Raw genomic sequence first — 57671 nt, 5'->3', positions numbered from 1 at the left:
CACCAATAGGATCTATTAAAATACCTTCCCATTTTAATACTGCAGATACATCTTTTTTTAATGGAATGTTTCTTAAAATTGGTCCAATAACCGTAGGGCCGGTAACAATAATTAATGCTGAAAATAGAAAGGAAATATCCCAACTTAAATTAAAAATATAATGAGCGGCAACTGCACCTCCAAAAAAAGTAACAGCCGAGCCTAAAGTTATTAATTTACCAATAACAGGTCCAACATTAAGCACTTCGTTTTTTTTAAGGGTAAGTCCGCCTTCAAAAAGAATGATACTTATGGCTAAAGAAACAAAGTTAAATAAACGTTCTCCAGGAAATAATCCTTCTTCTCCATTCCAAACAGGTTGTATCCACTGAGTACCATCTTTAGTAATAAACGTTGAAATTGGACCAACAAGTAACCCAATTAAAATCAATGGTAAAATAGCAGGAATTTTAAATTTCCAAGCAACCCAATAGGCAATAACTCCTAATATTATAATGGCAGCAAATTCTAACATTTATTTAAAATTTTAAGAGATGGCAATATACTTAATTATTTACCATTGCTAAATAGTTTTTTATTGATAGTGTTTAATTGTGATAATTGTTTGGTTAAATTTAAAAGTGATATGCATAAAAAAAGAGTTACAATTTTGTAACTCTTTTTTTAATTCGTGGTTTTAAACATTTAAACGTTAGATAGTTTGCAGTTTTAACGATAGGTTATAAATTTTATCTCTTTCACCTGGATTTTTTATTGTTTTACCATTTAAATTTTTACGGATATAATCTAAAACTTGTTTGTCTACAGAGTTTACCCTTAATACTACAATTTCTCCTTCAGAACTAAATGTAAATGTAATTTGTACTGCTGATGTATTGTTAAATGTAAATTCGGTATTATCTAATAAATTCTCAATTTGAGATCCAATAGTTGGGTTTTTTAATTCATTTATTGAAATTTCTGATGCAAATAATCCAGTTGTTCCAATAAATAATGTGATAACGAATAATTTTAAGTTTTTCATGATAATAAATTTTGGTTGTTGTTATAAAAATTGCTTGTCCTATTTTTTTCAGAGGTTTATAAACTGTATCTTCTGAAATTTCCCCATTGTGCTCTTTTAGAATTTGAGAAGCTTAATGTGTTTACTTTTGATTTTCTTAAAGTTGTCATAATTTTTAGTTTTTGATTGTTAGTATACTTAAAAGACGGACGGTCAATTATTTTGTTACAGTACTATGCAAAACAAAGTACTCTTTTAACATATCATTAACAAATGGGGTATTTTCTTTTAGAGTAGTTGAATAAGAAAAAGCCCTTATATTTAAAAGCTTTGGGGTTAATATGGGATACTAAAAAACAAAATGAAGTTTTGGTTGTATTTAATTGATAATCTTCTATTTTTGTGATTAAACTGAATAAATTATGAAAAAATATATTAGTATAGCTCTTGTTTTCTTTGTTTCATTTACTGCTATTTCTCAAAATTTGGCGAGTATTTACAAAAAAGTTAACTCTTCAACAGTTGTTATTAAAACTATTAATAATGTTAGCGCAGGTAGTGGTGATAAACAAAAAGTGAATACAGCAGGAGGTCAGGGATCTGGGGTGTTAATTTCAAATGACGGTTTAATTTGGACAGCCTCTCATGTGGTACATTCGGCTGATAAAGTAGCAGTTAAATTTAACGACGGAGATGTGTATGAGGCAGAGGTATTAAGTTCAAACCCTTTAGCCGATGTAGCCTTAATAAAAGTAGTATCAGATTTTAAATTAAAACAAAAGCATGTAGCGGCTATAGGTAATTCTAATGCTGTAATGGTTGGTGAAGATATTTTTGTGATTGGTGCTCCGCTTGGTGTAGAGCAAACATTAACTAAAGGGATTGTTAGTGGAAGAATTTCGCCCGAAGAAATTGGAAATGATTTTGCTGAAGTTGAGTATTTACAAACTGATGCAGCTATTAATCAAGGAAACTCTGGTGGGCCTATGTTTAATATGAAAGGGCAAGTAATAGGAATTGCGAGTTTTATATTATCTCAATCAGGCAGTTCAGCTGGCTTAGGTTTTGGAACTACTTCAAACGTAGCAAAAAAAGTATTAATGGAACAGCCAAACCTTTGGACAGGTATGGAGTTTCTTATTTTAAGTGATGAATTGGCAGATGTGTTTAATTTGCCTCAAGAGGCAGGTTTGTTGGTGTTATCGGTTACTTCAACAGGACTTGGTAATAAAATGGGTTTAAGAGGTGGTTACATAAATGCTGTTATTGAAGGTAAGGAAATTTTAATAGGTGGAGATATAATCTTGGAAGTTGCAGGTATTCGGTTAAATACTCCTGAAGGAATTATGAAACTTCAAAAAAGGATGATTTCTTTTCAAAAAGGAGAAACGTATTTGGTGAAATATTTACGTGCAGGTGAAGTGCGAATGAAAGCAATGCTTCACCAGTAGTAATTTAGATTTGATAAACGTAAAGAAGCTTCATGAATTTATGAAGCTTCTTTACGTTTAAATAGAGTTTATCTTTAAAAACCAAAAAACTCTTGAAAATCATAAAGATTAACAAGAGTTTAGTACTCGAGATGGGACTTGAACCCATACGGACCTTACAGTCCACTGGATTTTAAGTCCAGCGTGTCTACCAATTCCACCACTCGAGCATTGGTATTTTATATATTGTAGAGCGAAAGACGGGATTTGAACCCGCGACCCTCACCTTGGCAAGGTGATGCTCTACCCCTGAGCTACTTTCGCAGTCATATTTTTTTAAGAACGTTGCACTTGATTGCTCAATTGCGAGTGCAAATTTAACACAATTATACAAACTTCAAAGACTTTTTTAAAATAATTTTAAAACTTTTTCTTAATCTCCTTATTTTAAGGTTGTAAATGTGTAATAATAAAATATCTTTGCAGCAATTCAATAAAAATAAATGCAAGTAAATTCAAACGTTGGTCATAAAAAAATGAACTTTTCAGTAGTATTTAGTGATTTTAAGCAACTAACAAAGGTAGGCCTTTCATTAAGTGTGGTATTTTCCTCTTTAGCTGGTTATTTATTAGCCGTTGAAGAAATTCAATATTCCGTTCTTGTAATGTTAGCAATTGGAGGATATTTAATGGTAGGTGCTTCCAATGCATTTAACCAAATTATTGAAAAAGATACTGATGCTTTAATGAAGCGAACGATGAATAGGCCTTTACCAACAGGTAGAATGCATGTTTCAACGGCTTTAGTGGTGGCTGTTTCGTTTACTATTATTGGTTTGGCTATATTGTATAGCATAAATCCTAAAAGTGCTTTATTTGGAGCGATATCTATTTTTTTATACACAAGTGTTTACACGCCATTAAAATCAATAACACCATTATCAGTATTTGTTGGTGCAATTCCAGGAGCCATTCCTTTTATGTTAGGTTGGGTTGCAGCTACTAACGATTTTTCTATAGAACCAGGAATGTTATTTTTAATTCAGTTCTTTTGGCAATTTCCACATTTTTGGGCCATTGCTTGGTTGCAGTACGATGAATATAAAAAAGCAGGTTTTAATTTAATGCCAATGGGGCAAAAAAATAAAAAGGCGGTAGTTCAAATAATTTTTTACACAATTTGTTTAATAATTGTTTCAATAATTCCAGTACTGCAAAAAACAGGAAGTTTTTATATTTATCCAGTAACAGCTGTTATTTTAGTTGCATTAGGAAGTGTAATGTTGTATTATGCGGTAAAATTATACAAACATCAATCAAATAAAGAAGCACGTCAATTAATGTTGTCAAGTGTATTATATATAACTTTGATTCAAATTATTTACGTAATAGACAAATTTTTACATTAAAATGAAACAAACTTTAGAACAAGAATACAAGCAAGCAAAACGTAAATCGGCTAAACCAATGTTATGGGTTTCAATGATAAGTATGACGATGATGTTTGCTGGCCTAACAAGTGCTTATGTGGTGAGTAGAAAAAGAGCAGATTGGGTGTCTTTTGATTTGCCTTCGGCTTTTTATACAAGTACCATTTTAATTGTATTGAGTAGCATTACTTTTATGTTGGCAAAGCGTTTTATTAAAAATAATAATCGCCAACTAACCACTGTTTTCTTAACAATTACGCTAGTTTTAGGGGTAGGCTTTATTTATTTTCAGTTTGAAGGGTTTAATGAAATGTTTAATGCAGGCTATGTTTTTGCAGGGGCAGAAAGCACTGTGAAGTCTTCTTTTATTTACGGAATTACGCTTGCTCATTTGGTACATATATTTGCAGGAATCATCGTGCTTCTTGTGGTGTTATATAACCAATTAACTAATAAATATTCAGCATCAGATTCCTTAGGTTTAGAGCTTGGTGCTATCTTTTGGCATTTTGTTGATATTCTGTGGATTTACTTGTTTTTCTTTTTCTATTTGGTTAGATAATAAAAAAAAATGTATTTTTGGCGCAACTATAACTAAAAAATTCAAATTCAAACTTTATGGATGCAACTATTGCTACTAAATCCAGTGAACAAACTTGGGGTGGAGGGAACAATAAGCCATTAGGTGCAAGTTACGGTAAAATGATGATGTGGTTCTTCATTTTATCTGATGCCCTTACTTTTTCCGGTTTTCTAGGCGCTTACGGCTTAATGCGTTTTAAATTTATCGACTCTTGGCCAATTGCCGACGAAGTATTTACTCACTTTCCATTTATGCATGGTGTTCACGCGCCTATGTATTATGTGGCGTTAATGACCTTTATTTTAATATTTTCTTCAGTAACAATGGTATTAGCTGTTGATGCGGGGCACCAATTAAAAAAAGGAAAAGTAACTTTTTACATGTTTTTAACCATTATTGGAGGTATTATATTCTTAGGCTCACAAGCTTGGGAGTGGAAAAACTTCATTAACGGCTCTTACGGAGCTTTACAATTAAACGACGGTAAAATTATTCAGTTTGTTGATGCTTCAGGTCATCAAGTTGCTTTAGAGAGTTTTGCAAAATCTTCTCATTCAGAAAGAACGCAGCATACAAAAAGTAAAGGTTTATGGTTTGTTGAAGAAGCGGCATTACCGGCATATTCAGTAAACGAAGTAATTGCAGGGTTTGAAGCACATCCTGAAATAACTATTAGAACCGAAAAATTAAATACTGAAACTAAGACAAAAACCATTGTTCCTCGTGAACAAGCAATGTCTTATTTAAATGAGGCAAAAGCAGTAGTTGTTGGAGCGAACTTAAAAGTAAACGAATATGGAAATACGCTATTTGCCGATTTCTTTTTCTTTATCACAGGGTTTCACGGATTTCACGTATTATCAGGAGTTGTTATCAATATTATTATCTTTTTCAATGTAATCATAGGTACTTATGAAAAGCGAAAAAGCTACGAAATGGTAGAAAAAGTTGGATTGTATTGGCACTTTGTAGATTTAGTTTGGGTATTTGTATTCACATTCTTCTACTTAGTTTAATCTTTAAAATATTTTAAAAATGGCAGCACACGCACAAGAACATACATCGCATACAAAGCTAATTTGGAAAGTATTTATCATATTATCTGTAATTACAATTGTTGAAGTTATTTTAGGAATTATAAAGCCTGACTCTCTTCACCTAACAACAATTTTAGGAACAAGCCCATTAAACATTATATTTTTAGTGTTAACATTGGTAAAGGCATATTATATTACATGGTTTTTCATGCATATGGCCGACGAAACCAAGAGTTTAAGAAGATCAGTTGTTTGGACAGCCGTGTTCTTAGTTATTTATTTGGCAACGTTATTATTAATTGAAGGTAGTTACCTAAACGATGTTTTAGGACCTTTGGTAAAATGGAATTACTAAAATAAAAATAAAATAGTATTATTCAAGAAGGTGGTTTTTTAACCACCTTTTTTCTTTTAACTTTGCTGTATGAAAAAATTTTGGGTATTATTTAGTCTATTTATTTTGCCATTGGTATTTTATATTTTCCTTTCAAAAGGAATATACAAATATGCTAATTTGCCAATTTTAACTTCGGAAGTAGTTGATATTCATGAATTAGGAAATTCAACAAGTACTTTTAAAGGACATTTATCGGTAGTTTGTTTCTTAGGAAATGATATTAATACCGCAAAAGGAAGCTTATTTAATTTAAATCAAACGGTTTATAAACGATTTTATCAAAAGCCCTATTTTCAAATGGTTGCTATTTTACCTGAAGGAACTCAAGAACAATATAAAACGGTTATTGAAGAACTTTCAGCATTTACCGATATTAGTAATTGGCAATTTATTTATGCAAATGAAGTTGAAATTAAAACGCTTTTCAATAGCTTTGATACACCTTTTCAGTTAAGTGAATATATGTATTCTGAAAACGCATATATAATTGATATGGAATTGCGTTTAAGAGGTAGAAAAGATGATGACGATACTAAAGGCGGGAAGTTATATGGGTACAATATGAAATCCATAGCTGTGTTAAAAAATAAGATGAAAGATGATATTTCAATTATTTACTATCAGTTAAAAAAATCTGCTGAAAAAGAAGCACGGCAAAAAAGAGAAATATAAAAACATGAAAAAATATTCATATATAGGTGTAGCGTTTATTATTTTAATTTTTGGAATTTACGCCATTCCAAAAATTGTAAATAAATTTAAAACACCAACATTGGTAAAAATAGGTGAAGTACCCAATTTTGAATTTTCAAATCAAGATGGTGAATTAATTTCGAATTCATTTTATAAAGATAAAGTATGGGTGGTAGAATTCTTTTTTACAACCTGCCCTACAATTTGTCCAAAAATGAATGCGAATATGGTGAAGATTCAAAATAAATTTTATGGAAATCTAGATTTTGGATTGGCATCATTCAGCATCAACCCAAAACACGATACTCCTGAAATTTTGAAGGCTTATGCAAAAGCACACGGAGCCACTTTAAAAAATTGGCACTTTTTAACCGGAGATCAAGAAGTTATTTATCAATTAGCAAATACAGGTTTTACCTTGTTTGCAGGTCAAAATAGTGAAGCAGAAGGAGGTTTTGAACATTCAGGAATGTTTGCTTTAATTGATAAAGAAGGAAATATTAGATCACGATTAGATGATTTAGGAAATCCTATCGCTTTTTATGATGGTTTAGATCCAAAAGGTGTAAAAATGATTATTGAAGATATTGCAGTTTTATTAAAAGAATAATGGAAACAAATTCAAAAAAATATAATAAATGGATTGTAATTTTATCAATAGCAATTCCAGTTGTAGTTGCCATTTTATTTGGCGTAAAAGTAGATGTTGAATTGCCTGTTTTTTTACCGCCAATTTATGCAACTATTAATGCAATTACAGCAATTGTTTTAGTAGCTGCTGTTGTAGTTGTAAAAAAAGGAAATATTCAATTGCATGAAAAATTAATGAAAACAGCAATTATATTATCGGTGCTATTTTTAGTATTGTATGTTGCTTATCATATGACTTCCACTTCAACAAAATTTAGAGGTGAAGGTGTTATTATATATTTTTATTACAGTATTTTAATTTCTCATATAATACTTTCCATTGCCGTAATTCCTTTTGTATTAATCACCTTTGTAAGGGGGATCACAAATCAGGTTGAGTTGCATAAAAAAATAGCAAAAATTACATTTCCTTTGTGGTTGTATGTTGCGGTAAGTGGCGTAGTTGTTTATTTAATGATTTCACCTTATTATTAAAATGAAAAAAATAGCCTTCATAGTATTTTTTTTTTATTTGCAAATTGCAAATGCGCAATGTGCTATGTGTAAGGCTGTTGTTGAAAGTGGAAACCCTTCTGAAGCTGAGGGTTTAAACTCTGGAATTTTATATTTAATGATATTTCCTTACCTTTTAGTTGGCACGTTATTGTATTTTATTGTTAAAAACAGAAAGAAAAATAAACTTTAACGTTTCTATAAGAGCGTAAAAGTGTAACAAATAATAACTTTAATCGTCCTATAAAAACATACAGCTAAATTTGAATGGGTTTTATGCGTTCAAATTTTCAGCAACAAATTAATTTTAAAGGAAGTAATTAATCAAACTCAAACTATATAAATGAGAACAAAAATTGTTACTATTTTGGCAGTCGTATTTTTTATGACATTGAATGCTCAAGATAAAAAATGGTCGTTGCAAGAATGTGTAGATTATGCATTAGAAAATAATATTTCAATCAAGCAACAAGAATTAAATACGGAGTTAGTTGGAGAAAATGTTTTAACAGCAAGAGGTAACTTTTATCCATCATTAAATGGTTCAGCTACTCAAAATTGGAATTTTGGTTCTTATATAGGGCAAACAGGTTTACGAATTTCTAGAGACACACGTGGTAATAGTTTTGGGTTAAATTCGGGAGTTAATATTTACAATGGTAATAGAAATAGAAATATTTTAGAACAAGCAAAAAATGATTTAGAAGCAGCAGGGTACGATTTAGAAGAGAATAAAAATACCATTATGCTATTTATTGTTAACTCATATTTAAATGTACTTTTAAATAAAGAAAATTTAAAAATAGCTGAAGATCAAATTGTAATAAGTGAAAATCAGGTTAAAGAAGCACAAGGTTTGGTTGAGTCTGGTTCAAAAGCAAAATCGGTTTTGTTAGAGGCTGAAGCTACATTGGCTACCAATAACCAACAATTGACAACTGCTCAAAACACATTAAATCTTTCCTTATTAAGTTTAGCACAATTATTACAGATGTCGCATAAGGGTTTCGACGTTGAAGATGTTTTATTAAATATGACTTCTGAAGCTTTGAAATATAAGAATACAGATGATATTTTTGAAAAAGCTGTAAGTATTTTACCCGAAATTAAAAGCGCTGAATTAGCACTTGAAAGCTCAGAGTTAGATGTTAAAATAGCAAAAGGTGCTTACCAGCCTACACTTGGTTTTGGAGCAGGATTAGGAACATCTTATCAACACGCAAGAGGAGAATCAGATCAAAGACCAATTATAGATCCTGATGATCCAACAAATATAATTTTTGTTCCAAATGGTTTTGGAGAACAGTTGAAAAATAATATGGGGTACAATTTAGGCTTTTCATTAAGTGTACCTATTTTTAACAGGTTTCAAACAAAATCAAATGTTAATAGAGCTATTATCAATCAAGAAAGAGCAGCGCTACAATTGTTGGATAGAGAATTAAAGCTAAGAGAAAGTATTGAAAAAGCTTATGCTGATGCGAAAGCAGCACTAGATCAGTTTGTTTCATCAGAAATTTCCTTAAAAGCGCAGCAAGAATTGTTTAAAAATGCTCAAGCCAGTTACAATTCAGGTGTTATGACTTCATTCGATTTTGACCAAGTTAGAAATAGATTGGTAAATGCACAGTCAACTATGGTAAATGCCAAATACAATTTTGTTTTTAGAACTAAATTATTAGAGTATTACTACGGAATTCCAATAGTTATGTAATAACCATTTAATAGCAGCTTAAAAAAAACATCCAACTCACAACGTTGGATGTTTTTTTTATAGCAGTCAAATTAAGTATCTTTGCTTTTTTAAAAACTTAAGTATTGGCACTCATATTAAATATAGAAACTGCAACAAAAAATTGTTCGGTTAGTTTAGCTAACGAAGGAAAAACAATAGCTTTAAAAGAGTTAAATGATGGCGCATATTCTCATGCCGAAAAATTACACGAATTTATTGAAGGAGTTGTAAAAGAAGCAGGAGTGGGGTTTTCAGATTTAAAAGCTGTAGCTGTAAGTAAAGGCCCTGGGTCTTATACTGGATTAAGAATTGGTGTTTCGGCAGTAAAAGGGCTTTGTTTCGCGTTAAATATACCAATGATTTCAATTCATACGTTGAAATCTCTTTCACATGCTATTTCAATTACAGATGGCTATATAATTCCGCTCTTGGATGCTAGGAGAATGGAGGTCTATAGCAGTGTTTTTAATGAAAATTATGAGTTTGTAAGAAATGTTCAAGCTGAGATAATTACGGAAGCATCATTTAGTGAATTTCTAAGTGAAAAGAAATGTTACTTTTTAGGTGATGGCGCTGAAAAGTGTAAAGAGCTAATTAAAAGTGAACATGCGGTTTTTTTAGATGATAAATTTCCTTCAGCAAATGAAATGAGTGCATTGTCTTATATAAAATACAAAAAAAGCGACATTGAAGATGTCGCTTATTTTGAACCTTTTTATTTAAAAGATTTTGTAGCTATAAAACCTAAAAAGTAATTATCCTTGCTTTCTGATTTCAACCTGGTGTGGATAAGGAATTTCAATACCAGCCTTATCTAATGCGTATTTTGTAGCTTCAATAGTACCAAAATAGACATCCCAATAATCTGCAGGTGTTGCCCAAGGACGCACTGCAAAATTAACAGAACTATCAGCCAATTCAGAAACCATTACACTAGGTGCAGGATCTGACAATACTTTATCATTAGAAGTTAAAACTTCCATTAAAACTTCTTTTGTTTTTTTAATATCAGCATCGTAGCTAACTCCAAAAGTTAAATCTACACGCAACATACCAAGTTCAGTATAATTTTTAATATTTCCGTTAGAAAGTGTTCCGTTAGGAATAATAAGTAATTTGTTTCCCGGAGAGATCATTTTGGTTACAAAAATTTGAATTTCTTTTACAACTCCAATTTCACCTTGTGCTTCAATTAAATCACCAACTTTAAAAGGTTTAAAAATCATAATTAATGCACCTCCTGCAAAATTAGCAAGAGAACCTTGTAGCGCTAAACCAACAGCCAAACCTGCTGCCCCTAATATGGCAACAAATGAAGTGGTTTCAACACCAACTTGTGAAATGGCGGTAATAAACACTAATATTTTTAAAGCCCAACTCATTAAGTCGCCTAAAAATTGTTGAAGTGTTTCGTCAACACCTCTTTTAGCCATTAATTTTTGAGAAATTTTTACAATTTTTTTAGCTAACCATAATCCAATAATTAAAATGATAATTGCAAGAACTATTTTTAATGCAAAATCCATTAATTTGTATTCATTAATGAAGTCTAAAATTGATTCGGTGTACTCCTGTGTTTCCATAGTTTTATTTAATTAGTAATGTTAGTATGATGCCTATAAATGCTGGAATAAATTGAACATAAAATATTTTTATCTTTTTTGTTGTATATGCTCCATAGATACCCGCAATAGCCACGCAAATTAAAAAGAATAATGCTATTTCCAAAGAATTATTTATTTTGATTAAAGACCAAATTAATCCAGCAGCTAAAAAGCCGTTATATAAGCCTTGGTTTTTGGCCAAAACTTTAGTGATTTTAGCTTCTTCTAAGGTTAATCCAAAAGCTTTTAAACCGCTTGGTTTATCCCAGTAAAATATTTCTAAAATCATAAAATAAATGTGCTCAGTAGCAACCAAGACAACAAAAAATAGTTGAAGATTTTTCATGATTAGAATTCAATTTTTAACTGATCAATGGCTTTCTTTGTGTCTTTTTCAGGGAGTTTACAAGCGCCATCAACACAAATATAAATGTAAGTTTCATCTTTGTTAAATCGACCTTCCATTAATGGAATCGTACTTTTTGAAGTGCTTCCTGCAATTAATTTGTTTGGGATATAGTGTTGATTAATTTCTTTTAATTTTTCAAAAGATTTTTCACCTGAAATTGCTATTTCATAATATGCACCAGTAAAATCGCACATTAGCTGAAGCCAATTTGCATATCCTGACCCGTATTCTTGTGCTCGGTCTTTTATGTTGCCCAACATTTGTTTGCTAACTTTAAGATAATAGTTGTTGGAATAATAGTGACTTAATTTAAACAAATTAGTGGCCATGATTGAGTTGGAAGAAGAAATTACATTGTCTTCAATTTCCATTTTACGGGTAATTAAGTCTGTGTCTTCATCTGATGTAAAATAAAACATTTGCTTTTCTGCATCAAAAAAGTGATCAAAAGTATAATCGGTTAGTTGTTTTGCTGTGTTTAGCCACAACTCATTTAAAGTAGCTTCATATAGGGAAATGTATGCATCAATAACAGTAGCATAATCTTCTAAATAACCGTTAATTGTACTTTTGCCATTTTTATAATTATGATTTAAATTTCCACCTTCTTGTAGTTGTTTGGTGTAAATAAATTTAGCATTTTTAATGGCTGTTTCTAAGAAATGTTGATCATTAAAAACCCTATAAGCATCTATATATCCTTTAAGCATGAGTGCGTTCCAAGAGGTTAACGATTTATCGTCTAATCTTGGTCTATCTTTTTTGTCTCGCTCTTTTAATAATAATTCTTGCCATTTAATTACTTTATTCTGTAATTCAGTTATTGAAATTGCATGTTTATCAGCAATCTCGTTCGTTGGTTTATTTCTGATTAAAACATAGTTTTCATGCTCCCAGTAACCGTAGTGGTTGATGTTGTAGTAGTCCGAAAATAGCTGATAATCATCTTTTAAAAGGGTTTGTAGTTCCAGTGATTTCCAAACATAAAAAGCACCTTCTTCCAAAACTCCTTCTTTAGTGGTACTGTCGGCATCTAATGAAGAATAAAAAGCACCTTCAGTTGTTGTTAATTCACGTTCAATAAATGCTAAAGTTTGATAAACTGTTTTTTTGTAGAGTTCATTTTTAGTTGCTTGGTAAGCGTTAGCGTACAAACTTACCAATTGCCCATTATCATACAGCATTTTTTCAAAATGAGGCACATGCCACTTTATATCTACTGAATAACGTGAAAATCCCCCTCCAATTTGATCGTAAATACCACCATAAGCCATATTTGTAAGTGACGTATTTACATACTCTAAAACTTCAGGATTATTTGCTTGAATTGCATAACGCAACAAAAATTGGTAATTGTTTGGCATTGGGAATTTTGGCGCGCCTCTTTTTCCACCTAAATCCATGTCCATATTTTGAGTCCACTCTTCAACACAACTGTCAATATCTGAAATAGAAAAATCAGTTACTTCACCACTAAAATGCACTAAATCTGATTTTTGAACACCTTCGGTTAGTTTTTCAGCATAAGCAATCATTTCTTCAGGCTTTTCTTCGTACATTTTACTCAACTGCTCTAAGGCATTTATCCAGTTTTCCTTCGGGAAATAGGTGCCGCCCCAAACAGGTCTTCCGTCAGGTAAAGCAATACAATTCAAAGGCCAACCACCTCTGCCTGTCATTAACTGAACAGCATTCATATAAACTTGATCAACATCGGGGCGTTCTTCTCTGTCAACTTTTATATTTATGAAGTTTTGATTCATAACAGCTGCCACTGAATCATTTTCAAAACTTTCATGTTCCATCACATGACACCAGTGGCACGATGAATATCCTATTGAAATTAAAATTAGTTTATTTTCTTTTTTAGCTAATTCTAAAGTTTCATTATTCCACGCTTTCCAATCTACAGGATTATGTGCGTGTTGTAATAAATATGGACTTGTTTCATTAATTAAGCTATTGGTATATTTATGTGTTGTCATTTTTTGATCAGATTTATTTTTGCAACTTATAAAAAAAAGCAGCAAAAAGATTATAATTAGTTGACGCATTATAATTAATTTTTTGCTAAAGATAATAAAATAAAATACCTGCTTGATTTTTAAAAAGTTTACTGAAACGTTTTTTAACAAACCTTTCTTAAATAAATATTAATCACATTTAATTCAATTATTTTATTAATCCAAGTCTAATGAAACTTGTGAATTGTTGATTTAAGCATAAAATGTTGTAGCATTAATTCACCATTTTATGTAATGCTAGAAATACATTTCAGATTCTCTCAACACAGGATTTTAGGGTGTTGCATTTTACGACACTCAAAAAAAGTATTTTTGACTGCTTATTTGGTAACGTCTTTACTTTTGTATGTGATGATACTTCTCTTGAAGTAGTTGATTTTTTTATGAAATACTTAAAATTTTATGCAAACTATTTATCTTCTAATTTCCAAGTTCTTACCCAATCATATTTTGTGCTTAAATCATCAAAAGAGCCAGTTTCAAATAAATTACTGTTTGGGTCAATTGGGTTCCAATCATATGTTTCTATTGCCATAGTTATAAAACCTTCAATGTCATAATTAGTAGGAGGTGTCAAGGTAAATGAATATTCTCCGTCTAAGTAAAAAAGAATTTCAGTTTCAGATTTCCACCAACAACCATATACAAAATATCTTGAATAGTTTTTTTCGGTAAGTGTTACACCTTTTTGACTTCGTTTTTCTTCATTAGTAACGCCATTACAAGTTCTTTTGTGTAGAAAAATATTAGAATGATAAATATTGTCAAAATTATTAGCCCAAGTATCTGTGCCGCTGTGAACCCTACCAACACACTCTTGTATATCGAGTTCAAGTTTTCTAGGACAATTTTCTTTAAAAGCTAACCAAAAAGTTGAAGACATAACAGTTTTATTAGCCTTCATTCTACATTCGTAATAATTACCTACGCCTCCAGAATTTTTAGATCTAATAATTGCTCCACCATGAGTAAAGTTTTTACCATTTACTACTTTAGGAGTTTGGTATTTTAAAGTTGTTACATTTAGGTTGCCATCGCTTACACTTACATTGTCAGCTTCAAATAATCCAGGAGGTCTACCAATCCAACCAAAACCATCAGTTGCAGGGTCTCTATGCCATTTTGAATCATCAAAAGTTCCATTATTAAATTCATCAGAAAGATTTTCAACTTTAGTCCATTTTTTACCTGTAGGTATACCAACGCCATTTTCAAGTGAAAAAGGTTTGTCTTCTGAAGGCGTTGCTACTGTTACATCAAAACTACAAGACACGGTATTTCCAGCAGCATCAGTTACAATAAATGTGTTGGTTGTTGTTCCAATTGGAAATAAAGAACCAGATGCTAAACCTGAAGTTTGCTCGGTTATTGCTCCTGGTAAATTATCTTTTCCAACAGGTGTTGAATATGTAATTCTAGTTTCAGTAGTACCTATATTTACTATTACATTAATTGGTTCTACACATGTTATAGTAGGATTAATGGTATCTTTTGGTTCTGGTATACCTTCCTCTTCATCATTACTACACGAAGCAAAAGATAATATAAATATTAAGTATAAAAAATATGAAAAATTGATTTTTAACATGACAGATGAAATTTATTGTGTTTGGCAATAATATGAAGCTTTTAAGTTGTTAGGGGTACTGTATAATCAAAAAAGTATAACAAATGATTTTGATGACTTTAATATTTGATTGAAACTAGTAAATAAGCCATTAAATATAATGTGTCAATAGCTAGATTCTTTTTGGATAATTTAAAGATTTACTATTTGAAGAATGTTTTTTGTGGTGCCTTTAAATTAATTTTTGGCTAAGAATACTAAAATTAAGTGCCAAACTAATTTTGAGAGATTACTAAAACGTTTTTTTAGTTTTTAAAATTTATACTCTATTAAAACAAATGGCTTAATTAAATTTGTTATACAATTTTTTAAACTAATTAAAAATGAAGAGATATGTGCTGAGTTTGCTATTTGTACTTCAATTTTTTGTTGTTCAGGCTCAAGAAGTTCAAAACAATGAAGGTGGTTCATGGTTTACTGTGGTTAATAAGTTTAAATTTTCAGAAAGGGTTTCGGCTGTAAGCGTTGTTCAATGGCGATTTGTTGAGCGCCTGAAATATACAAGGATATTTTTAGTAATGCCTTTTATAAATTACAAATTCAGTAATAAAATTAGTGCGGGTGTAGGTTACAATTATTCAAATTATAGTATAGCGGGAATTCATCCTCCATCATTAGATTATGAAAATAGAATTTGGCAACATGTTACCCTTTTTTCTGCGTTAGGAAAAGTGAAAATGAATCAGCGTTTTATGTTTGAAGAGCGTTTTAAAACAAAATTAAATAATGAAGAAGCTTACGCTAATAGGTTTAGGTATCGAATGAATTTTGATTTTAATATATTGAAATTTAAAAATAACAATTATTTATTAGGAAACCTTTCTGAAGAAATTAGAATTCGTTTTACTGAAGGCATAGGCGATCCTAATTTTGATCAAAATAATTTTGTTGTTTCATTGGGATATCAGTTACTAGATAATTCGAAATTGTACATAGGTTATAGACATGATTATTACAATGCAGGAAATGGTGTTTATTGGGCTGATAATGTGTTTAATGTAGTTTATAATTACAATTTTGATTTCACTAAAAAGAAATTTTATAAATAACATAGATTGTAGCAATAAAAAAGGCTGTCTTAAAAATCAACTTTTTAGACAACCTCTTTTATAAGTGTATGTTCTTAGAATTTAGCTCAATGCTTTTTTAATTCTGCTAATAGCCTCTCTAATTTGTGCTTCAGAAGCTGCATAAGAAATTCTAATACAATCAGGTGCTCCAAATGCTTCACCGGTAACGGTTGCAACATTTGCATATTCTAATAAGTACAAGGCAAAATCAGATGCATTTTCAATTTTAACACCGTTAAATTCTTTTCCGAAAAATGCAGAAATATCTGGGAATACGTAAAATGCTCCTTGAGGTATATTTAATTTAAATCCTTCAATTTCTCCTAATAATTGTAAAACAATATCTCTTCGTTTATGAAACTCGGTTACCATATATTGTATTTTAGAAACAGGAGCTTCTAATGCCGCAATTGTAGCGCGTTGTGCAATGCAGTTGGCGCCAGAGGTAATTTGTCCTTGCATTTTATTGCAAGCTCTAGCAATCCATTCAGGAGCTCCAATATATCCAATTCTCCATCCTGTCATAGCAAATGCTTTTGCTACACCGTTAACGGTAATTGTTCTGTCGTACATACTTGGTATTGCTGCAAAACTAAAGTTTTTAGTTCCATAATTAATATGCTCATAAATTTCATCAGAAAGCACATAAATATTAGGGTGTTTTTCTATAACAGCAGCCAAAGCTCTGTAATCTTCTTCAGTATAAATTGTTCCACTTGGATTATTTGGAGAGTTGAATAAGATTAATTTTGTTTTAGGTGTAATAGCTGCTTCTAATTGTTCTGGAGTAATTTTAAAATCAGTATCAATAGAAGAAGGAATTTCTTTATAAGTAGCTTCAGAGAAAATTGCCAATGCAGAATAACTTACCCAATAGGGTGCAGGCAATAATACTTCGTCTCCAGGATTTAATAATACCTGTAAAGTATTGGCAATAGATTGTTTTGCTCCAGTTGAAACTACAATTTGACTTGGTTTGTAATCTAAATTATTATCACGTTTAAATTTAGTGATAATAGCATCTTTTAAATCGGCATACCCATCAACAGGAGAATATGAATTATAGTTATCATCAATTGCTTGTTTAGCAGCTTCTTTAATGAAATCAGGAGTATTAAAATCTGGTTCTCCTAAACTTAAACCAATAATGTCTTTTCCTTGTCCTTTTAACTCTCTAGCTTTAGCAGCCATTGCTAAAGTTGCTGAAACAGGTAAACTGTTAATTCTGTCTGATAGTTGATTTTTCATAAAATTTGATTAAGCATGAGCCGGTTCTAAACCTAGCGTTTTTAATTGATTGAAATGTTCAAGAAATGCTTTTCGCATTGTTTTATATTCGTGATAGGGTAAATTAAATTCTTTAGCAGTTTCTTTTACAATTTTTGCTATTTTCCCATAATGTATATGTGAAATATGTGGGAAAATATGGTGTTCTACTTGATGATTTAAACCACCTGTGTAGTAAGATACAAATTTGTTATTTGGAGCGAAATTTGAAGTGGTGAATAATTGGTGAATTGCCCAAGTATGTTCCATTTTACCTTCTTTATCAGGTAAAGGCATATTGGTATTTGGTACTACATGTGCTAATTGGAACGTTACACTTAAAATCATACCAGCGGTATAATGCATTACAAAAAAACCGATGAGTACTTTCCACCAAGCAATATCTAACACAAGCATAGGTACTACCATCCAAATTAAATAATAAATGATTTTAGTAATTACTAAAATACTCCATTGTTTCGCTGGATTTGGAAATTTACCATAAGAAAGTTTGCGTTTTAAATAATTATAGGTTTGCTTAAAATCTGTTGTAATTGCCCAATTTATGGTTAACAAACCGTATAAAAATATAGAATAGAACTTTTGAAATTGATGGACAGGTAACCATTTTGAATGTTTTGAAAATCGAATTATTCTACCCGCATCAATGTCTTCATCATAGCCTTGAATATTTGTAAAAGTATGGTGTAATACATTGTGTTGCACTTTCCAGTTATACACATTTCCAGCTAAAATGTAGATGCTGCTACCCATAATTTTATTTACCCATTTTTTACTAGAAAAAGATTCGTGGTTGCTATCGTGCATTACGTTCATGCCAACACCTGCCATTCCAATTCCAATAACAACGGTTAACAATAACATAGTCCATTGCGGCATAGGCACGGTTAATATTAAAATAAGAGGCGCTAGAAATATGCTAAACATTACAATTGCTTTGCTGTATAGTTTCCAGTTTCCTGTACGTTTTATATTACGCTCTTTAAAATACGAATTTACCCGTTTATTAAGAGTCCTAAAAAATTTAGCTTTATCGTTTCTTGAAAAGCTTATAGTAGTAGTATTAGTAGTCATCATTTACCTATTATATAGATATATACACCAAAATTAAGCCATTTTTATGATCTAAAACTACTTTTAAGAAAAATATAACATTTTTTCAAAAGATGTTAATTTAATTTTAGAAATGGTAATTTTGCAAACACATTATAAAATATATGGATATTATTTTGAAATATTTCCCTGATTTAACAGAGTTACAAATCAGTCAGTTTAACAAATTAGAAGAATTATACAAAGAGTGGAACGCTCAAATAAATGTTATTTCTCGTAAAGATATTGACGAATTATACTTGCGTCATGTGCTGCATTCATTGGGAATTGCTAAAGTACAGCCATTTTTACCCGATTCAAATATTTTAGATATTGGAACTGGTGGTGGATTTCCTGGAATTCCATTAGCCATTTTATTTCCGAAGGCAAACTTTTATTTGGCTGATTCTATTGGAAAAAAAATTAAAGTGGTGAATGAAGTTGCTACAGCGTTAGGATTGAAGAACGTGAAGGCTGACCATATACGTGCAGAAAAAGTAAAAGGTGAATTTGACTTTATTGTGAGTAGAGCTGTCACAAATATGGACGATTTTGTAAAATGGACACGTAAAAAAATCGCGAAGAAAAAAAATCATGAATTGAAAAATGGAATTCTGTATTTAAAAGGAGGAGATTTAACCGAGGAATTGGTTAGTTTTCCAAATGCAACCTTGTATGATTTAACCAATTATTTTGAGGAGGAATTTTTTGAAACAAAAAAAGTGGTGCATATTCCTTTAAAAAAGAGGTAATATAGTTCACTTTTAATTCAATAAAAAAAGGTAATTTAGTCTTTTAATATAAAAACATGTAAATATGAGTGCTACCAAAGAGTGTTTAGTTTGTAAAAAAACTTCTGCAGAAATACCTGTAACTAAATTTTATTATCAAGAAACGGAATTTTATATCTGTCCACAACACATGCCAACTATTATTCATAAACCACAAGAATTGGTTGGGCTTTTAGATGGGGCAGATGGGTTTGAAGCAGTTTAAACAACACAGTTAAGAAATAAAAAAAGCGCCAATTGGCGCTTTTTTTATGCTTATATATTTCTAATTATTTTTTGAATTTTGAAGAAATTTCATTGCTTAAGTCTTTTAACTTATCAATAGCAGTATCAACTCCTTTTTCAACAGTTTCTAAAGCGCTTTCACCTAAAAAAGGATATCTGTAATCTGTTGGAGTTACAAAAGTTTCTTTAATAGTTCTGTTGCTTACCCAACGTAATAAATTCCAAACTGAACCAGCTTTATCATTTGTTCCAGATCCACGAGCACCACCAAATGGTTGTTGACCTACAACGGCACCGGTTGGCTTATCGTTGATGTAAAAGTTTCCAGCAGCGTTTTCTAATTTATTAGTCGCAATATCAATAACATAACGATCTCCACTAAAAATAGCTCCTGTTAAGGCAAATTCACTTGTGCTATCAACAACGTCTAATATTTCTTCCCATTTACTATCTTCATAAACGTAAATAGTAATAATAGGTCCAAACAACTCGTTACACATTGTTTTGTATTGAGGGTTTGTTGTTACAATAATTGTAGGCTCAATAAAGTACCCAACAGAATCATCATAACCACCACCAGCTATAATTTCAGCATCTGCATCAGCTTTTGCTTCTTCAATATAACCAGATAATTTTTTGAAAGCTCTATCATCAATAACAGAGTTAATGAAATTTGTAGGGTCTTCAGGAGTTCCTATTTTAAATGAAGCAATGTCTTTTAAAACACTTTCTTTAATTTCAGCCCATAAACTTGCAGGTAAATAAGCACGAGAAGCTGCAGAACATTTTTGACCCTGATATTCAAAAGCACCTCTTGAAATTGCTGTAGCTACTTCTTGTGCAACTGCTGAAGGATGTGCCCAAATAAAATCTTTTCCACCTGTTTCTCCAACAATTCTTGGGTATGTTTTATATTTCCCTACGTTTTTACCAATAGTCTCCCAAAAGCTATTAAATACAGGAGTTGATCCTGTAAAGTGAACTCCAGAAAAATCTGGACTGTCTAGTAATACATCAGTAATAGTTCCTGAATTTCCAGTCACCATATTAATAACACCATCAGGTAAACCAGCTGCCTTAAATAATTCCATAATTACTTGTGCAGAATATACTTGAGATCTTGCAGGTTTCCAAATCACAACATTTCCCATTAAAGCAGGTGCTGCAGGTAAATTACCAGCAATGGCTGTAAAGTTAAAAGGTGTAATTGCATAAATAAATCCTTCTAACGGACGGTATTCCATACGGTTCCAAATTCCAGGAGCAGATTCTGGTTGATTTGTATATATTTCGGTCATAAACTCTACGTTAAAACGTAAAAAGTCAATTAATTCACATGCCGAATCAATTTCTGCTTGATACACATTTTTAGATTGTGCAATCATAGTTGCAGCATTCATTTTATAACGGAATGGTCCCGATAATAAATCAGCAGCTTTTAAGAAAATTGCAGCTCTGTGTTCCCAGCTGGTTGCAGCCCATTTTACACGTGCTTCAGCAGCAGCTTTAACAGCTAATTCAATATGCTCTTTTTCTGCAGTATGATATTGTCCAACACAATGTTGGTGGTCATGCGGTGGATTAATAGCTACGGTTTTTCCAGTTCTATATTCTTTTCCTCCTATATAAAATGGAATGTCAACTTTTTCGTTGTACATTTTTTTATAAGTATCTAATAAAGCCTTGCGCTCTGGTGTTCCAGGTGCATAAGAATTTATTGGCTCGTTTACTGCTTTTGGTACTTTGTAAAATCCTGTTGCCATAGTATTAATTTTAAAGATTTTTTAGATTAAATTTGCGTACAAAGTTACAAAAAGCGAATCAGAATTTTTGCTTGATACTGATACTCAATAAACCAATTTTAATAGCATGTGCACCGTTACTTTTCTGCCTTTAGGAAAATCGAATTTTATTTTAACATCTAATCGAGACGAGCAAAAGGAGCGAGCAACGCTTTTTCCAAAAAAATATATTGAAGACAATGTTGAACTGGTTTTTCCGAAGGATAAATTGGCTGGTGGAACTTGGATTGGGGTTAGTTCTAAAAAAAGATTGGTGTGTGTATTAAATGGTGCATTCGAAAATCATAAAAAAAAGAATAGTTATAAAAAAAGTAGAGGTTTAATAGCAAAAGAAATATTGAAGGGTGAAGATTTTACTACTTACATTGAAGATTTAGATTTAGAGGGTATAGAGCCTTTTACCATAGTTATTGTTGATTGGAATGCTAGCCTTAATTTGTATGAATTAATTTGGGATGAGCAACAAAAACGGTTTTCAAAATTAAAAAATGAACCAAAAATATGGTCGTCATCAACCTTGTATTCAAACGAAATTAAGGAACTTCGAAAAAAATGGTTTAAAGATTGGGTGGAAAGCCATGAGTTTTCATCTGAAACTATTTTAGCATTTCATTCTTCAGAAATTGGGGATAAAGCTCAGTCAATTTTAATGAAACGCCCCACAGTTGAAACCGTTAGTATTACTTTAGTAAAAAAAGAAGGTGCAATTGTTAAAATGAATTATAATGATGTGGTTCATTCAAAAAGCACAACGCTTTTAGTTTAGGTTGAACCAAAAGAAATTGCGGCTACAATTAATATTCCAATAAAACCTAAAAATAGGTAAAAGCTATTAAGTAAAAAAAACTTCACAATAGTTTTTCTTCTACTTTGTTGATAAAAATTACGCATTGCTTTGTATAAATAAACTACAAATATGGTAATAAATACCCAAGCCGTATTTTCTATGTTAAATAGTAAGTTCAAAAGCAGAAAGATTGCAAGCAATAAAAAGAAAACCGTTTGTGTATTAAAAACAAATACCAAATGTTCGATATAAGTATAATTTCTTCTGAAATATAAAAGCATCAAAAACAAGGTGAAAATAGGAAGAAATACAAATAGGGAGATTGAAGTAGTTGAGATTATTTTTTTAATGTAAGTTTTACCTCCATCTTCTTTCAATTGGTTGTAATTTTTATTTGTGTTTATAATTTCTTGGTAATAAAAACGATTCCAAAATGTTTTTTCATAACCTAAATTACCTAAAGCAACTTCATTTGATAAATTTGGTTTAGTGTTGTAATAATGTTGAAAATCTTGAAGTTTATTCCAAGTACTAATTCTTTTTGTAGTGTCTGTTTTTATGTGGTATTGATACGGTATGGTGTCTTTTTCAAGGTCTTTACTTTCAGCAATAGTAAAAACATCGCCTATAGATGTAATTATTTTTGTTGAAGTAGAGTCGTTAGGTGATTTTTTTTCAATTTCATCTTGTGCTTTTTTAAGTATAGAGTCTATTTCAGGTTGGTTGGTTTGCTTTAATGAGTCTATTGTTTTGGGAGCATTTTCAATTTCATCTACCGGAATAGTAATGTTGTCCATTTTATTTGATATTCCTAAAATCAAAAAGAAAATAATGGAAACATTTAAATATAATTGAAATGGGTTTACAAAACGTGCTCTTTTACCAGTAATATAATCTTTTGAAACTTTTCCTGGTCTAGTTAAAAGCGGAATAAAAGTAGTCCAAAAGCGAGAATCGTAAGATAAGAATCCCGAAAATAAATTATTTAAAAAAGTACCAAAATTTAATTTTTTAGTGGTGTTTTTTTGACCGCAATACGAGCAAAAATTTTCATCTCCACGTAGTGGTTTTCCACAATTTAAACATTCTAAACCTTTAACATTTGTTTTATTGGGTTTGAATTTTATTAGTGGAAATTTCATACTTAATTATGAATATTGGAAACCATTAGTTGAAAAGTAGGAATGTGTACTTTAAATGTTTTTGTTGTTGAAAATGTAACCATATTGTAATAGCCTTTCATAGCTCCAATAGGTGAAGTTAAAAAACAATTAGAACTATAGGTGTATTTTTCTGAAGGTTTTAAAACAGGTTTTTTGCCAATAACACCAGAGCCTTCAACAATTTCAGTTTTATTTAACGAGTCGTATATTTTCCAGTGTCGTGCTAATAGTTGAACCGTTTCGTTGCTTAGGTTTTCTATGGTAACTTGGTAGCTAAAAGCATAGTATAGCTTGTAATTTCGATAGCTTGTGCCTTCGAAATTAGTGCTTACGCTAATTTTAATACCATTTGTTACTTGTTGAACCATAAAAACTACTGTTTCTTCAAAGATACAAAAAAATGAATTTATTATTTAGTTTAAAATAACTTTTGAATTTCCAACACCAACACCAATAACTTTAGTGTATCTAGCTCCAAATTTTTTGTAATATACAATTACAGTATAGTCATTCTCTGTTTGATAATGTGAACCATCAATATCGTGGTTGCTAATTGTTCCGTTGGCGTCTTTTGTTACAAACTGATAATTATAAAAACCTTGTTTTATTAAAATTTCCCCTTCAAACAGCCCTGTTTCAGGGTTGTAAGTTAGTTTATTAAAGTCGTTCAATACCCAATTATTAAATTTCCCACTCACAAATACCTCTTTACCTGTTAGATCTTCTAAACATTCTAAAGAAAAGTGAACCCACGTATAATCAGCATCAATATTTGGTATGTCCCCATCTAAAGTTCTAACTGTGAAATTTCCATTAATATCAGGGAACAGTGTGTAAGGTTCATCAATTCGTTCTTTTTTTGTGTATAGGTAAGTATCATAAATATCACCAGTCAATTCAGATCTGGCAATGTTTAAAGTAGCATCTCTAATTGCTTTTGTGTCAAAATATAGAAATTCATTTCCACCCCAAAAGCTAGTTTCTTTATTGTATAAATAAAGCAATTGGTTGTTTCTAAAATATTGCGGTTTTAAGCCAGTAATTGCTGTTTGCCAATTGTTATTTTGAAGTAATACCGTTTTAATTTCCTGACTAGGATTGTTCACCCTTAAGCTTCCATTATTAATGGTAAATTGTACCGATTGATGTGTGTTTACTTTTGAAATATCTCTGCTTTGATACACGGCTACAGCAACCGTAACCTTTGGCTCATACACAATAAATCTTCGTTGTAAAACAATTTCGTTCGACTCATTTAAAATGGAAAGCATGTAATTTCCTGAAATTTTAAGTCGGGTAGATGGGTTAGGAATTGTTAATTCATAATTTGTGTAAGGTAATAAGGTATTAAATGAATTGTTGAATTCTCTAATTCTATCTTCTGAAAAACCAATAATAAACTCAGAATCTATCAATTTTGAAGGTGTCCAATCTATCTCGCAATGATTAATTTTATAGTAGTAATTTTGTTCATCTGCGTTTAAATCGTCAAATGATAGCATCATTTTTTCACCGAGTCGAATAATTGGACTATAATTATTGGTGTTTGATGATTGAAAAATGACTGTTTTAATATTTGGTGCATCGGCTATTTGACCAAATAAAACATGTGTATAACAAAAAATCGAAAAAAATAATAGGCTGTTTTTCAAAGTAATTAACTTTTTTAATAAATATAATATCAATTTTTACACCAAACAATCTCTCGTATAGCTTGCTGTAAAAGTAATAAAACTAAGTTAGATTAGTATATAAGACATATGTTATAGAAAAAAGTGTTAAAAAATGTTAAGTACTACCTAGGAAATTGTTATTTTTGCATCGTTTTTTATAGATTATTAAATAAACTAAAAATATGTCAATGGACATTCGTATTAAAAAAGGTTTAGATATAAAGCTAGTAGGTAATGCTGAGAAGATTACTGAAAATGCTGGGTCTAGTAATGTGTTTACATTAAAACCTGAAGATTTCCACAGTATCATTCCAAAATTATCAGTTAAAGTTGGCGCTAAATTAAAAGCTGGAGAAGCAGTTTTTTATAATAAAGCTAACGAAGAAATGAAATTTGCATCGCCAGTAAGTGGTGAGTTGGTTGATATTATTCGTGGTGAAAAGAGAAAAATTTTAGCACTCAAAATTGAGGCTGATAGCAAACAAGAATTTGTAGACTTTGGAATTAAAGATCCAAAAGCCATGAAAGCTGATGAGATTAAAACTCATTTACTAGCTGCTGGTTGTTGGCCTTTTATTAAGCAACGTCCTTATGATGTAATTGCAAATCCTGCAGTTACACCAAAAGCAATTTTTGTTTCTGCTTATGCAAGCGCGCCTTTAGCAGCTGATTACGATTACGTATTAGCAGGTAAAGAAAATGAATTGCAAGCTGCAGTTACAGCTTTGAGTAAATTAACTTCTGGAGACATAAATGTTTCTGTAGGGAAAAGCTCAAATTCTCCTTTAGCAGGTTTAAATAATATTACGTTACACAAAGTTTCAGGGCCACATCCATCAGGAAATGTTGGGACTCAAATCGCAAAAATTAACCCAGTTAACAAAGGTGAAGTTGTTTGGACTTTAACTCCTCAAGACTTGGTTGTTATTGGTGAATTGTTGTTAACAGGTAAATTTAATGCTGAGCGTATTGTTGCTTTAGCAGGTTCTTCTGTTGCAGCGCCAAAATATTACAAAACAAAAATTGGAGCAACTATTTCTTCAATTGCTGAAGGGAAACTAAACGAAGGTGATAACCGAATTATTACTGGAAATGTATTAACAGGTACTGCTACAAATTTAAAAGGTAACTTAGGTTATTACGATAACTTAATAACAGTTATTCCTGAAGGAAACGATTATGAATTATTTGGTTGGACAATGCCAGTTTTTAATAAAGTTTCTACTTCAAGAGCATTAACTTTTTCTTGGATGTTTCCAAATAAAAAATTCGATTTAAATACAAATACAAACGGTGAGCATAGAGGTTTTGTTGTTACAGGTAATTACGAAGAGGTTTTTCCTTTAGATATTTACCCAATGCAAATTTTAAAAGCTTGTATGTATAAAGATTTAGACGAAATGGAGCAATTAGGAATGTACGAAGTTGCACCTGAAGATTTTGCTTTAACTGAGTTTGTATGTGTATCTAAACAACCACATCAAGAAATTATCAGAAAAGGGTTAGACTTAATGTTAAAAGAAATAGGATAAATTATGGGATTAAAAGAAAAATTACATAATATAAAAGAAAAAGGTCAAGGTAAAAAGTGGTTGCCTGCTTTTAGCGCCTTTCATACTTTTTTATATACGCCTAATGAAACCACACATTCTGGAGGTCATGTTAGAGCGGCAGATGATTTAAAAAGAACAATGAATACCGTTGTATTGGCATTAATTCCATGTTTAATCTTTGGAATGTTCAATACAGGTTTTCAACACTATGAAGCAATTGGAGAGCCAGTAGATTTTTTATCTTGGGAAGCTTTATCATTAGGATTAATTAAAATTCTTCCACTAGTTGTTGTTTCATACGTAGTTGGTTTAGGAGTTGAATTTATTTTTGCAATAATCAAGGGTCACGAAGTTGAAGAAGGATATTTGGTAACAGGTATGTTAGTTCCGCTTATTGTGCCAGTAGATATTCCACTTTGGATGCTTGCTGTAGCAGTAATTTTTGGTGTTGTAATTGGTAAAGAAGTTTTTGGAGGAACAGGAATGAATATTCTTAACCCAGCATTAACAATTAGAGCCTTTTTATTCTTCGCGTATCCTACTTGGATGAGTGGTGATAAAGTTTGGGTTGAAGGAGCTGTTGAAAGAGCAAATGAAATTGCAGGAGGAGCTAATCTAGACGCCATATCGGGTGAAACCATTTTAGGAACGCTCGCTCAAGGAAACGAAGTTGCTTATTCTGTTTCAGATATGTTCTTCGGATTTATACCGGGTTCAGTAGGAGAAACATCTACATTCTTAATTTTATTAGCCGGTTTATTCTTAATATTTTCAAAAATTGGAAGTTGGAGAATTATGCTTTCTTCTGTAGTAGGAGCATTGGTAATGGGATTACTTTTTAATGGTGTTGTTGATGCAGGTTGGATTAAAGAAAGTAGTGGTTTTTATAGCTTAATGAGTACTGAATTTTGGCATCATTTATTAATTGGAGGGTTTGCATTTGGAGTTGTATTTATGGCAACTGATCCGGTAACAGCCTCACAAACTAATAAAGGGAAATGGATATACGGATTTTTAATTGGATTTATTTCAATTTTAATTAGAGTATTTAATCCAGCTTACCCAGAAGGAGTAATGTTAGCAATTTTATTAATGAACGTATTTGCGCCAACTATTGACCATTATGTGGTTCAAGGTAACGTTAAAAGAAGGTTGAAACGTTTAAAAGCAAAAACAGTATAACAATGGGAAAAAATACTGATAGTAACGGATATACAATAATATTTGCAACTGTAATGGTACTTATAGTAGGTAGCTTACTTGCATTTTTAGCTTCTTCTCTTAAAGGAAAAATTAGTGAGAACAAGCGTATAGAGAAACAACAGAACATATTATATGCTATGGGCATTAATGAGAATGATGAAAGTAGTGTTGTGTTTGTTGCAAAAGCAAATGTTGAAAGTGAATTTTCAACATATATAACTAAGCAAATTGTAATTGAAGGTAAAAAAGTAACTGAAGATGAAAATGCTTATTTAATTGATATTAAAAAGGAAGCAGCTTCAGCTAAAAATCCTTCTTATGTTCGAAAATTACCATTATTTATTGGCAATAAAGAAGGTAAAGATTATTACATTGTTCCTGTAAGAGGTAAAGGTTTATGGGATGCTATTTGGGGGTATGTAGCTTTAGACAATCAATTGGTAATTCAAGGGGTGTATTTTGATCACGCTGGTGAAACACCTGGTTTAGGATCAAACATTAAAGAACGTTTCTTTATGGATGATTTTATTGGAGAGCATATTATGGATGGAGATGTATTTAAAGGTGTAGCAGTTGCCAAAGGTAATGCAGATCCTAAAAATATGAGAAAAGACGACTTTGCGGTAGATGCAATTGCTGGAGCAACAATTACAGGTGATGGTTTATCAGCTATGTTGCGTAAAGATTTAAAAATGTATGTACCTTATTTTAAAACATTAAAGCAATAATTTATGGGACTTTTATCAAAAAAAGACGCGAAATTAATTTCGGATCCATTACTAGATAACAATCCAATTACGATTCAGGTATTAGGTATTTGTTCAGCATTGGCAATTACAGCAGAATTAAAAGCTTCAATTGTAATGTCGGTAGCTGTACTTTTTGTACTTGGTATGGGAAATGTAGTTATATCGTTAATGAGAAATATTATTCCATCAAAAATTAGAATTATTGTGCAGCTAATTGTGGTTGCTACTTTGGTAATTATAGTTGATTTGGTTTTAAAAGCTTTTGCTTATGAATTAAGTAAAACACTTTCTGTATTTGTTGGGTTAATTATTACCAACTGTATTATTATGGGGCGTTTTGAGGCGTTTGCATTGGCAAACGGACCTTGGAAATCATTCTTAGATGGTATTGGAAACTCACTTGGATACGCTGTAATTTTAATAATAGTAGGGTTCTTTAGAGAGTTGTTAGGATCTGGTTCATTATTAGGAATTAAAGTTTTAGGAGATCCTATTGAAAAAACAGGCGTGTATGCATTTGGATACGAAAACAACGGGTTTATGTTGTTAGCACCAATGGCGTTAATTACTGTAGGAATTATTATATGGGTACAACGCTCAAGAAACACATCATTAATTGAAGAGAACTAGACTATGGAGCATTTAGAATTATTTTTTAAAGCAATATTTGTAGATAACATGGTGTTTGCAACATTCTTAGGAATGTGTTCATACCTTGCTGTATCTAAAAAAGTATCAACTGCAGTAGGATTAGGAGCAGCAGTTATCTTTGTAATGGCAATTACAGTTCCTTTAAACTGGTTGTTAGATCAATACATCTTAAAAGACGGAGCATTGGTATGGTTAGGCGAAGAATATGCTGCATACGATTTAAGTTTCTTATCATTTATTATGTTTATTGCAACCATTGCAACTATGGTACAATTGGTTGAAATTATTGTAGAAAAGTTTTCACCATCGTTATATAACTCACTAGGTATTTTCTTACCATTAATTGCTGTAAACTGTGCAATTTTAGGTGGGTCTTTATTTATGCAATCTCGTGAAATTGAAACATTAGGCTTAGCGTTTAATTACGGTATAAGCTCTGGAATTGGATGGTTTTTAGCCATTTTAGCCATTGCAGCTATCCGTGAAAAAATTAGATATTCAAATGTACCAGCCCCTTTAAGAGGATTAGGAATTACATTTATTATTACTGGTTTAATGGCAATTGGTTTTATGAGCTTTGGAGGAATGTTAACTGGTGGAGATGAAGAAGAAGCTACAGAACAAACTGTTGTAAAAGTTGAAGAAGTTGAAAATGCTACAGATGTAGCTATTAACGAAAAAGAAATTATTGAATAATGATCATACTAGCAGCAAATACCCTAGGTACAATTGTAGCAACTGTGGTAGCATTTTTAGTGCTAACTCTATTATTGGTTGCTCTATTATTGTTTGTAAAACAAAAATTATCTCCTTCTGGTCCAGTTAAGATTAGAATTAACGGAGAAAAAGAAATCGAAGTTGGTTCTGGTGATTCATTATTAACAACTTTAGGTAATGCAAAAATATTCTTACCTTCTGCTTGTGGTGGTGGTGGAACTTGTATTCAGTGTGAATGTCACGTAAAGTCTGGTGGAGGTGAAGCTTTACCAACTGAAACACCTCATTTTACACGTAAAGAATTAAAAGAAGGAGCGCGTTTAGCTTGTCAGGTAAAAGTAAAACAGGATATGGATATTACCATTCCTGAAGAAGTTTTCGGAATTAAAAAATGGGAAGCAACAGTTGTACGTAATTACAATGTAGCATCTTTTATTAAAGAATTTGTAGTTGAAATTCCTGAAGATATGGGGTACAAAGCAGGTGGGTATATTCAAATTGAAATTCCTGAATGTGAAGTTGACTTTAAAGACATGGATATTACAGCGCATCCTGAAGAACATGAAACGCCAGATAAATTCCAAATGGAATGGGATAAATTTGGTCTGTGGGATTTAAAAATGAAAAATACTGAATTGGTAGAGCGTGCTTATTCAATGGCTTCTTACCCTGCTGAAGGAAGAGAAATTATGTTGAATGTACGTATTGCTACGCCACCTTGGGATAGAGCCAAAAATGGTTGGATGAGTGTAAATCCAGGTATTGCTTCTTCTTATATTTTCTCAAGAAAAAAAGGAGATAAAGTTACTATTTCTGGTCCTTATGGTGAATTCTTTATCAATGAGTCTGATGCAGAAATGTTATATGTTGGTGGTGGAGCAGGTATGGCACCAATGCGTTCGCACTTATACCACTTATTTAAAACATTAAAAACAGGTCGTAAAGTTACTTATTGGTATGGTGGACGTTCTAAACGTGAATTATTCTATTTAGAACACTTTTATGAGTTAGAAAAAGAGTTTCCAAACTTTAAGTTTTACCTAGTATTATCAGAACCTGCACCTGAAGACAATTGGGTGAATAAGAAGGATGCTAATGACACAAATGGAGATGGATTTACAGGATTTGTACACCAAGCAGTAATTGATGAGTATTTATCTAAACACGAAGCTCCAGAGGACTTAGAATTGTATTTCTGTGGACCACCACTAATGAACAAAGCCGTTCAAAAAATGGGTGAAGACTTTGGTTTAGCAGATGAGAACATTAGATTTGATGACTTTGGAGGATAGATCAATGTTTCAAAATATTTTAAAAAAATCCGATACCTTTGTATCGGATTTTTTTATGGAATCTAATTAAGATCTAAAAACAAATAAGTACATACTAAAACAATACAAATGAGTAAACCACTTTCAGATCAAGAATTACACAATTTAGCGATGAATATTGTTGGAAAGGATCTTGAGTCTAGAGGATTTGAATTTATAGCGATAAACAGTCAATTAAAGCGTCATCCGCAATATGTTTGTATAGATAAAAATAACCAACGTTATTTTGTAATTGTGAAGGCAGCTAGTATAACGAGTTCTCCCATTACTTTTGATGTTATTTGGATGGAGACCTTTAAAAAGCACGCAGAGTCTCAGCAGGCTAAGGTTTTGTTTGCTGGCGTGGGTTTAGGAAATGTAATAAACGATACATTGCCACCAAACTTAAGTGAAGCGTATTTATTGCAATACGAAGGAATACAGTTTTTAGACGTGGCATTAAATTAACTAAAAAAGCCTCTTCAATTGAAGAGGCTTTTTATATATAAGATGAACTTTATTAGTCTACTTTTTGCTCTAATAAATCAAAGAATTGATCTAATTGAGGCATTAAAACGATACGAGTTCTTCTATTTTTAGATCTTCCTTCAACTGTATCATTACTTGCTAAAGGCATATACTCACTTCTACCTGCAGCTACTAAACGAGCAGGCTCAATGTTAAAGTCGTCTTGTAATACTCTAATAACTGAAGTAGAACGTTTCACACTTAAATCCCAGTTATCTTTAATACAAGAAGTTTTAATAGGTTTGTTATCAGTATAACCTTCAACCATAACTTCTAGGTCAGGTTGAGCTCCAATAACTTCAGCAACTTTACCTAACACTTCTTTAGCTTTAGGAGAAATTGTTGCGCTTCCACTTTTGAATAATAATTTATCAGCAATTGAAATGTAAACAACTGTTTTTTCAACGTTCACTTCAATGTCTTCATCGCTAAATCCATCAGCTAACACACTTTTTAATTTATATCCAAGAGCTAAATTAATTGAATCTTTTTTGGTAACTGCTTTTTGAATATACTGAATATATTCATCTTTTTTACCCATTTGAGCTAATGTTTCTTTAATGTTGTCAGAAGCAGATTTTGAAAGTACAGTTAAATTGTCAACATACTCCAATGTTTTTTCTTTATCCTTGTTTAAATCAACAATTCTTTGTTCAAGTGAAGAAATTTTACTTTCATTTTCAACTTGACATTTCATTAGATCAGCTTTTGCATCAACTAATTCTTGGCTTTTTGCACTATAATTTCCTTCTAACTCGGCGTATTTCTTGTTTGAAACACATGAACTTAGCACAACAGATGCTAGCACCATTAATACAATTAATTTCTTCATAATATATTTAAAAATTTAAGAGTTACAAAGTTAAAAAAAATACCCGTCGCTTTATCATAAATCTTAAAATTTAAGATGTTTTTAAGATATATTTTAATAGTATCTTTGAAGTCTATTTTATTTAATAATTAAAAAGATACTTTAGTAATGAAAAAATATGCTGTTATTGTTATTGTATTTCTGTTTTTTTCGTGTGAAAATAAAGAGAATAATTTAAAAATACTGCAAGGAAATGCTATTGGAACCACATTTTCAATACGTTATATTGATGCGAGAACTATTGATTTTCAACCTAAAATTGATAGCTTAATTAAAGCAATTAATAAATCTACTTCTACCTATATTCCTACTTCTGACATTTCAAAAATAAATAAAGGTGATAGCACTGTTTTAATTGACGCTTATTTTGAAGAAGTTTTTTTGAAGTCAGAAAAGATTTATAAAGAAACTAATGGAGATTTTGATCCTACAATTGGAGTATTGGTGAATGCTTGGGGATTTGGGCCTGGAACTAAAATTGAAGACCTCGATTCATTAAAAATCAAAGAATTATTAAAGTTTGTTGGGTTTGATAAGGTTAAAATTGAAAATGGTAAGGTGGTAAAAAAATATCCAGAAATTTATTTCGATTTTAATGCTATTGGTAAAGGTTATTTAGTTGATGTTGTTGGTAGGCTTTTTGAACAATACAACATAACAAATTATTTGGTTGAAATTGGAGGTGAAATTAGAGCACGTGGTGTAAATGAGAAAAATATTCCTTGGAGAATTGCTATTGAAAATCCAAATTTTGATGGGTCTCGTTCCTTTGCTACAACTATTCAACTGCATGATGAATCTATTGCAACTTCAGGTAATTATCGAAAATTTCGAACTACAGAAGGTGGTAAAAAATATGTACATACCATAAACACCAAAACTGGTTTTGCTTCGGAAAGTAATTTGTTAAGCGCATCCGTAATATCAAAATCTGATTGTGCAGATGTTGACGGTTATGCAACTGCTTTTATGGCGATGGGATTAGAAAAAACGCAACAATTTCTAAAAAACCACCCAGAATTAAAGGCTTTCTTAATTTATGTTGATGAGAATGGAGAAATGAAAACAACCACTTCAACTAATTTTGATAATTAAATTTATTTAGAGCAAACTGGTAAAATTTCACCTTTTGTTAAGCAGTATTTGGTGACTAATTCAGGTTTTAGTGTTTTAGAATAATTGATTTCTTCAACAATAAACCCAGCAGCTCTAAGCTTGTTAAAATAGTCTTTTCCATAAATACGAACGTGATCGTATTGACCAAAATGTTTTTTTCTTTCTTCTTTCGAGGTAATTGAAAAATCTTCGTAGGTATTTTCTAAAGTTAAATCTTGCGGAATTTGAAAAATACCTAAACCTCCAGGTTTTAACACACGGTACAATTCACTCATGGCTTTTTTATCGTCTTCAATATGTTCTAAAACATGATTACAAAAAACAACATCAAACGAATTTTCTTCAAAAGGTAAATCACAAATATCTGCTTTTACATCAGCAATGGGCGAATATAAATCTGCAGTAATATAATGTAGGTTTTGTTGCTGTTTAAACAATTTTAAAAAGCATTGTTCTGGGGCAATGTGTAATACTTTTTTAGGTGCAGTAAAAAAATCGGTTTCGTTTTTTAAATAGAGCCAAAGTAATCGGTGGCGTTCTAACGATAAGGTTCCTGGAGCTAAGGCATTTTCTCGTTGCTCGCCATAACCATAAGGTAAAAATTTACGATAACTTTTTCCATCAATTGGGTCAGAATACGTGTTTCCTTTTAAAAAGAAAGATACAATGGGACTAACCCAATAACTTATTTTAATTAAAAAAGGTCTTGGAATTAAATTCAGAAAAAATTTAAACAGTTTACTTACCATCTACGTTTAATTGCTCACTATATGTTAAACAATTAATGGAGTTTCTCTAAACTCATCCTCTTCATTACTTTCAATTCCAAGTGCTGCATACACGTATTTAAAAGTAGAAAGTAATTCAGGTTTTCCATTTACAATAGCAACATCATGTTCAAAATGCGCGCTAGGTTTTCCATCTTGTGTTAAAATAGTCCAACCATCATTCAATTGGTTAATTTTATGTGTTCCTAAATTTACCATAGGCTCAATAGCAACCACCATTCCTTCTGTAAATTTTTTACCTCTACCTCTTCTTCCATAATTAGGCATTTCAGGATCTTCGTGCATTTTTTTACCTAAACCGTGACCTACCAATTCTCTAACAATTCCGTATCCATGATTTTCACAGTAATTTTGAATTGCAAAACCAACATCACCAACTCTATTACCTGCTTTATACTCACGAATACCTTCGTACAAACTTTCTTTGGTAACTTGTAATAATTTTTTTGTTTCAGGATCAATTTCTCCAACTTCAAAAGTATAGGCATGGTCTCCGTAAAATCCATTTTTTAAGGCGCCACAATCAATGGAGATAATATCACCTTCAACTAACGGTTTATTGCTAGGAATACCGTGTACCACTTGTGCATTCGGACTCATACAAAGTGTATTAGGGAAATCGTACAATCCTAAAAATCCAGGAATAGCTCCTTGATCTCTAATAAATTCTTCTGCTAATTTATCTAAATGTAACGTAGTAACCCCAGGTTTTACTTCTTTTGCTAATATTCCTAATGTTTTTGAAACAATTAATGCACTTTCACGCATTAATTCAATTTCTTCACGAGTTTTAATCTTGATCATTTCTTCTGAAAATTTATTTTGCAAAGGTACTTTAAAAAAAAGAATTTATTAAACTGTAGAGTGAATTGCTTAAAATGAATAAAGTGTAATAAATAGCTTGTTTAAAAGTGTAAAATTACATAATTATCATTAAATTTGTTTTTTTGTAGTATTTTAATAAATTAAACAAGGGAATATGTATAAAGCAGTATCAGCGGCAGAAGCCGTAGAAGTTATAAAATCTAACGATAGAGTTTATATTCAGGCGGCAGCGGCAGCTCCTCAGGAGTTAATAAATGCCATGTCTGCGAGACATGAAGAGTTAAGAGATGTTGAAGTTTGTCATTTACATATTGAAGGAAAAACACCTTATGCAGACCCAATTTATAAAGATAGTTTTCATGTAAACTCACTATTTATAGGTAAAAATGTGCGTCATACCTTAAAAGCAGGAAACGGCTCTTATACCCCAGTTTTTTTAAGTGAAGTGCCAAATTTATTTAAAAGAAATGTATTGCCTGTTGATGTAGCTTTAATTCAGGTGTCAACTCCAGATAAGCACGGCTATTGTTCTTTAGGTGTTTCTGTGGAAGCCATTTTAGCGGTAATTACAAATGCAAAACATGTAATAGCACAAATAAACGATCAAATGCCAAGAGTTCATGGTGAAGGATTGATTCATATTTCAGAATTAAATACATTTGTTGAATTTAGCGAGCCAATTCACGAGTTTAAAAATGCAACACCTACAGCTATTGAAAGTAAAATAGGCGATTATGTGGCGCAATTAATTGAGGATAGAAGTACCTTGCAAATGGGAATTGGATCGATTCCAAATGCGGTTTTATCTCGTTTGGGAAATCATAAAGATTTAGGTTTACATACTGAAATGTTTTCAGATGGAGTGATTGATTTAATTTTATCAAACGTAATTAACGGAAATTATAAGGGTATAAATGCAGGAAGAGCATTGACTACTTTTTTAGGAGGTTCAAAGCGATTGTACGATTACGTTGATGACAATCCGTTTATTGAAATGCGTTCTTGTGATTATACCAATAACGTTGCTAACATTCGTCAGAACCCTAAAATGGTTGCTATAAATTCAGCCATTCAAGTTGATGTAACTGGGCAAGTATGTGCAGATTCTATAGGAGCCAATATGTTTTCAGGCGTTGGTGGTCAAATGGATTTTATTAGAGGGGCAAGTTTAAGTGAAGGTGGTAAAGCTATTATTGCGTTGCCTTCTCAAACTAAAAAAGGGATTAGCAGAATTGTGCCATTTTTAAATAAAGGTGCAGGTGTGGTAACTACAAGATCTCATGTGCAATATATTGCTACAGAATATGGTGTTGCCGATTTATATGGAAAAACAATTAAACAACGTGTAAAAGCTTTGGTAAATATTGCACATCCAGATCATAGAGAGGCTATCGCTAAATCTTATTTTGATGAAACCCGAAATTAAATATTAACGAATAGTTAAATACAAGTCAAGATAGAATTTTTTATCTTGGCTTTTTTATGTGAAAAAAGAATTTATTCTTGTAAATTTAACTTGTAAAAATTTAGATGAATGGAACTGACCTTTCCCTTATTTGCAGGTATTATTGCAGCATTATTGCATGTAATTTCGGGCCCTGATCATTTAGCAGCTGTAACTCCATTTGCCATTGAAAGTAAAAAGAAAGCTTGGAAGGTTGGTTTGTTTTGGGGAATAGGTCATTTACTTGGAATGCTATCAATAGGTGTGTTGTTTTTATTTTTTAAAGAATTAGTTCCTGTTGAAAAAATTTCACAACACAGTGAGCAATTTGTTGGAATTATATTGATTTTTTTAGGCTTTTGGATTTTAGTTAAAATATTTAAAGAAGATAAAAAGCATAAACACACGCATATTCATAGTAATGGAAATCCAGCAATTCATAAGCATTCACACATACATCATTCAGATAAAGTTCACAATCATACGCACCCAAATTTAAAACAAGGTATAATAGCATCTTTATCTGTTGGTTTTGTTCACGGATTGGCTGGGGTTGCACATTTTTTATTGTTTTTGCCCGTAATTGGATTTACTTCAACATTCGATTCTGTCAAATATATTATTGGTTTTGCCATCGGAACTTTATTAGCTATGATTGCCTTTGCTATGGTTATTGGAAATATTGCTGCATTTTCAAAACAAGACCATTATGAAAACTTTTTTAAAGGCATTCGTTTAGCAGGTGGTTTATTTGCCTTGGTAATTGGTGTTTATTGGACTCTAGCTAATTAATAATCTCTTTAATTCTGAATTCAGTAAAACGAAATGGGGTGTCTTTTAATAGATTTCTGCCTACGAAGGAATGACATTTTGTGTTGAGAGTTGAAATAGGTTTTCTATTTGTCATATTGTGACGACAGGTATCCATTTATCAGTTAGTTGTTATTATCTTCTAGAGTTGATAAGTTGTTCAAGAATAAATTCTACACCTTGCTCATCGTTGGTTTTTGTTTGAAATTTAGCCGCTTTTTTTACATTTGCATGTGCATTTTCCATGGCATAACTAAAATCAGCCAATTCAATCATTTTTAAATCGTTGTTGTAATCTCCAAAAACCATGGTTTCTTGTTTAGTAATGCCTAATTTATTTTGAAGAATATTTAAAGCATAACCTTTGTTGGCATTAGAATGAGAAATATCTAACCATTGTTCACCAGAAACAATTACTTGTAATTCGTTTTCTAGGTGTTCAACAGCAGGGTAAATATGGGTTTCAGAACAATCAAAATGGAAAGCCGCTATTTTAAAAAAAGTATCATCAGTAACTTTGGTTAAGTCTTCTACTATTGTGTATTCAGAATAGTAATTTTGAAACATAGTAACAAATGCTTCATCTTTAGTCTCAATATAAGCACTTTTCTTTCCGCATAAAACAATATAAACATTGTTTAAATCTCGTAAAATATGAATGCTTTTTGAAATGTGTTCTGTAGGGATACTAGTCGTAAATAATTCTTTGTTTCCGTGTTTTGCAAATGCACCATTTTCAGCTACAATGGTAATTTCATTTTGTATACTTTCATCAAACCTATCTACTATACTAAAATACTGTCGCCCACTTGCAGCTATAAACTGTATGTTCAATTTTTTTAATTGGTTATAATAACCTAAAAACTGTTCGCTAACTTTACTTTGAGAGTTTAGTAAAGTTCCATCCATATCCGTAACAACCAATTTTACTTTTGAAAAGTCCATAATTTATTTTGAAGTGCAAAAATAGCGTTCTCAAATTGAATTAATATTAATTAACCATTGTTTTTAAATTAAATAAATTTAAATTCTAATGAAAAAGACCTCTAAAATAAGTTTAGCAATTTAATGAACATGTATTTTATTTATTAACAAAGCAAAAGGAGTGAAGTACTTTAATTCTCATTTTTATACTCAAACCAATCGAACAAAGCCTTCTTTTTACTTTTTTCACCTAATGATGTAGCATACATCCCTATATAAGTACCATTGAAACCCCAGGCAATTTCATCCCCAAAGTTGGATAAGTCCTGAGTCTCTCCAATTTGCTGTAAGTTATCTTTGTTTGTACCAAAAAAGAATTTTACATTTATGCCTTCACCTACAATTTTCAGAAGAACTTCCATTTCTTTGTAGGGTTTCTTTGCAATTATTTCATGAACTCCTTTTTCAGTATTTACTTCTTTAGCAATTGTTTTTATTAGCACAACATTGTTTTTTTCTCTAAGCAATTGATAGTGTATTGAAGATTTTCTATATAGTACTAGACCTGCTTTTTCATTTTCTTTTTTTGATGAAAATGTCATTTTTGTTGTTGCTTCAAAATTATGAGATTTTACTCTTTTGGCTAGGTATGAAGGGTTTTTCCATTCACTTATAGTTTGTGGACCTATGTTAATTTCCATGTTACCATTCACTTGTTTAAACCAAGGAGTTTGGTAAGTTCTTAGGCAGTTCCATTCTAAATCTATGGTTTCTGAATCAAATTCATCCATAACTTTAAGTTCAGGTATAGGAGTCCATGGTAAATTTGGTCTTTCTTGTTCTGTTTGAAGCAAGCCCTTTTCAGGGTTGAAAATTGGAGTAACTCCACTCTCTTGTTTGGTCATTTCAACTTTAGCCAAGAATGTTTCACGTGACAAAATCGAATATCCATCAACAGGTCTTTTTGCTAACAATACACTCCACCAATCTCCATTTTGAGTTTGTACCAGATCTGCATGTCCGGTTTGAATAATTGGGTAAGTATAACCTAAATGACGGTGTGTCATTATTGGATTTGCATGGTTTGGAATATAAGGTCCCCAAATATTTTTACTATTGAAAATGGTAACTGCATGAAATTCCGATGTTCCACCTTCGCCTATTAACAAAACATATTCTCCGTTTATTTTAAACAAATGCGGTCCTTCTGCCCATCTAGCATTTGAAGCATGTCCATAAGTCAGTTGCTTTTTTTTCCCTATTAAAATACCTTTATCTGGATCAATTTCCTGCATCCATACGCCATTTTTACCAGGCCATTCACCTTGTGTTTTATCAATAATTCCAGCACCCGTATAATAACAGCGACCATCTTCATCCCAAAAAAGCGAAGGATCTATTCCTGGCGCATCTTTTATCCACATTGGGTCACTCCAAGGACCTGAAGGGTTTTTAGCAGTAATAATAAAATTTCCTCTCTGCCCAACCATAGTAGTTATAATATAAAATGTACCTTCATAATATCGAATACTTGGTGCAAATATTCCATTAGAATTCTTTAGACCATCTTTATATACAATTTGGTCTGGACGATGCAAGCCATGACCTATTTTTTGCCAATTTACTAAATCCTTGCTTTTATGAATAGGTAATCCTGGAAACCATTCAAAACTTGAATTAACCATGTAGTATGTATCTCCGACACGGCAAATTGATGGATCTGGATAAAATCCAGAAAGAATTGGGTTTTTAAATGTGTTTGGAGCTTTTTGTCCGAAAGTGCTTGAAGTTAATAGCAGGCAATTTATTAATACAAAAGTTATTTTTATTTGTAATTCTTTCATTTGTATATTGGATTGAATTCTAATCTACATTTATTTTAAAAACCTATGAGTTGTTTAACAATTCATATAACGGTATCTTTATTATTAACTTTTTATCAGTTTAATTAAACTTTGATTTCATTTTTATAGCCTATCAAATTTATTGATCTAATATCCGTTTTAGAAGAATTTAAGGGCTTAATTTCAATATTGAAAATAAGAGAAATAAGTTAGATGAAATCGTTAGCAACCTCTAATTTAGGTTAAGACATTTTATTAGAAGAAGTACAAGATAAATACCTCTATTTCAAAAAAAGCCCGAACAATTGAATGTTAGGGCTTTTTATATAGTTGAAATTTAAAACTTATTCTTGCTCTAAATATTTTTCCATAATTGTAATGGCAGATTCTGAAATAACAGTACCAGGACCAAATACAGCAGCTACTTTTCTTTCGAATAAGTAATCGTAATCTTGCGCTGGAATAACTCCACCTGCAAATACCATAATGTCTGCTCTTCCTAAACGTGCTAATTCTTCAATTAATTGAGGAATTAATGTTTTGTGACCAGCAGCTAAACTTGAAGCACCTACAAAATGCACATCGTTTTCAATAGCTTGTTTTGCAACCTCTTCAGGAGTTTGGAACAATGGTCCCATATCAACATCAAAACCTAAATCAGCAAAACTAGAAGCAACAACTTTTGCACCTCTATCGTGCCCGTCTTGTCCCATTTTTGCAATCATAACTCTAGGTCTACGACCTTCGATTTCTGCAAATTTATCAGCTAATTTCTGAGCTTTTGCAAACGTATTATCGTCATTTACTTCTTTACCGTACACGCCACTTATTAATTTAGTTTCAGCTTTATGTCTTCCAAAGTGAACTTCTAAAGCATCAGAAATTTCACCTAAAGTAGCAAAATTTTCAGCAGCTTCAACAGCCAAGGCTAATAAGTTACCTTCACCACCCCCAGCACAGTCTTCTAGTGCTTTTAAATTAGCAGCAACAACTTCTGAATTACGTTCAGCTTTCATTTTGTTTAAACGCTCAATTTGAGAATCTCTTACAACAGTATTATCAACCTCTAAAATTTCAATGTTAGATTTTTCTTTCGTTTGGAATTTGTTTACTCCAACTAAAATATCTTGACAAGAATCTAAACGCGCTTGTTTACGAGCTGAAGCTTCTTCAATACGTAATTTTGGAACTCCAGTTTCAATAGCTTTTGCCATTCCACCTAATTCTTCAACTTCTTCAATTAATGCCCAAGCTTTCTTCGCTATTTCTTGAGTTAAATACTCAACATAGTAAGAGCCAGCCCAAGGATCAACAGATTTTGTCATTTGCGTTTCATCTTGAATAAAGATTTGCGTGTTACGTGCAATACGTGCAGAGAAATCTGTTGGTAAAGCAATTGCTTCATCCAATGCATTTGTGTGTAAAGATTGCGTTCCACCTAATCCAGCAGCCATAGCTTCAATACAAGTTCTAGCTACGTTGTTAAAAGGATCTTGCTCACTTAAACTCCATCCAGAAGTTTGACTATGCGTACGCAATGCCATTGACTTTGGATTTGTTGGGTTGAAAGACTTAATGATTTTTGCCCAAAGCATACGTGCAGCACGCATTTTTGCAATTTCCATAAAGTGATTCATTCCTACTGCCCAGAAGAATGATAAACGAGGAGCAAACTCATCAATTTTTAAACCAGATTTTAATCCAGTTCTAATGTACTCCATACCATCTGCTAATGTATAAGCCAATTCAATATCAGCAGTTGCACCAGCTTCTTGCATATGGTAACCACTAATTGAAATTGAGTTAAACTTAGGCATGTTTTTAGTAGTGTAATCAAAAATATCACCAATAATCTTCATTGAAGGTGCTGGTGGATAAATGTATGTATTACGTACCATAAATTCCTTCAAAATATCATTCTGAATGGTTCCAGAGAGTTTGTCTAAAGAAACACCTTGTTTTCTTGCAGCAGCAATATAAAAGGCCATAATTGGTAATACAGCTCCGTTCATTGTCATAGAAACAGACATTTTATCTAATGGAATTTGATCGAACAAAATTTCCATATCTAAAATAGAATCTATGGCAACACCGGCTTTACCAACATCACCTGTTACACGTGGGTGATCTGAATCGTATCCACGGTGTGTAGCTAAATCAAAAGCAACTGAAAGTCCTTTTTGACCTGCAGCTAAATTTCTTCTGTAAAAAGCATTTGACTCTTCGGCAGTTGAAAAACCTGCGTACTGACGAACTGTCCAAGGACGCATTGCGTACATAGCGCTATAAGGTCCTCTTAAAAATGGAGGTAAACCAGCAGCATAACCTAAATGTTCTGCTTCTGAAATATCTTCTTTTGTAAATTGTTTTTTTACAGGGATTCCTTCAGGAGTATTCCAAACGTCTTGATTCTCTGAAGTTGCAGCTGTTTGTTGTACAGCTGAATTTAATTTAATATCTGAAAAATCTGGTTTCATACTTCTTAAGATTTTAATGTTTTTTGAACTTTATTCTGAATTTTAGAAAGTGTTACCAGTACATCTGATCTCATATTTACAACACCATCTAAACCAGCTTCAGTTAATTCATCCATATTTTTTGGAGCACCAGCTAATAACAATACTTTGTCAGCAGCAATAGCTCTAAAGGCTTTTATAAATGCAATAGCAGATTCATCGTAATCTTGATCTGAACTACAAATAACCACCACGTGAGAGTCTGCATTAGCACTTGCTGTTGCAGCTGCTTCAGCACTTTCAAAACTTTCTTCTTGGTGAACGTCAAAACCGCTAACACCAATAAAGTCATAAGCAAAAGCTGCTCTAGCTTTACGCATATTTAAGTTTCCAAAACTAGCTAATTGTACAATTGGACGTACATTCGTATCAGCTACTAATTCTTCCGTTTTTCTTCTTAAAGCTTCAATTTCTAAAGAAGCTCTTCTTGGAGTCAATACTTTTGAATTATCAGCTCCTCCTTCTGAAAGAATATCAACGGCAACAGTTTCCATTAAGTTAGGGTATTTGTTAACACCTACTAATGGAGTTCTACGTTGGCTAATTAATTTTAATTTTTGTAAACGAATTTCTGCAATTTGTTGTTGAATTGTTTCGTTTTCAAAGGCTGTGTAAAAACCACCTGCAGCTTCAATAGCTTGGAACAATTCCAATGCTTTTTCAGCTATTTTTGAAGAAACTTCTTCAATATAGTAAGATCCATCAACCGGATTTGAAACTTTTCCAAAGTAAGATTCTTCTTTTAAAATTGTAGTAATATTACCAGCAATTCTACTTGAGAAATCTGAAGGGTTTTTAAACTCTTTATCGTAAGCATCAATTAAAACAGCATCTACATTTCCTAAAATTGCAGACATTGCTTCAGTTGTACAACGTAATAAGTTAGTTTCAGCATCTGTAACAGATTTTGTCCAGATACAAGTTTTAGCTGTAATTGTATTTGAAAATTCAGCAACTCCGTATTTTGCAGCTACTTCAGCTAAAATACTGTTGAATGCTCTAAATTTACCAATTTCAACAAAGTATTCTAAACCAATAGCTAGTTTAAAGTTTAAGTTGTTAAGTATTGTTTGAACTTCAACACCTTTTTCTGAAAGTTTTTCAATTAAGAAAACTAAAGAGTTTAATGTGTAAGCAATTTCTTGAACTTGGTTTGCACCTGAATCTAAATATTCAGTACCTGAAATTGTAATTGCTTTAAAGTTTGGAAAATCAGCAGTTAATTTTACTAATTCAGCAGCTACTTCAACTTGACTATCATCAAAAGTACCTGTAGTTACGTAATTAGAAATAATACCTGTGTTAATGTATCCTTTTAAGTCTTTTCCTTTTGCAAATGCTACTAAATCTGAAGTAAAAGCAACAGCGTTAGCAGACAATTCAAAAGCAACAGTAGTTGTGTTTAAATCGATACCGTTTAAAAGTTCAGCAACAGCAACGTTTTCTTCAAAAGAAAAAATTAATCCGTTCATTCCTTCTTCAATAGCTTTTTTAGCTAAACCGTTTCCAGAATCAGCACAACAAACAGCTATACTTCTATAATTTACTAATGCTTGAGAGTTTTCTCCAGTATTTTGAAGTTGTTCAATTTTGTTTTCTGAATTGTAGCAAGGTTGAATATTGATACCGCTTAAGTTTTTCCAAACTAGTTTTTTATCAAAATCAGCTCCTTTTAAATCTGCCGTTACTCTTTCCATCCACTGCTCAGTAGTAACTGGAGGGAATTCAGAAAATAGGGCTTTATTTTTATCGCTCATTTTATTTGAATTTATTATGATTTTAAAATTAGAGTCTTCAAATTTACAAAAATTCAAAGACTCTAACTTTACTATATTTATTTTATCATTAAACTACTACCAAATCTGTCGAAAATTGCTTTGTCTAATTCTTCTCTGCTATCTGGGTGTGCAATATTTCTTAAAGCTTGTGCACGTTGTTTTAAGTTTTTACCAAATAATTCAGCAATACCAAACTCAGTAGCTACATATCTTGCGTGTGCACGCGTAGTTACTACACCAGCTCCTTGTTTTAACATAGGAACAATTTTTGAAACTCCTTTTCCAGTTGTAGATGTAATTGCAATAATTGGTTTACCACCTGGTGATAAAGCAGATCCACGCATAAAGTCCATTTGTCCACCTACTCCAGAATACATTCTTGGCCCAATAGAGTCAGCACAAACTTGACCTGTTAAGTCAACTTCAATAGCTGAATTAATAGCGGTAGCTTTTGGGTTTTGACGGATAATTGCAGTGTCGTTAACATATGCAATATCTCTCATTTCAATTTCAGGGTTGTTGTCCATAAAATCGTATAAACGTCTTGTTCCCATTGCAAATCCTGATACAATCTTGTAAGGATTTGTTTTCTTTTGTGAACCATTTACAATTCCTTTTTCAACTAAGTCAACCAATCCTTCAGAGAACATTTCAGTATGTACACCTAAATTTTTATGGTTGTGTAAGAAAGTTAATACTGCGTTTGGAATACCACCAATACCCATTTGAAGCGTAGCTCCATCATCTATAATTCCAGCGATATTTTTACCAATTGATTTTTCTTCTTCTGAAGGGCTCACAAATTTCATTTCGTAAATTTCCTCAACAACTTCAACACAAGCTGTAAAGTTTCTTAAGTGAACTTGAGCATCTCCAAAGGTTCTTGGCATGCGTGGGTTAATTTGAGCAATAATTGTTTTACCGTGCTCAATACCTGCTAACACAATATCAACAGAAACTCCTAATGAACAAAATCCGTGGTTATCAGGTGGTGAAACATTTACTAAAACTACGTCTAAATCCATATATCCTTGACGGAATAAACTTGGAATATCACTTAAGAAAATTGGAATATAATCAACAGTTTCACCGACCATTTTTCTTACATTTCCACCAAGAAAGAATGCGCTGGTATGAAAACTTTCTTTTAATTCAGGTGCAGTATATCCACATGCACCTTCCGTATGTAAGTGACATATTTCTACACCTTTTAATTCAGGAGCATGTGCAACCATTGCATTAATTAATGCTTGAGGTGTTGCTGAACCACCTTGTATTAAAACTCGATCTCCTGATTTGATTAGCTTAACAGCATCTTCAGCCGTCATTTTGTTGGGTATTTTCATTTTATTTAGAATTTGTTAAAAGTTTTTTAGTTAACTTTTTTAATAATATTTATTTTACTAGCCTAAGAAACTTAATATAATACCTGCTGCAATTGCAGAGCCAATAACCCCTGAAACGTTAGGTGCCATTGCATGCATTAATAAATAGTTACTTGAATCTGATTTTAAACCTTCAGTATGTACAACTCTCGCACTATCAGGAACTGCAGAAACACCTGCCGCTCCAATAAGTGGGTTAATTTTATTATCACCTTTTAAAAATAAGTTCATAAACTTAGCGAATAATAATCCGCCACAAGTTGCAATAACAAATGATATAGCTCCTAATCCGAAGATTAACATGGAGTCTTTTGTGATAAAAATATCTGCTTGCGTTGATGCTCCAACTGTAACACCTAATAAAATTGTTACAATGTCAATTAATTTTGTGCGAGCAGTATCAGCTAATCTTTCCGTTCTTCCAGATTCTTTTAATAAGTTTCCGAAGAATAACATTCCCAATAATGGTAATGCACTAGGAGAGATAAACGTTGTTAATATTAAAGCTACCACAGGGAAAATCATTTTTTCTTTTTGAGTTACCGCTCTTGGTGGCTTCATTTTAATTTTTCTATCTTCTTTAGAAATTAATAAACGCATTAATGGTGGTTGAATTACAGGTACCAATGCCATATATGAGTATGCGGCAATAGCTATAGGTCCAATTAAGTTTTTAACTGTTGTACCATCAGCTAAAATATTTATTCCGTTTGCTAATTTTGATGAAAGGAAAATTGCTGTAGGACCATCAGCACCACCAATAATTCCAATGGCACCTGCTTCAGGTAAACTAAAACCTAAATAAAGAGCACCCAAAAAAGTAGCAAACACTCCAATTTGTGCTGCAGCACCTAATAGCATTAATTTTGGATTTGCAATTAATGATGAAAAATCGGTCATTGCTCCAATTCCTAAGAAAATTAGCGGAGGATAAATACCTTTTACCACCCCAAAATATAAGTAATTTAATACAGAGCCTGTTTCATATATTCCTGTTTGGTTACCGGCTACAAAAGGAATATTTCCTATAATAACACCAGCACCAATAGGAATTAAAAGTAATGGTTCATAATCAAACTTAATTCCAAGATATATAAAAACAATACCAATAAAAATCATTAATAAATTGCCAGATGTGGCATTTGCAAAACCTGTGTAATTGTAAAATTGTTTGATTCCTTCAAAAGCGCCACTATATGAACCTGATTCTTCTACCTCATCAACTTGATTGGTTGAAATAGGAGTGTTGCCAGTGGTATTTGTATTTGAGTTTAAACCCAATGCTGGTCTAATAAAAATTAGCAAGGATAGAACACAAAATATTAAAATTACTTTTTTCATTTTTTTAAATTTAAGAGTTGATAGTTTTTAACTAAAACTGTCAAACTCAATATTTTCTATTCTAGTTCTATCAATAGTTCATCTTGTAAAACTTGTTGACCAACGACAATTTTTAAAGCGGTAATGGTACCTGCTTTTTCACAAACAATATTGTTTTCCATTTTCATTGCTTCTAAAACCAACATTCTATCACCTACTTTAAGTGTATCACCAACTTTAACATCAATAGATAAAACTACTCCAGGTATAGGCGCTACAATTCTAGTTACTTGAGATTTTGGGTTTACTTTTAAAGGCTCAGTAGGTCTTTTTGATGCTGAACGAACCAATGTTGGAGTTTTTGTTTTCTTTATCTCCTTGCTCATTACAACATCATATGTAGTACCGTTTACTTCAAGTTTAATAATATTGTCTTCGTGAGATTTAATATTAACCGTATAACCGTTTTCGTTTACTTTGAATTTATAGCTCTTCATATCTTATAATCTATTTTGAGTTCCATAAATTTTAGAACTCCAAGGTGAATATGGTTTTTTAACTTGTTTTATAGTTAAAATTGCGCTTTCGTGATCGTGTTGTTGATCTAAATACAAATGCACTGCTGCACCAATAGCTGCTGCAATTTCACCCGTAAAATCCTTATCAGCTTCAACTTTAATTTCTGAAATTTTTTTGTCTTTTCTTTTTGTAATTATTTTATATACATAAAGCATTACAGGCAATCCGAATTTAAAAAACAAGGAAAGTGTTAATAAAGAACAAAAAACAATTAACAATCCGGTAATTAAAATTACGTATCCTTCGCTAATTTGATCTGAAATTAATGGAATAAAGCTCATTATAGTGGAATATTTGAATGTTTCTTAGGAGGATTTACTTCTTTTTTATTTTGAAGTAATTCTAATGCTCTAATAATTCTAAAACGCGTATTTCTAGGTTCAATAACGTCATCTATAAATCCGTATTTTGCTGCTTCGTATGGGTTTGCAAATGCTTGCGTATATTCTTCTTCTTTTTTGTCAATGTACTCTTGTTTTTCATCAGCATCTTCAATTTTTCTAATATTAGATCCTTCTAAAACTTCAACAGCTCCTTTAGCTCCCATTACAGCAATTTCTGCAGTTGGCCAAGCGTAGTTTACATCTCCACGTAATTGTTTACAACTCATTACGTCGTGAGCACCACCGTACGATTTACGTAAAGTAATAGTTACTTTTGGCACAGTAGCTTCACCGTAAGCAAACAATAGTTTCGCTCCGTGTAAAATAATACCTCCATATTCTTGACCAGTACCTGGTAAAAAGCCAGGTACATCAACCAATGTTACAATTGGAATGTTGAATGCATCACAAAAACGTACAAAACGAGCCGCTTTTCTTGAAGCTTCAATATCTAAAACTCCTGCATAATATTTTGGTTGGTTTGCTACAATACCTACTGGGTGACCATTAAACCTAGCAAAACCAACACAAATGTTTCTTGCATAGTTTCTATGGACCTCAGTAAATTCACCGTTATCGGCAATTATTGAAATTACATCAACTATATCATAAGGCTGATTGGCATTTTCAGGAATAATTTCGTTTAAAGCATCTTCTAACCTGTCAATAGGGTCATTACACGTAATTACAGGGGCATCTTCTAAATTATTTGAAGGCAGATAACTTAGTAATTTACGAACTAATAATAAGTTTTCTTCATCATTTTCAGCTAAAAAGTGAGAAACACCAGATCTTGTTGAGTGAATTTTTGCACCACCTAATTGCTCAGTTGTTACAACTTCACCAGTTACTGTTTGCACTACTTTTGGTCCTGTAACAAACATATAACTTGTGTTTTCAGTCATAATAGTGAAATCTGTAAGAGCAGGAGAATAAACTGCTCCACCAGCACACGGACCTAAAATTGAAGATATTTGAGGAATTACACCTGAAGCCATGATATTTCTTTGGAAAATTTCAGCATAACCGGCTAAAGATCTAACTCCTTCTTGAATACGTGCTCCACCTGAATCGTTTAATCCAATTACAGGAACACCAATTTTCATAGCCATATCCATTATTTTACATATTTTTAAAGCATATGTCTCAGATAATGAACCGCCAAAAACAGTAAAATCTTGCGCAAAAAGGTAAACAATTCTTCCATCAATTGTTCCATGTCCCGTTACAACACCATCAGATAGATAAATTTCTTTATCTAAACCAAATGATTTTGTTCTGTGCGTTACAAACATGTCAAATTCTTCAAAACTATCTTCGTCTAAAAGAATGTCAATACGCTCACGTGCTGTTAATTTACCTTTAGCATGTTGAGAATCAATACGTTTTTCACCGCCACCTAATTTTGCTTTAGCTCTTTTTTCTATAAGTTCGTTGATTTTATCTTGATTTCCCATGTGTTAGTTTTTAGCGTAGCTATATTTTTATTTTGAACAAAGTTCAGTAAGTACCCCTTGGGTAGATCTTGGGTGTAAGAAACCAATGTTTAAACCTTCAGCACCTGGGCGAGAAACTTTATCTACTAATTGAACACCTCTTTCTTCAGCAGTTTTTAAAGCTTCTGATGCATTTGGAACGGCAAAAGCAATGTGGTGAATTCCTTGTCCTTTTTTAGCAATGTATTTACCAATTGGTCCGTCAGGAGAGGTGCTTTCTAATAATTCAATTTTTGTGTCTCCAACTTGAAAAAATGCTGTTTTTACTTTTTGATCAACAACTTCTTCAATGCTGTAGCATTTCATTCCTAAAACACCTTCATAGTATTTAATTGATTCTTCTAAGTTTTCAACTGCAATTCCTATGTGTTCAATGTGTGAAATATTCATAATTTTTATAATTTTTAGTATTAATGTTATTTTATTTTTAATTAAAGCCCTTTAAAAAGACTGATTTTGATGCTTTTAAAAAGGAAACAACAAATTTAAGGGATACCTTATTTTAAAGATATGATAGATGTCATATAATCTCTTAAACAACTGTTAAATTACTAAAACGTTTTAGTGTTCATTATTAAAATTTTCAAAAATTAAAATATTGAATATCAGAGATTTTTATGTTTTCTAAAAACATTTTTGACTTAAACAAAACTAGCTGTTTTTATTTGATAACAACTTTTTGATGGTTTATAATATATTGTATTTAGCATGTAAGTTGTGAAGCATGTTTTCGCTCATTTTAACGAGGTCAAATTTGTGTTGCCAACCCCAATCTTCTCGAGCTCTAATGTCGTCAATGCTACTTGGCCAACTATCAGCAATTGGCTGTCTAAAATCTGCATTGTATGAAATTTCAAATTCTGGTATAAATTTTTTAATGACCTTGGCAATTTCTTCAGGCGTAAAACTCATAGCTGCTAAATTATATGAAGAACGTACTTTTATTTTTTCTGGCGCAGCATTCATAATTGCAATGGTGGCTTCAATAGCATCGTCCATATACATCATAGGTAATTTGGTTTCTTTCTTTAAAAAAGAAGTGTATTTACCTATTAATAATGCGCTATGGTAAATTTCAACAGCATAATCAGTGGTGCCACCACCCGGTTTTGTTTTCCAACTTATAATGCCCGGATATCTAATACTTCTTACATCAACACCATATTTTTTGTGATAGTATTCGCACCAACGCTCGCCTGTTTGTTTACTTATGCCGTAAACTGTTGTAGGCTCCATAACGGTTTCTTGAGGGGTATTTTCTTTTGGAGTTGTAGGTCCAAAAACAGCAATTGAACTTGGCCAAAATAATTTTTTAATTTTTCCTTCTTTGGCTAAATTTAAAACATTGAACAATGAAGTCATATTTAATTCCCAAGCTTTGGCCGGAAATTGTTCTCCTGTTGCTGAAAGCATTGCTGCCATTAAATAAACTTCAGTAATAGTATAAGTGTCAATTATTTTTGAAATGGAGTCATAATCCATGGCATTTACCAATTCAAAAGGTCCAGATTTCATTAATTCTTTACTTCCTTCTCTAATATCTGAGGCAATTACAGCATTTTTTCCATTTATATCACGAAGTTTTAGTGTTAATTCAGTTCCAATTTGGCCGCAAGCACCAATAATTAATATACGTTTACTCATTAAAATTAAGCTGATTTAGTAGGGGAGTAAATATACTGAAAATAAAATTTCAATTAGAATGGAAGTGTTTTTTATCAAATTCACATTCTTTTTAATTATTCAACATAATTATTAGTATTTTTGGCGTTAAGTTGTTTTAAAATGAAGTATTTATATCCGTTTTTATTCCTAATCTTATTAATTGGTTTTTCTTGTAATTCAAAGAGAACAGAAGCCAATCAATCTGTAATAGATTCTTTAGCAGTTAATTCTAATAGAATTACAAATACCATTTCTGAAACTTTGATTCCGGCAGCCAAAAAAGATTTTGAACATTGGCAGGAATATAATGATGTTGATGCGTTGTTAATTTCGTATTATAATATATCAGTTTCTGAGGCGCTTTCTAAATCTGAAGAATTAGCAGATTTGGTGAAATTAATGAAAGATAGCGTTAGGGTAGAAGCGATTGATAAACTAAATGTAATTGCACGTTTTAATGTGTTGCATAATGAAGCGCTGCGCTTGGCAGATATGGCCACCATATCCTCAATAACAGATGAAGAGGTAATTGATGAAGTAGGTCAGATTATTGCGGTTTTTGCATCGGTAAATGCAAAGATTAATACCATTTATAAAGCTATAGAATTACAAAATGCTTTGGAAGTTGATACTGAAAAACCTATTCAAATTGAAGAAGAGAACTCAACTATAGAAAGTGTTACAATGAAGCCTAGAATATCTTCAAAGACAATTAAAAAACCTTCAAACAAGCCTAAAATATCTTCAAAAACAAAACAGTAGCTTATGAAAAAAGGTATACTAATAATTGTTGTTTTAGTTTTATTCATAAGTTGTGAAGGCAAAGCACCAATTACCGCAAAAGTTGATGTTGCTAAAGAAACTAGCGATATAAATAACGTATTGAATACTTGGCATAAAAATGCCGATGAAACCAATTTTGAAGCTTATTTTACTGCTATGACTAACAATAGTGTTTTTGTAGGAACTGATGCTACTGAAGTTTGGGGATTGCAAGAATTTAAAGATTTTTCAAAACCATATTTTGATAATGGTTCGGCTTGGAGTTTTAACCCAATTGATAGAAATGTTTATATAGATGAAGAAGGGAAAATAGCTTGGTTTGATGAGTTATTAGCTACTTGGATGGGTGTTTGCAGAGGTTCAGGTGTTTTAAAGAGCACCGATACTGTGTGGAAAATAGAGCACTATGTACTTTCTTTAACAGTACCAAATGATAATATGAATGAAGTACTCAAAGTTAATAAAGTTAAAGATGCTGTTTTCTTAAAAAAGTACAACTATTAGTTGTGGTCGTTTTTATAGTTTTTTAAATCAGTATCTACTTTTTCTATACTTATAATTTTATTGTTGTTGTAAACAACGTTGGTTTTTATACCCTTGTCCCAATAAGTCCACGCACCTACTTTTACACCATTGTCATAAAAGGCTATACATTTTCTGGTTCCATCATTATTATAACTTTCCCAGCCTCCGTGTAATTTTCCAGATTTCGCGTAAAATCCGTGTTGCATAATTTTGCCATTGTCATAATACAAAGTAATTTCAGTTAATTTTCCTTTTTTTTCAGTTTTTGGTAAATTAGTTTTTTGAGCAAATGTTATTGAAGTGAATAGTAGGAGTACAGCCATAAAAAAAGTCTTTTTCATAAGATAAATAGTTTGATTAGTTTATCAAAACTACAGCTAAAATTGTTCAGGAGGACTGATTTAAATCAGTATATAGAAATTGAAAAGGTTATTTAATAAGTTCTTTTACAACTTCAAAAACCAATGTGTTTTCATAGCCTTTTGAAATTAAGAAAGTAGAAAGTTTATTTCTTTTTTTAAATGAATTAGATTCTTTTATGAGGGCTTCTTTTTTTATTGCAATTGTTTTTAAAGTAGTGTAATAATCGTCTTCATTAATTTCTTTTAAAGCAGTTTTTATATTGTAAGCTGAAATATTTCTGAATTTCAATTCATTGATAATTTTAATTTTCCCCCATTTTTTTATGGTGAATTTTCCTCTTACAAAAGATTTTGCATAACGCTCTTCATTTAAAAAATTGTGTTGCATAAGATGCAATAAAATATGCTCCTTAGCTTCAGGAATCATTTTTAAGTCGTATAATTTTTGCTCTACTTCTTTGTGGCAACGTTCCTGGTAAGCACAGTAGTTTTCTAGAGCTCTAGTGGCCTCTTCAACAGTATATGTTTTTTGATGTTGCATATTGGTCAAAAATAACAAAAAAAGGTGTTTCATTTGAATGAAACACCTTTTTTAAATTTCGGTAATTATAGGATTAAAAACTAACTTTTTTTAATTTGTATTTCAATTTAATTGATAATAAGAAGAAGATAGGAACAATAATTAGCGTTAAAAAGGTAGCTACAATTAAACCGTAAATAACGGTCCAAGCTAATGGTCCCCAAAACACTACATTATCACCTCCAATATATATGTTTGGATCAAATTCACTAAAAAGTGTAAAGAAATTAATATTCAACCCAATAGCTAAAGGAACCAACCCTAAAATAGTGGTGATAGCTGTTAAAAGTACAGGTCTTAAACGTGCTTTACCAGCAAGAACAATACACTTATAAGTGTCGTTCAACGATAAAAATTCATCTTCACTTAAATTTAACTCTAATTTTTTACGGTTTATTAATAATTGAGCATAATCTAATAATACCACACCATTGTTTACTACAATTCCGGCGAGTGAAATAATACCCATCATCGTCATCATAATTACAAACGCATCACCAGTTAATACCATTCCTCCAAAAACACCAATTAAACTAAGTGCTATGGCTCCCATAATAATTGTAGGTTTTGAAATAGAGTTAAATTGGAATATTAAAATGAAAAATATTAATGAAAGTCCTGTAAAAAATGCTCCCATTAAAAATGCCATCTGTTTATTTTGCTCTTCAATTTGCCCTGTATAGTCAATTTTAATATCGCTAGGTAAATCGGTAAAATCGTTCATTGCATCTTGAATTTGATTCACGATAGCACCTGCATCCGTATAACCTGGTGCTAGGGCTGAATAAACGGTTACTACACGTTTCACATCTTTATGTTTAATGGCGCTAAAACCAGAAGTATTTGTTTGTTTTGCTACTGTTGAAACAGGAATCTCTTTTATTTTTCCAGAAGCCATGTCTCTAAATGTAATTTTCTGATTGAAAATTGCACTAGAATTATACCTGTTTTCTTCATTAAAACGCACATAAATATCGTAATCTTCACCGTTTTCTTTATAAATACCCGCTTTTGCTCCAAAAATTGAGTTTCTTAGTTGTTGACCAACTTTCATAGTATTTACACCTAATTCGCCTGCTTTTTCTCTGTCAACAATAACCTGCATTGCTGGTTTGTCTTTGTTAACATCAATTTTTAGTTCATCAATTCCAGGAATGTTTCTTGAATTGATAAAATCACGCATTCTTTCGGCAGTTGCAATTAGTTCATTGTAATCTTTACCTTCAATTTCAATGTTTACTGGTGAACCTGCAGGCGGTCCGTTAGTATCTTTTTCAACAGAGATTAAAACTCCAGGATAAATACCAACTAAAGCAGTTTGTACTTTTTGACGTAACAATTCACTGTCTTCGCCTCTTCGATATTTAAACTCGCGCATGGAAGCGGTTATTTTACCTTTGTGTGGCATTTCAGCAGCAGAACCTCCATCGGTTTGTGGATTTCCAGCACCTTCACCAACTTGTGAAACAGCACTTTCAACCATAAAGTTATACCCGTTATCTACATATAAATCATCATTTAAAACCTCGTAAACTTGTTTTTCAATTAGTTTGGTGATTTCATTTGTTTTTTCAATATCTGTTCCTTCAGGATATTCAATATAAACAATAATTTGATTGGGTTTATTGTCTGGGAAAAACTCCACTTTTGTTCTTTGAGAGCTTAAAGAAATTCCGAATGAAATAAATGAAATAATTAATAATGTAATTGTAAAAATTGAATATGCGTACATTCTCCAACCTGATAAAGCTTTTTTTAATGCTTTTTCATAATACATTTCCAGTTTGGTTAAAATATTTACCTGAAAATAATTAGCCATCTTTCTTAGGAAAAGTCTATAAATCCATAAAAGAATAGCCGTTGTAATCATCAACACTCCAAGTGTTCTGTATGAACCACCAAAAATGGCAATGAATAAACCAATACCCGTAATAATACTTGTTAGTTTCACTATTTTGTTGAATGGCATATCAACATCTTCAATAGTCATAAATTGAGAAACTAAAACTGAGTTGAAAAATATGGCAACAAATAGAGAAGAACCTAGTACAATGGAAAGTGTTATAGGAAGAATAATCATAAATTGCCCCATAACTCCTGGCCAAAGCCCTAAAGGAATAAATGCTGCAACTGTTGTGGCTGTAGAAATAATAATAGGAAACGCAATTTCACTAATTCCTTTTTTTGCAGCGTCTTTTCGGCTCATGCCTTCTTCATCCATGAGTCTATACACATTTTCAACCACCACAATACCGTTATCAACCAGCATTCCTAGTCCCATAATTAGTCCGAAAAGTACCATGGTGTTTAAGGAATAACCTAACATTTCGAGAATCATTAATGACATAAACATGGACATTGGGATTGCGAATCCAACGAACAGTGCATTTTTAAATCCTAAGAAAAACATTAGTACTGTAACAACTAATATTATTCCAAAAATAATGTTGTTTACTAAGTCGTCAACTTGTCCAACGGTTACTGAAGATTGATCGTTGGCAATAGTTACTTTTAAATCGGCCGGAAAGACATTTTCATTGGCATTTTTAACTATTTGTTGAATTTGTTCAGCAGCTGTAACCATATTTTTACCCGCCCTTTTTTTAACATCGAGCATTACTACTGTATTTCCAAATTCTCGGGCGTAGGTTGTTCTATCTTTAGGTTTAAAAGAAACGGTTGCTACATCTTTTAAATAAATTGAATTCCCATTTTCTGATTTCACAACAAAATTTTCAAGTTGATCTGGGTTTTCAATTTCACCAATAATACGAATGGTTCTACGTTGTCCGCTTGCAATAAAATTACCTGCAGACATGGTGATGTTTCCGCCTCCAATTGAATTTGCAATATCGTCATAGTTTACTTTTGCAGCTGTCATTTTAAAAATGTCAACAGCAACTTCTACTTCTTTTTCTTGTGCCCCTCTTATATCTACTTGTTTAATTTGAGGTAAATTTTCAATTTCATCTTCTAAGTATTCACCAAACTCTTTTAAACGTTCAATTGGGTAGTCGCCAGAAATATTGATATTTAAAATTGGCATTTCTTCAGACAAACTTAAATCGAACACGTTAGGTTCAACTTTAGCTCCGTTAAAAGTAGGCCAATCTTCACTTGAAGTTTCGGTTTCTATTTCATCTTTTACTTTTTGTTTTGCTGCTTCAACACTAATTTTTTCGTCAAATTCAACAATTATAATAGAGTAATCTTCTTGGGATGTAGATGTTATTTCAACTACATTACTTACTGTTTCTAATTGATCCTCAAGAGGGTCAGTAATTAACTTTTCGATATCCTCAGCAGTGTTTCCGGGATAGACCGAACTAATATATATTTTTGTTTCTTTAATTTCAGGGAAATTTTCTCTAGGCATATTAAAAAATGCAGAGGCTCCTAAAAATAGAATCAAAATCATTAAAACATAGATAGTTGTTTTGTTATCTATGGCCCAGGATGATAGTTTAAACTCTTTATCAATTTGTTTTTCTTGTTTTGCCATTTTGATAAATTATAGGTTTAAAATTTTAACAGTTTGAGCATCTTTGATGCTTCGGGCACCTTCTTTAATTATTTCATCTCCTACAGAAATTCCAGATAAAACTTCAATTTCATCTCCTTGAATTAATCCTGTTTCAATAATTACTCTATGTGCAGTTCCTTGGTCGGTTCCATTTCTGCCTTGAACAACATATACATATTGTTGACCATTTGCATTTTCAGAAATAATACTTTGCGGAATTAATATAGCACTAGGGTTTGTATAATCGTTAACTCTAAGTTTTGCAGTTAAATTTGGTTTAATTGTGTTGTCTTTATTTGGAACAGCAACTTCAATTTTAAACGTTCTATTTGCTGGATTGATAAAGCTTCCAGCTTGTCTTATTTCGCCATCAATTGTTTTACCTAATACAGGGAAATTAATGACTACTTTTTTGTTTTTTGTAACTGTTGTAATATG

General features: G+C 31.7%; 57 protein-coding genes and 2 tRNA genes (2 of these 59 cut by a window edge). 27 read left to right on the top strand and 32 right to left on the bottom strand.

Annotated elements, in window-relative coordinates; all coding sequences use genetic code 11:
* Positions 1-514, bottom strand: the start of a protein-coding gene (locus tag CHB67_RS10105) for a cation:proton antiporter (RefSeq protein WP_089381656.1). Its footprint begins 1304 nt before the window's first position; only the first 514 of its 1818 coding nucleotides appear in the window; it begins with the start codon at positions 512-514; its stop codon lies off the left edge, out of view.
* Between the two features lie 177 nt (positions 515-691).
* The gene (locus CHB67_RS10100; protein ID WP_089381655.1) at positions 692-1024 is read right to left on the bottom strand and encodes a hypothetical protein; all 333 of its coding nucleotides are present in this window, start codon (positions 1022-1024) and stop codon (positions 692-694) included.
* A gap of 401 nt (positions 1025-1425) precedes the next feature.
* On the opposite strand from CHB67_RS10100, the gene CHB67_RS10095 reads away from it, so the two are divergent.
* Entirely contained in the window at positions 1426-2454 is a 1029-nt protein-coding gene (locus CHB67_RS10095; protein WP_089381654.1) for a S1C family serine protease, read from the top strand.
* Positions 2455-2577: 123 nt separating this feature from the next.
* Here CHB67_RS10095 and CHB67_RS10090 read toward each other — a convergent pair.
* Together CHB67_RS10090 and CHB67_RS10085 are read right to left on the bottom strand one after the other, a co-directional pair.
* Positions 2578-2663 (bottom strand) — tRNA-Leu (locus CHB67_RS10090).
* 22 nt (positions 2664-2685) lie between these two features.
* Positions 2686-2757, bottom strand: a tRNA-Gly gene (locus CHB67_RS10085).
* Between the two features lie 212 nt (positions 2758-2969).
* Between CHB67_RS10085 and cyoE the strand changes: the two genes are divergently transcribed.
* The 10 genes from cyoE (at position 2970) to tsaB (ending at position 10206) form a co-directional block, all read left to right on the top strand.
* Entirely contained in the window at positions 2970-3842 is an 873-nt protein-coding gene (cyoE, locus tag CHB67_RS10080) for a heme o synthase (protein WP_089381757.1), read from the top strand.
* Position 3843: 1 nt separating this feature from the next.
* Positions 3844-4425: a cytochrome c oxidase subunit 3 gene (locus CHB67_RS10075; RefSeq protein ID WP_089381653.1), complete on the top strand. Its 582-nt coding sequence runs from the start codon at positions 3844-3846 to the stop codon at positions 4423-4425.
* Positions 4426-4481: 56 nt separating this feature from the next.
* Positions 4482-5462 (top strand): cytochrome c oxidase subunit 3, encoded by a 981-nt coding sequence (locus CHB67_RS10070; RefSeq protein WP_089381652.1) that lies wholly within the window; start codon positions 4482-4484, stop codon positions 5460-5462.
* A 19-nt stretch (positions 5463-5481) separates the two neighbouring features.
* Entirely contained in the window at positions 5482-5838 is a 357-nt protein-coding gene (locus CHB67_RS10065; protein ID WP_089381651.1) for a cytochrome C oxidase subunit IV family protein, read from the top strand.
* Between the two features lie 69 nt (positions 5839-5907).
* Entirely contained in the window at positions 5908-6552 is a 645-nt protein-coding gene (locus CHB67_RS10060; RefSeq protein WP_089381650.1) for a hypothetical protein, read from the top strand.
* A gap of 4 nt (positions 6553-6556) precedes the next feature.
* Positions 6557-7183 carry an SCO family protein gene (locus tag CHB67_RS10055; protein WP_089381649.1) on the top strand — a complete coding sequence of 209 codons (627 nt, stop codon included), beginning with the start codon at positions 6557-6559 and terminating at the stop codon, positions 7181-7183.
* Complete coding sequence (locus CHB67_RS10050; protein ID WP_089381648.1) at positions 7183-7698, top strand: DUF420 domain-containing protein; 516 nt, start codon at positions 7183-7185, stop codon at positions 7696-7698. The genes CHB67_RS10055 and CHB67_RS10050 overlap by 1 nt, the downstream gene beginning before the upstream one ends.
* A gap of 1 nt (position 7699) precedes the next feature.
* Positions 7700-7909, top strand: a complete 210-nt coding sequence (locus CHB67_RS10045) for a hypothetical protein (protein ID WP_089381647.1) — start codon at positions 7700-7702, stop codon at positions 7907-7909.
* Positions 7910-8059: 150 nt separating this feature from the next.
* The gene (locus CHB67_RS10040) at positions 8060-9430 is read left to right on the top strand and encodes a TolC family protein (RefSeq protein ID WP_089381646.1); all 1371 of its coding nucleotides are present in this window, start codon (positions 8060-8062) and stop codon (positions 9428-9430) included.
* Between the two features lie 104 nt (positions 9431-9534).
* Positions 9535-10206 carry a tRNA (adenosine(37)-N6)-threonylcarbamoyltransferase complex dimerization subunit type 1 TsaB gene (gene tsaB, locus CHB67_RS10035; RefSeq protein WP_089381645.1) on the top strand — a complete coding sequence of 224 codons (672 nt, stop codon included), beginning with the start codon at positions 9535-9537 and terminating at the stop codon, positions 10204-10206.
* On the opposite strand, the gene CHB67_RS10030 is transcribed toward tsaB, so the two are convergent.
* The 4 genes from CHB67_RS10030 to CHB67_RS10015 form a co-directional block, all read right to left on the bottom strand.
* Entirely contained in the window at positions 10207-11034 is an 828-nt protein-coding gene (locus CHB67_RS10030; RefSeq protein ID WP_089381644.1) for a mechanosensitive ion channel family protein, read from the bottom strand.
* A 4-nt stretch (positions 11035-11038) separates the two neighbouring features.
* The gene (locus tag CHB67_RS10025) at positions 11039-11401 is read right to left on the bottom strand and encodes a DUF1304 domain-containing protein (RefSeq protein WP_089381643.1); all 363 of its coding nucleotides are present in this window, start codon (positions 11399-11401) and stop codon (positions 11039-11041) included.
* A gap of 2 nt (positions 11402-11403) precedes the next feature.
* The gene (locus CHB67_RS10020; protein WP_245813507.1) at positions 11404-13449 is read right to left on the bottom strand and encodes a thioredoxin domain-containing protein; all 2046 of its coding nucleotides are present in this window, start codon (positions 13447-13449) and stop codon (positions 11404-11406) included.
* Positions 13450-13897: 448 nt separating this feature from the next.
* The gene (locus CHB67_RS10015) at positions 13898-15076 is read right to left on the bottom strand and encodes an HYR domain-containing protein (RefSeq protein WP_089381641.1); all 1179 of its coding nucleotides are present in this window, start codon (positions 15074-15076) and stop codon (positions 13898-13900) included.
* A gap of 362 nt (positions 15077-15438) precedes the next feature.
* On the opposite strand from CHB67_RS10015, the gene CHB67_RS10010 reads away from it, so the two are divergent.
* A complete protein-coding gene (locus CHB67_RS10010; protein WP_089381640.1) occupies positions 15439-16164 on the top strand; it encodes a DUF2490 domain-containing protein in 726 nt (241 codons plus the stop codon).
* 81 nt (positions 16165-16245) lie between these two features.
* On the opposite strand, the gene CHB67_RS10005 is transcribed toward CHB67_RS10010, so the two are convergent.
* Together CHB67_RS10005 and CHB67_RS10000 are read right to left on the bottom strand one after the other, a co-directional pair.
* Complete coding sequence (locus CHB67_RS10005; protein WP_176461254.1) at positions 16246-17433, bottom strand: pyridoxal phosphate-dependent aminotransferase; 1188 nt, start codon at positions 17431-17433, stop codon at positions 16246-16248.
* A 9-nt stretch (positions 17434-17442) separates the two neighbouring features.
* Entirely contained in the window at positions 17443-18549 is a 1107-nt protein-coding gene (locus tag CHB67_RS10000) for a fatty acid desaturase family protein (RefSeq protein ID WP_245813505.1), read from the bottom strand.
* 140 nt (positions 18550-18689) lie between these two features.
* Here CHB67_RS10000 and rsmG point away from each other — a divergent pair, with 140 nt between their 5' ends.
* Positions 18690-19316: a 16S rRNA (guanine(527)-N(7))-methyltransferase RsmG gene (gene rsmG, locus CHB67_RS09995; RefSeq protein ID WP_089381638.1), complete on the top strand. Its 627-nt coding sequence runs from the start codon at positions 18690-18692 to the stop codon at positions 19314-19316.
* A gap of 64 nt (positions 19317-19380) precedes the next feature.
* Positions 19381-19560: a hypothetical protein gene (locus CHB67_RS09990; protein WP_089381637.1), complete on the top strand. Its 180-nt coding sequence runs from the start codon at positions 19381-19383 to the stop codon at positions 19558-19560.
* Positions 19561-19624: 64 nt separating this feature from the next.
* Here the strand turns inward: CHB67_RS09990 and pruA are convergent, their stop codons facing one another.
* Complete coding sequence (pruA, locus tag CHB67_RS09985; protein ID WP_089381636.1) at positions 19625-21343, bottom strand: L-glutamate gamma-semialdehyde dehydrogenase; 1719 nt, start codon at positions 21341-21343, stop codon at positions 19625-19627.
* A 106-nt stretch (positions 21344-21449) separates the two neighbouring features.
* Between pruA and CHB67_RS09980 the strand changes: the two genes are divergently transcribed.
* On the top strand, positions 21450-22148 hold the full coding sequence (locus tag CHB67_RS09980; protein WP_089381635.1) for an NRDE family protein: 699 nt from the start codon (positions 21450-21452) through the stop codon (positions 22146-22148).
* On the opposite strand, the gene CHB67_RS09975 is transcribed toward CHB67_RS09980, so the two are convergent.
* Genes CHB67_RS09975 through CHB67_RS09965 form a run of 3 tightly spaced genes read right to left on the bottom strand, consistent with a single transcriptional unit; the run spans position 22145 to position 24984 of the window.
* A complete protein-coding gene (locus tag CHB67_RS09975) occupies positions 22145-23311 on the bottom strand; it encodes a DUF3667 domain-containing protein (protein WP_089381634.1) in 1167 nt (388 codons plus the stop codon). The genes CHB67_RS09980 and CHB67_RS09975 overlap by 4 nt on opposite strands.
* Before the next feature lie 2 nt (positions 23312-23313).
* Positions 23314-23700: a Co2+/Mg2+ efflux protein ApaG gene (gene apaG, locus CHB67_RS09970; RefSeq protein WP_089381633.1), complete on the bottom strand. Its 387-nt coding sequence runs from the start codon at positions 23698-23700 to the stop codon at positions 23314-23316.
* Positions 23701-23745: 45 nt separating this feature from the next.
* The gene (locus CHB67_RS09965) at positions 23746-24984 is read right to left on the bottom strand and encodes a type IX secretion system plug protein (RefSeq protein WP_176461253.1); all 1239 of its coding nucleotides are present in this window, start codon (positions 24982-24984) and stop codon (positions 23746-23748) included.
* 203 nt (positions 24985-25187) lie between these two features.
* Between CHB67_RS09965 and CHB67_RS09960 the strand changes: the two genes are divergently transcribed.
* The 7 genes from CHB67_RS09960 (at position 25188) to CHB67_RS09930 (ending at position 31656) form a co-directional block, all read left to right on the top strand.
* Complete coding sequence (locus CHB67_RS09960) at positions 25188-26537, top strand: Na(+)-translocating NADH-quinone reductase subunit A (protein WP_089381631.1); 1350 nt, start codon at positions 25188-25190, stop codon at positions 26535-26537.
* 3 nt (positions 26538-26540) lie between these two features.
* Positions 26541-27740 (top strand): NADH:ubiquinone reductase (Na(+)-transporting) subunit B, encoded by a 1200-nt coding sequence (locus CHB67_RS09955; protein WP_089381630.1) that lies wholly within the window; start codon positions 26541-26543, stop codon positions 27738-27740.
* A gap of 2 nt (positions 27741-27742) precedes the next feature.
* Positions 27743-28489, top strand: a complete 747-nt coding sequence (locus CHB67_RS09950; protein ID WP_089381629.1) for a Na(+)-translocating NADH-quinone reductase subunit C — start codon at positions 27743-27745, stop codon at positions 28487-28489.
* Between the two features lie 3 nt (positions 28490-28492).
* On the top strand, positions 28493-29140 hold the full coding sequence (locus tag CHB67_RS09945; RefSeq protein WP_089381628.1) for an NADH:ubiquinone reductase (Na(+)-transporting) subunit D: 648 nt from the start codon (positions 28493-28495) through the stop codon (positions 29138-29140).
* A 3-nt stretch (positions 29141-29143) separates the two neighbouring features.
* Positions 29144-29857 (top strand): NADH:ubiquinone reductase (Na(+)-transporting) subunit E, encoded by a 714-nt coding sequence (gene nqrE, locus CHB67_RS09940; RefSeq protein WP_089381627.1) that lies wholly within the window; start codon positions 29144-29146, stop codon positions 29855-29857.
* A gap of 2 nt (positions 29858-29859) precedes the next feature.
* Positions 29860-31170 carry an NADH:ubiquinone reductase (Na(+)-transporting) subunit F gene (gene nqrF / locus CHB67_RS09935; protein WP_089381755.1) on the top strand — a complete coding sequence of 437 codons (1311 nt, stop codon included), beginning with the start codon at positions 29860-29862 and terminating at the stop codon, positions 31168-31170.
* 108 nt (positions 31171-31278) lie between these two features.
* Positions 31279-31656, top strand: coding sequence for a Na(+)-translocating NADH-quinone reductase subunit F (locus CHB67_RS09930; protein WP_089381626.1), 378 nt, complete (start codon positions 31279-31281; stop codon positions 31654-31656).
* Positions 31657-31708: 52 nt separating this feature from the next.
* Here CHB67_RS09930 and CHB67_RS09925 read toward each other — a convergent pair whose 3' ends face one another.
* Entirely contained in the window at positions 31709-32548 is an 840-nt protein-coding gene (locus CHB67_RS09925; RefSeq protein ID WP_089381625.1) for an OmpA/MotB family protein, read from the bottom strand.
* A 147-nt stretch (positions 32549-32695) separates the two neighbouring features.
* On the opposite strand from CHB67_RS09925, the gene CHB67_RS09920 reads away from it, so the two are divergent.
* Entirely contained in the window at positions 32696-33682 is a 987-nt protein-coding gene (locus CHB67_RS09920) for an FAD:protein FMN transferase (protein WP_089381624.1), read from the top strand.
* Between the two features lie 2 nt (positions 33683-33684).
* Here the strand turns inward: CHB67_RS09920 and CHB67_RS09915 are convergent, their stop codons facing one another.
* Together CHB67_RS09915 and map are read right to left on the bottom strand one after the other, a co-directional pair.
* The gene (locus CHB67_RS09915) at positions 33685-34452 is read right to left on the bottom strand and encodes a methyltransferase domain-containing protein (protein ID WP_089381623.1); all 768 of its coding nucleotides are present in this window, start codon (positions 34450-34452) and stop codon (positions 33685-33687) included.
* A gap of 24 nt (positions 34453-34476) precedes the next feature.
* Positions 34477-35295 carry a type I methionyl aminopeptidase gene (gene map / locus CHB67_RS09910; protein WP_089381622.1) on the bottom strand — a complete coding sequence of 273 codons (819 nt, stop codon included), beginning with the start codon at positions 35293-35295 and terminating at the stop codon, positions 34477-34479.
* A gap of 175 nt (positions 35296-35470) precedes the next feature.
* On the opposite strand from map, the gene CHB67_RS09905 reads away from it, so the two are divergent.
* Both CHB67_RS09905 and CHB67_RS09900 read left to right on the top strand, forming a co-directional pair.
* Positions 35471-36742: an acetyl-CoA hydrolase/transferase family protein gene (locus CHB67_RS09905; protein WP_089381621.1), complete on the top strand. Its 1272-nt coding sequence runs from the start codon at positions 35471-35473 to the stop codon at positions 36740-36742.
* A gap of 108 nt (positions 36743-36850) precedes the next feature.
* On the top strand, positions 36851-37552 hold the full coding sequence (locus CHB67_RS09900; protein WP_089381620.1) for an urease accessory protein UreH domain-containing protein: 702 nt from the start codon (positions 36851-36853) through the stop codon (positions 37550-37552).
* Between the two features lie 153 nt (positions 37553-37705).
* On the opposite strand, the gene CHB67_RS09895 is transcribed toward CHB67_RS09900, so the two are convergent.
* The 11 genes from CHB67_RS09895 to CHB67_RS09845 form a co-directional block, all read right to left on the bottom strand.
* On the bottom strand, positions 37706-38515 hold the full coding sequence (locus tag CHB67_RS09895; protein WP_089381619.1) for an HAD family hydrolase: 810 nt from the start codon (positions 38513-38515) through the stop codon (positions 37706-37708).
* A gap of 170 nt (positions 38516-38685) precedes the next feature.
* Positions 38686-40338, bottom strand: a complete 1653-nt coding sequence (locus tag CHB67_RS09890) for a glycoside hydrolase family 43 protein (RefSeq protein WP_089381618.1) — start codon at positions 40336-40338, stop codon at positions 38686-38688.
* A gap of 344 nt (positions 40339-40682) precedes the next feature.
* Positions 40683-42815 (bottom strand): methylmalonyl-CoA mutase, encoded by a 2133-nt coding sequence (gene scpA, locus CHB67_RS09885; protein ID WP_089381617.1) that lies wholly within the window; start codon positions 42813-42815, stop codon positions 40683-40685.
* Positions 42816-42820: 5 nt separating this feature from the next.
* Positions 42821-44611 (bottom strand): methylmalonyl-CoA mutase family protein, encoded by a 1791-nt coding sequence (locus CHB67_RS09880; RefSeq protein ID WP_089381616.1) that lies wholly within the window; start codon positions 44609-44611, stop codon positions 42821-42823.
* Positions 44612-44688: 77 nt separating this feature from the next.
* Positions 44689-45978 (bottom strand): acetyl-CoA hydrolase/transferase family protein, encoded by a 1290-nt coding sequence (locus CHB67_RS09875; RefSeq protein ID WP_089381615.1) that lies wholly within the window; start codon positions 45976-45978, stop codon positions 44689-44691.
* A 57-nt stretch (positions 45979-46035) separates the two neighbouring features.
* Entirely contained in the window at positions 46036-47358 is a 1323-nt protein-coding gene (locus CHB67_RS09870) for a sodium ion-translocating decarboxylase subunit beta (protein WP_089381614.1), read from the bottom strand.
* A gap of 56 nt (positions 47359-47414) precedes the next feature.
* Positions 47415-47834: a biotin/lipoyl-containing protein gene (locus tag CHB67_RS09865; protein WP_089381613.1), complete on the bottom strand. Its 420-nt coding sequence runs from the start codon at positions 47832-47834 to the stop codon at positions 47415-47417.
* A gap of 3 nt (positions 47835-47837) precedes the next feature.
* Positions 47838-48197: an OadG family protein gene (locus CHB67_RS09860; RefSeq protein WP_089381612.1), complete on the bottom strand. Its 360-nt coding sequence runs from the start codon at positions 48195-48197 to the stop codon at positions 47838-47840.
* A complete protein-coding gene (locus CHB67_RS09855; RefSeq protein ID WP_089381611.1) occupies positions 48197-49756 on the bottom strand; it encodes an acyl-CoA carboxylase subunit beta in 1560 nt (519 codons plus the stop codon). The genes CHB67_RS09860 and CHB67_RS09855 overlap by 1 nt, the downstream gene beginning before the upstream one ends.
* Positions 49757-49783: 27 nt before the next feature.
* On the bottom strand, positions 49784-50185 hold the full coding sequence (gene mce / locus CHB67_RS09850) for a methylmalonyl-CoA epimerase (protein ID WP_089381610.1): 402 nt from the start codon (positions 50183-50185) through the stop codon (positions 49784-49786).
* A gap of 297 nt (positions 50186-50482) precedes the next feature.
* Positions 50483-51439: an NAD-dependent epimerase/dehydratase family protein gene (locus CHB67_RS09845; protein ID WP_089381609.1), complete on the bottom strand. Its 957-nt coding sequence runs from the start codon at positions 51437-51439 to the stop codon at positions 50483-50485.
* A 141-nt stretch (positions 51440-51580) separates the two neighbouring features.
* Here CHB67_RS09845 and CHB67_RS09840 point away from each other — a divergent pair, with 141 nt between their 5' ends.
* Entirely contained in the window at positions 51581-52222 is a 642-nt protein-coding gene (locus tag CHB67_RS09840) for a hypothetical protein (RefSeq protein WP_089381608.1), read from the top strand.
* Positions 52223-52225: 3 nt separating this feature from the next.
* The gene (locus tag CHB67_RS09835; protein WP_089381607.1) at positions 52226-52747 is read left to right on the top strand and encodes a nuclear transport factor 2 family protein; all 522 of its coding nucleotides are present in this window, start codon (positions 52226-52228) and stop codon (positions 52745-52747) included.
* On the opposite strand, the gene CHB67_RS09830 is transcribed toward CHB67_RS09835, so the two are convergent.
* The 4 genes from CHB67_RS09830 to CHB67_RS09815 form a co-directional block, all read right to left on the bottom strand.
* Positions 52744-53109, bottom strand: coding sequence for a toxin-antitoxin system YwqK family antitoxin (locus tag CHB67_RS09830; protein WP_089381606.1), 366 nt, complete (start codon positions 53107-53109; stop codon positions 52744-52746). The genes CHB67_RS09835 and CHB67_RS09830 overlap by 4 nt on opposite strands.
* An 88-nt stretch (positions 53110-53197) precedes the next feature.
* On the bottom strand, positions 53198-53704 hold the full coding sequence (locus tag CHB67_RS09825; RefSeq protein ID WP_245813503.1) for a regulatory protein RecX: 507 nt from the start codon (positions 53702-53704) through the stop codon (positions 53198-53200).
* Positions 53705-53744: 40 nt separating this feature from the next.
* Positions 53745-57212: an efflux RND transporter permease subunit gene (locus tag CHB67_RS09820; protein WP_089381604.1), complete on the bottom strand. Its 3468-nt coding sequence runs from the start codon at positions 57210-57212 to the stop codon at positions 53745-53747.
* Between the two features lie 9 nt (positions 57213-57221).
* Positions 57222-57671, bottom strand: the end of a protein-coding gene (locus tag CHB67_RS09815; RefSeq protein ID WP_089381603.1) for an efflux RND transporter periplasmic adaptor subunit. It continues 723 nt past the right edge of the window; only the last 450 of its 1173 coding nucleotides appear in the window; the start codon falls outside the window, past its right edge; its stop codon occupies positions 57222-57224.

The organism is Lutibacter agarilyticus (assembly GCF_900188235.1).
Taxonomy (GTDB): domain Bacteria; phylum Bacteroidota; class Bacteroidia; order Flavobacteriales; family Flavobacteriaceae; genus Lutibacter; species Lutibacter agarilyticus.
The sequence above is the reverse complement of the archived record's forward strand: the minus strand, read 5'-3'. Positions and strand labels throughout refer to the sequence as shown.

Coding starts and splice junctions, on each gene's coding strand:
- CHB67_RS10100 (WP_089381655.1), bottom strand. CDS start 1,024: ATGAAAAACTTAAAATTATTCGTTATCACATTATTTATTGGAACAACT.
- CHB67_RS10095 (WP_089381654.1), top strand. CDS start 1,426: ATGAAAAAATATATTAGTATAGCTCTTGTTTTCTTTGTTTCATTTACT.
- cyoE (WP_089381757.1), top strand. CDS start 2,970: ATGAACTTTTCAGTAGTATTTAGTGATTTTAAGCAACTAACAAAGGTA.
- CHB67_RS10075 (WP_089381653.1), top strand. CDS start 3,844: ATGAAACAAACTTTAGAACAAGAATACAAGCAAGCAAAACGTAAATCG.
- CHB67_RS10070 (WP_089381652.1), top strand. CDS start 4,482: ATGGATGCAACTATTGCTACTAAATCCAGTGAACAAACTTGGGGTGGA.
- CHB67_RS10065 (WP_089381651.1), top strand. CDS start 5,482: ATGGCAGCACACGCACAAGAACATACATCGCATACAAAGCTAATTTGG.
- CHB67_RS10060 (WP_089381650.1), top strand. CDS start 5,908: ATGAAAAAATTTTGGGTATTATTTAGTCTATTTATTTTGCCATTGGTA.
- CHB67_RS10055 (WP_089381649.1), top strand. CDS start 6,557: ATGAAAAAATATTCATATATAGGTGTAGCGTTTATTATTTTAATTTTT.
- CHB67_RS10050 (WP_089381648.1), top strand. CDS start 7,183: ATGGAAACAAATTCAAAAAAATATAATAAATGGATTGTAATTTTATCA.
- CHB67_RS10045 (WP_089381647.1), top strand. CDS start 7,700: ATGAAAAAAATAGCCTTCATAGTATTTTTTTTTTATTTGCAAATTGCA.
- CHB67_RS10040 (WP_089381646.1), top strand. CDS start 8,060: ATGAGAACAAAAATTGTTACTATTTTGGCAGTCGTATTTTTTATGACA.
- CHB67_RS10030 (WP_089381644.1), bottom strand. CDS start 11,034: ATGGAAACACAGGAGTACACCGAATCAATTTTAGACTTCATTAATGAA.
- CHB67_RS10025 (WP_089381643.1), bottom strand. CDS start 11,401: ATGAAAAATCTTCAACTATTTTTTGTTGTCTTGGTTGCTACTGAGCAC.
- CHB67_RS10020 (WP_245813507.1), bottom strand. CDS start 13,449: ATGACAACACATAAATATACCAATAGCTTAATTAATGAAACAAGTCCA.
- CHB67_RS10015 (WP_089381641.1), bottom strand. CDS start 15,076: ATGTTAAAAATCAATTTTTCATATTTTTTATACTTAATATTTATATTA.
- CHB67_RS10010 (WP_089381640.1), top strand. CDS start 15,439: ATGAAGAGATATGTGCTGAGTTTGCTATTTGTACTTCAATTTTTTGTT.
- CHB67_RS10005 (WP_176461254.1), bottom strand. CDS start 17,433: ATGAAAAATCAACTATCAGACAGAATTAACAGTTTACCTGTTTCAGCA.
- CHB67_RS10000 (WP_245813505.1), bottom strand. CDS start 18,549: ATGATGACTACTAATACTACTACTATAAGCTTTTCAAGAAACGATAAA.
- rsmG (WP_089381638.1), top strand. CDS start 18,690: ATGGATATTATTTTGAAATATTTCCCTGATTTAACAGAGTTACAAATC.
- CHB67_RS09990 (WP_089381637.1), top strand. CDS start 19,381: ATGAGTGCTACCAAAGAGTGTTTAGTTTGTAAAAAAACTTCTGCAGAA.
- pruA (WP_089381636.1), bottom strand. CDS start 21,343: ATGGCAACAGGATTTTACAAAGTACCAAAAGCAGTAAACGAGCCAATA.
- CHB67_RS09980 (WP_089381635.1), top strand. CDS start 21,450: ATGTGCACCGTTACTTTTCTGCCTTTAGGAAAATCGAATTTTATTTTA.
- CHB67_RS09975 (WP_089381634.1), bottom strand. CDS start 23,311: ATGAAATTTCCACTAATAAAATTCAAACCCAATAAAACAAATGTTAAA.
- apaG (WP_089381633.1), bottom strand. CDS start 23,700: ATGGTTCAACAAGTAACAAATGGTATTAAAATTAGCGTAAGCACTAAT.
- CHB67_RS09960 (WP_089381631.1), top strand. CDS start 25,188: ATGTCAATGGACATTCGTATTAAAAAAGGTTTAGATATAAAGCTAGTA.
- CHB67_RS09955 (WP_089381630.1), top strand. CDS start 26,541: ATGGGATTAAAAGAAAAATTACATAATATAAAAGAAAAAGGTCAAGGT.
- CHB67_RS09950 (WP_089381629.1), top strand. CDS start 27,743: ATGGGAAAAAATACTGATAGTAACGGATATACAATAATATTTGCAACT.
- CHB67_RS09945 (WP_089381628.1), top strand. CDS start 28,493: ATGGGACTTTTATCAAAAAAAGACGCGAAATTAATTTCGGATCCATTA.
- nqrE (WP_089381627.1), top strand. CDS start 29,144: ATGGAGCATTTAGAATTATTTTTTAAAGCAATATTTGTAGATAACATG.
- CHB67_RS09930 (WP_089381626.1), top strand. CDS start 31,279: ATGAGTAAACCACTTTCAGATCAAGAATTACACAATTTAGCGATGAAT.
- CHB67_RS09925 (WP_089381625.1), bottom strand. CDS start 32,548: ATGAAGAAATTAATTGTATTAATGGTGCTAGCATCTGTTGTGCTAAGT.
- CHB67_RS09920 (WP_089381624.1), top strand. CDS start 32,696: ATGAAAAAATATGCTGTTATTGTTATTGTATTTCTGTTTTTTTCGTGT.
- CHB67_RS09915 (WP_089381623.1), bottom strand. CDS start 34,452: ATGGTAAGTAAACTGTTTAAATTTTTTCTGAATTTAATTCCAAGACCT.
- map (WP_089381622.1), bottom strand. CDS start 35,295: ATGATCAAGATTAAAACTCGTGAAGAAATTGAATTAATGCGTGAAAGT.
- CHB67_RS09905 (WP_089381621.1), top strand. CDS start 35,471: ATGTATAAAGCAGTATCAGCGGCAGAAGCCGTAGAAGTTATAAAATCT.
- CHB67_RS09900 (WP_089381620.1), top strand. CDS start 36,851: ATGGAACTGACCTTTCCCTTATTTGCAGGTATTATTGCAGCATTATTG.
- CHB67_RS09895 (WP_089381619.1), bottom strand. CDS start 38,515: ATGGACTTTTCAAAAGTAAAATTGGTTGTTACGGATATGGATGGAACT.
- CHB67_RS09890 (WP_089381618.1), bottom strand. CDS start 40,338: ATGAAAGAATTACAAATAAAAATAACTTTTGTATTAATAAATTGCCTG.
- scpA (WP_089381617.1), bottom strand. CDS start 42,815: ATGAAACCAGATTTTTCAGATATTAAATTAAATTCAGCTGTACAACAA.
- CHB67_RS09880 (WP_089381616.1), bottom strand. CDS start 44,611: ATGAGCGATAAAAATAAAGCCCTATTTTCTGAATTCCCTCCAGTTACT.
- CHB67_RS09875 (WP_089381615.1), bottom strand. CDS start 45,978: ATGAAAATACCCAACAAAATGACGGCTGAAGATGCTGTTAAGCTAATC.
- CHB67_RS09870 (WP_089381614.1), bottom strand. CDS start 47,358: ATGAAAAAAGTAATTTTAATATTTTGTGTTCTATCCTTGCTAATTTTT.
- CHB67_RS09865 (WP_089381613.1), bottom strand. CDS start 47,834: ATGAAGAGCTATAAATTCAAAGTAAACGAAAACGGTTATACGGTTAAT.
- CHB67_RS09860 (WP_089381612.1), bottom strand. CDS start 48,197: ATGAGCTTTATTCCATTAATTTCAGATCAAATTAGCGAAGGATACGTA.
- CHB67_RS09855 (WP_089381611.1), bottom strand. CDS start 49,756: ATGGGAAATCAAGATAAAATCAACGAACTTATAGAAAAAAGAGCTAAA.
- mce (WP_089381610.1), bottom strand. CDS start 50,185: ATGAATATTTCACACATTGAACACATAGGAATTGCAGTTGAAAACTTA.
- CHB67_RS09845 (WP_089381609.1), bottom strand. CDS start 51,439: ATGAGTAAACGTATATTAATTATTGGTGCTTGCGGCCAAATTGGAACT.
- CHB67_RS09840 (WP_089381608.1), top strand. CDS start 51,581: ATGAAGTATTTATATCCGTTTTTATTCCTAATCTTATTAATTGGTTTT.
- CHB67_RS09835 (WP_089381607.1), top strand. CDS start 52,226: ATGAAAAAAGGTATACTAATAATTGTTGTTTTAGTTTTATTCATAAGT.
- CHB67_RS09830 (WP_089381606.1), bottom strand. CDS start 53,109: ATGAAAAAGACTTTTTTTATGGCTGTACTCCTACTATTCACTTCAATA.
- CHB67_RS09825 (WP_245813503.1), bottom strand. CDS start 53,704: ATGAAACACCTTTTTTTGTTATTTTTGACCAATATGCAACATCAAAAA.
- CHB67_RS09820 (WP_089381604.1), bottom strand. CDS start 57,212: ATGGCAAAACAAGAAAAACAAATTGATAAAGAGTTTAAACTATCATCC.